The sequence below is a fragment of the Myxococcus sp. AM011 genome (assembly GCF_013372595.1).
Lineage (GTDB): Bacteria > Myxococcota > Myxococcia > Myxococcales > Myxococcaceae > Myxococcus > Myxococcus eversor.
On the sequence record NZ_JABXEM010000003.1, the window covers coordinates 1 to 56409 of the forward strand.

The window sequence follows — 56409 nt, forward strand, 5'->3', positions numbered from 1 at the left end:
TTGGGAGGGTGGTCATCCCGCCCGGCTTCGTGGGGCTCGACGTGGGTCGTGTCGACGCCAGGACACAGGGGTCTGGGACGGGCGGGGCTGCCACGGGTGCGCCGTGGATCAGCGGAAGCGCGGTGGGCCACCTGGGACCTGGGGCGGGGTCGGAGGCTGGGGCCTGGTGGCTTGGAGGCGGGTCCTCCTCCCGAGGGAGGGGATGGATGGAGCCCAGGCCGGGCGTTGTCGTGGTAGGTCGCGAGGAGGGCTTGGCGGGCCCTACCTCGGGGGCTGGATCATCCCGCGCGCGGGCGCATCAAAAGCCCAACAGGCGCACTGCGCGGGAGGGCACAGCCGCCGTAAGGTTGTGGCAATGGTGTTGTCGTGGAGGGGTCATGCACGAGTGGTTGCAGGCACTGCGGAAGTCAGCGAAGGCAGCGTCATCGGGTGTGTCCGCGGATGAGGTCCGGTGGGCGGAGACGGAGTGTGGCGTTCCATTCCCCGAGGACCTCGGCCACCTGTACCTGTCCTTCAACGGGGGCGAGTTTCACGGAGACGTGAGTCTCTTCCCGCTGCACGGGCCCGAGGGCTCCGTGAGCGTGATGGAGAAGACGCGGCTGAAGCTGGAGGGTCTTCCAGCGGCGGGTGTGTGGCGCATTGGAATGAAGGGGACCCACCGGCACCTGTTCTCCGCGCGCAAGTCGGCCATGGTGGAGCAGGGGGATGGGGGCGGGCCGCTGCCGGGCTGGGTCCAGGCGTTGGGTGACGAGGAGTGGATTTTCGGCACCTGGGAGGGCGAGAAGCGCGAGATGCGGCTGTACCGCACGCTGAAGGAGATGCTCGACGTGCTCGTGCCTCCGGCGGAGGTCGAGAGCTTCGGTGAGCGCACCTTCGCGAGGGCGCTGAACGCGGTGCTCCAGGGCGCGCTCTCTGGCGTCGCGGTGGACGACGAGGAGGAGGCCGTCGACGAGGAGGTGCTCGTCGAGGCCGAGGAGGAGGACGAAGAGGAAGAGGACCAGGGCGCTCAGCGCGAGCTGGCCTACGAGTACGACGACGACGTGTCGCGCGGCCGGAAGGGCGATGAGGGTGCTGGGCTCGGGAAGAGTGGCGCGAAGCTCGGTGGTGGGAAGAAGGCTCCGTCGAAGGCGGCGGTGACGCAGGTGGAGCTGTTCGTGCGGCCGACGATGCAGGAGGCGCTGCGTAAGGAACTGGGGCCCGAGAAGAAGGCGCCCAAGAAGAAGCCGTCCGCTGCCCAGGCGCCGGAGCCGAAGGTCCCCGCCGAGCCTGTCGTGAAGAAGGCCAAGGCGAAGGAGGCGGCTACGCCACCGGCGCCGGCTCCTGCGACGAGCGCCGTGAGCAAGGCCGTCGACAAGAAGCCCGCCGCGACGAAGGTGCCAGCGAAGGTGGCTCCCGCGCAGCCTGCCGCGAAGAAGGCACCGGCGAAGTCCGCCGCGAAGAAGGCAGTGGCAAAGGCCGCCGCGAAGAAGCCTGCCACGAAGAAGGCAGTGGCGAAGGCCACCACGAAGAAGGCATCCGCGAAGAAGGCATCCGCGAAGGCCGCCACGAAGAAGGCAGTGGCCAAGGGTGCCGCGAAGAAGGCACTCCCGGCGAAGGCCACTGCGAAGAAGCCCGCCGCGAAGAAGGCCCCTCCGCCGAGGGCGGGTGCCAAGAAGGCCGCTGCGAAGAAGGCACCCGCCAAGAAGGCCAAGACGAGGAGGTAGTCACTCCTCGTGTCCATGCGCGGCCCCTCGATTCAGCAAGGGGCCGCCCCGTGGCTCGGGACAAGGCGACCCCCCCGAGGTAGGCCGCCTCGATGCGAGAAGCCCGTCGATGTCAGCCTGGCGTGGTCTCGCCGTTCCTCATCGTCAACTCCTGGGAGGAGAAAATGACGATGGATGCTCTGCGCGCGCTGGAAGGCTGGCTTGCCAATCACTCCAATGGGGATTGGGAGCACCAGTACGGTGTTCGGATCGAAAGCCTCGATAACCCAGGGTGGTCAGTCTATGTCGATTTGACCCAGACGGAGTTGTCGGGGGTCGTCTTCGAGGAAGTGATAATCGATCGGACGGACGAGGATTGGGTTCGCTGCCGAGTGCGTGCCGACGTCTTCGAGGGGTTCGGTGGAGTTGCGAACCTGCGGGAGATCCTGGGTGTCTTCCTGGCGTGGCAGGGGAAGCTCGCGAGCGGAAGTGCTCTGCTCCCTCCCTCTGGCGGGTGACGGCGGTGGGCGCGGGCCTCTTCAGCCCGGCCTCGCCATCGAACCGGTAACGCCGAGAGCCTAGCTCTCCGGAAGCTGATCCCTGCGCGCGGGGCGCAAGCGCTCCTCGGGCTGGGCCGTCAGCTCCACCTCTTCCTCTTCTTCGTCACCTCGACGGAACTCGTGAATCTGGTCCGGCAGGATGTCTCGGAAGTCCGGCTCCTCCTCCAGAGGGGGCGTCGCCGCCATGTCCTGGTCGGAGATGTTGATCTCCTCCTCGCCGGTGTCCTGATTCACGTGACGCAATGAGGTGGACTCGCCCACGTCCTCCGAACCGAGCTTCTTGAATCGCATGGTGTCTCCTCGCTCAAGCGGGGTGGGCCGGCCGCCGTGTCTCAACAATGAGAACCCGCGAGCACCGCCGCAATTCGTGCCGCCCGCCCGCCTGCCGGGTTCAACCGTTCAGCCCTTCGGGAACGCCGCACGGCCCGTGGGGTAGACGGGCTCCACCTTCAGCACCACCATGCCCAGCGCCAGCACGCGCGACAGCGTCTCGCGCACGGTGTAGCGCCAGGGCGTCGAGCGCCCCTCGTCGGCCGCCACGCCCCACGCGTCGATGCCCACCGAGTTGGCGATGAACAGCGCCCGGGGCAGGTGGAAGCGCTGGGTGACGAGCAGCGCCTGGCTCGCTCCGAACACGCCGCGCGCCCGCAGGCAGCTGTCGTAGGTGGACAGCCCCGCCTCATCGCCCAGCACCGCCTCCTCCGGCACGCCGCGCTCCAGCAGATAGCGCCGCATGGCCCGAGTCTCGTGGTGGAAGGGCTTCACCTCGTCCCCGCTCACCAGCACCGCGCGCACCTTGCCCTCGCGCCACAGCGCCATCGCCATGTCCAACCGCTGGGCGAGCACCGGAGAGGGCACCGCGCCCGGCGCCAGCCCCGCGCCGAAGACGAGCGCCACCGGCGCGGACGGCGCCTCGGCCAACGACACGATGCGCTCCTCGTAGCTCACCCGCACGAGGTGCGAGGTGACGAGCAGGCCCACCGTGCCCACGAGCAGGAGGATGAGGGCCCTGCGCGCCCAGATACCGCTCGCTCGGGTTGGCTTCATGGACCCTGGAACCACCGCTCCAGGCGCCATTCTGTTACGACCCACCGCCCTGGCAAAGCCCCGTGTGGACTGCCTGCGTCAAAGGGGCGCGTCCGCCTGGGGAGCGGCCAGCCCCGGCAACAGCCGCCGCAGCGTCTCCAGGAGCCGCCTGGGGTCCACCGGCTTGGGCAGGAAGGCCGCCACGCCCTGGCTCGCCGCGTACACCGCCCTGTCTCGAGGGCTCATGTCCGCCGTCTCCGCCGACAGGATGACCACCGGGACCCTGGAGAGCGCCGGGTCCGTCCCACGCGCCGTCAGCACCCGGTGGCCGTCCAGCACGGGCAGCCCCATGTCCAGCAGGATGAGGCAGGGAGGCACCGGGCCCGCCAGGTGCGCCAGCGCCTCCCGGCCGTCACCCGCCACGCGGACCTCGTAGCCCTGGAGCTCCAGGTAGCCCTGGAGCGCCTCGCGGATATCCACGTCGTCCTCGACGATGAGCAGGGGTCCACCGGAGGCGACGGTCGAGGCCATGCCCTGGAAGGTAAGGGGTTCGCACACCACCGACAGCCGGGGGTGCCCGCCCGGCAGCCCTCCGCCGGAGCTTGCGGGAGCACCCGGGCCGCGTGTCGGGAAAGCCCCGGCAGGACTGCCGTTGACCGGCCTGCGGCCCGCTTATATAGGGGGCCCCGCCGTCAGACTGCCTTGCTCCCACCCGGGCGCACCTGGGCAGAACGTCCCACAGGAGTCCTCCGTCCCATGGCGTCCCTTCGCGACATTCGCAAGCGCATCCGCTCGGTGAAGAACACGCGGCAGATCACCAAGGCCATGAAGATGGTCTCCGCCGCGAAGCTGCGAAAGGCGCAGGACGCCATCCTCGCCGCCCGTCCGTACGCGACGATGCTGGACCAGATCATCGCGGACCTGTCGGCGCGCTCCGGTGACGACAACCTCACCCACCCGCTGCTGGTGTCCCGTCCCGTCAAGCGCGTGGAGCTGCTGACGCTGACGTCGGACCGTGGCCTCGCGGGCGGCTTCAACTCCAACATCACCCGCCGCGCCAACCGCTTCATCTACGAGAACACCGCGCTGGAGAGCATCCGGGTCTCCACGGTGGGCCGCAAGGGCAACGACTTCTTCCGCAACCGCAACCAGACCATCCGCAAGGACTTCGGTGGCCTGTACCAGCGGCTGAACTACCGCGCCGCCGCGGACGTGGCCGAGGAACTGGTCGCCAGCTACCTCAACGGCGAGGTGGACGCGGTCCACATCGTCTACAACGAGTTCATCAGCGCGATTAACCAGAAGGTCGTCGTCGCGCAGTTGCTGCCGCTGCAGACGCTCGGCGCCGGCGCGCCCCCCGCCGAGGGCGCCACCGCGATGGTGGACTTCAAGTACGAGCCGGACCGCCAGGCCGTGCTGGACCGCCTGGTCCCCCAGGCCGTCAACATCAAGGTCTACCGCGCCCTGCTGGAGAGCGTGGCCAGCGAGCACGGCGCCCGCATGAGCGCCATGGAGAACGCCACCTCCAACGCCTCGGACATGATTTCCAGCCTGACGCTCACCTACAACCGCACCCGTCAGGCGGTCATCACCAAGGAGCTGATGGAGATCGTCTCCGGCGCCGAGGCGCTCAAGTAGTCCTTCGCCTCCTGTCCGCAGCGCCTTCGGGCCCGCCCCATTTTTGGGTGCGGGCCCTTCGCGTTTAAAGGCGTCCTCGAGTGCGTGTGGGCTCGCGTGAGGAGGACCTCGTGAAGCAGCGACTGTGGGTGGTGCTGGGACTCTTGTGCATCAGTGGGTGTGCCTGTGAGACGGTGTCCAGTGGCCACGGAGGCATCGGCTTCGACTCCTTCGGCAGCGGCACCCAGCGCGAGCCCTATGGCGAGGGCCTGCACGTGCTCAGGCCGGGCAAGTCGCTCATCACCTATGACTTGCGCGTCCAGGAGATGAAGGACGAGCTGAGCGTGCTCTCCAACAACGGCCTGGATTTGAAGGTGGACTCCAGCGTGCGCTACCGGGTGGACCCGACGAAGCTCTTCGAGCTGCACACGCAGACGGGCCCCCGCTACGCGGACATCCTCATCGCCCCCATCGCCCGCTCGGAGGCGCGCAAGGTGTTCGGCCGGTACGCGCCGGAGGAGATCTACTCCACCAGGCGAGAGCAGATTGAGAAGGAGATCCAGGACGAGGTGACGCGGGCCCTGCAGGGCAAGCACGTCGTCGTGGAGGCAATCCTCGTCCGGGACGTCACCCTGCCGGCCGCCATCCGGGAGGCCATCGCCGACAAGCTCGCCGAGGAGCAGCGCAGCCAGAAGATGCGCTTCACCCTGGACAAGGAGCGCCAGGAGGCCGAGCGCCGGCAGATCGAAGCCGAGGGCATCGCGAAGTACCAGAACATCGTCCGCCAGGGCCTCACCGAGGAGTACCTGCGCTTCAAGGGCATCGAGGCCACGGAGAAGCTCGCCTCCAGCCCCAACGCCAAGGTGGTGGTGGTGGGCGGCGGCTCGAAGGGCAACCTGCCGCTCGTCTATCAGGTGGACGGGAAGTAGCCGGGGGGTTGGCGCCGGGGGCGTGGATCCGCTAAGCGGGACTTACCGGTCAGGTCCCCGGGAGGCTTGATTCTGGGGGAGGCCCCCGGTAAAGGGGCACCGCCCTCCCACCCGGGCCGAAATTTGATGACGGGCACGGCGCCGGCCGCTCCCCCTCACGAGGCAGACGAAATCCCATGAGCGCTCAAGTTCCTACGGCAGGCAAAATCATCCAGGTTCTCGGCCCCGTGGTCGACGTCGAGTTCCCGCCGGGCGGTCTCCCCGAGGTGTACGTCGCCCTGAAGGTGACGAACGCCAACCTGGGTCCGGAGCAGGAGAACCTCACCCTGGAAGTGGCGCAGCACCTGGGCGAGAACACGGTGCGCACCATCGCCATGGACTCCACCGAGGGTCTGGCGCGTGGCACCGCGGTCCGCAACACGGGCGCCCCCATCCAGGTTCCGGTCGGCAAGGCCACCCTGGGCCGCATCCTGAACGTCACCGGTGAGCCGGTGGACGAGATGGGCCCCGTGAAGGCGCAGGAGTACTGGCCCATCCACCGCGCGCCCCCCGCGTTCACGGAGCAGGACGTGCGCGTGCAGATGTTCGAGACCGGCATCAAGGTCATCGACCTGCTCGCCCCCTACACCCGTGGTGGCAAGATTGGCCTGTTCGGCGGCGCCGGCGTGGGCAAGACGGTGCTCCTGCAGGAGCTCATCCGCAACGTCGCCATCGAGCGCGGCGGCTTCTCCGTGTTCGCCGGCGTCGGCGAGCGCACCCGCGAAGGCAACGACCTGTACCACGAGATGCAGGACACGGGCGTCATCAAGACCGACAACCTGGAGGCCAGCCAGGCCGTCCTCGTGTACGGCCAGATGAACGAGCCGCCTGGTGCCCGCGCCCGCGTGGCCCTCTCCGCGCTGACCATGGCGGAGTACTTCCGCGACGTGGAGGGCCGTGACGTGCTCCTCTTCGTGGACAACATCTTCCGCTTCACCCAGGCCGGCTCGGAAGTGTCCGCCCTCCTGGGCCGCATCCCCAGCGCCGTGGGTTACCAGCCCACGCTCGCCACGGAGATGGGCAGCCTCCAGGAGCGCATCACCTCCACCACCAAGGGCTCCATCACCTCGGTGCAGGCCATCTACGTCCCCGCCGACGACCTCACGGACCCGGCGCCCGCGACGGCGTTCGCCCACCTGGACGCGACGACGGTGCTCAACCGCTCCATCGCCGAGCTCGCCATCTTCCCCGCCGTGGACCCGCTCGACTCCACCAGCCGCATCCTGGACCCGGGCATCATCGGCCAGGAGCACTACGCGGTGGCTCGCAAGGTCCAGGGCATCCTCCAGCGGTACAAGGAGCTGCAGGACATCATCGCCATCCTCGGCATGGACGAGCTCTCCGAGGACGACAAGCTGGTGGTGGCGCGCGCCCGCAAGATTCAGAAGTTCCTGTCCCAGCCGTTCTTCGTCGCCCAGGTCTTCACCGGCAAGGAAGGCCGGTACGTGAAGCTCCAGGACACCATCCAGGGCTTCAAGGAGATCGCCGAGGGCAAGCACGACGAAATCCCCGAGGGCGCCTTCTACATGGCGGGCACCATCAGCGAAGTCGTCGAGAACGCCATCAAGCAGGCCGCGTAGACTCGGTATCCACCCGCTTTCCGAGGTGACCATGCGTCACGCGGCGCTCGTCCTGTTCCTCACCGTCCTGTCGCTCCCCGCCGTCGCGGAGGAGCGAAAGGGACGGGCCCGGGTGAGCGCCAACGGCTTGTACAGCGTGCGCATGGTGGACGGCGGCCCGGGCAAGTGCCGGCTCGAGGTGACGAAGGAGAGCGGACCCGTCTGGCAGCTGGAGCAGTGCCTGGGGACGGTGGACGACTACTACTTCGTCTCCAACGACGGCGAGCGCGTCTGGGTGCTGTGGCCCCTGGTGGAGAAGGGGAAGGCGAAGGAAGAGCCGGCGCCGAGGCGGGGCAAGGCGAAGAAGCCCAAGGGTCCTCCGGGCTGGGCCGTGAACGTGCTGGTGGCGGGGCAGTATGGCCGCGACGGGCAGCGCGTCCTGGAGCGGCGGCTGACGGACCTGGTTCCCGCGAAGCAGCTCACCGAGGTGCGCCAGATGACCCACCACTTGAAGTGGGTGGAGGGCACGCTCGGCATCCCTGGCAAGGGGCCTCGGCTGACGGACGGCGGGGTGGTGGAGTTCGAGCCGGTGGGTGGAACCACCCAGCAGCTCCATTTCTGATTTGGGTAGTGCGAGGAGCCTCATGGCCAAGCTGACTGTGGAGATTGTCACCCCCGAGAAGCGCATCCTGTCGGTGCAGGCCGACGAGGCCATCGTGCCCGGCGGCAAGGGTCTGTTTGGCGTGCGGCCGGGGCACACCCCCTTCCTGTCGCTGATGGAGCCGGGCCCGCTGACGCTCATCGACGCCGGCAAGCGCGACGCGTACTTCGTCGCCGGCGGCTTCGTGGAAGTGGCCAACGACAAGGTGCTCGTGCTGGCGGACGCCGCGGAGCACGTGTCCGGCATCGACGTGGAGGGCGCGCGCAAGCGCCTGTCCGACGCGCAGGAGCGCCTCAAGGGCCTGTCCTCCGAGGACGCCCGCTACGAGCTGGAGCAGGCCACGGTGCGTCGCGAGGCGGCCCGCATCGGCGCCGCGTCCACGGGCGCCCGGGGCTGAGTCAGCGTCCTGGCTTCAGGGCCAGGACAGCCCCAGCGACTTCTCGAAGCCCCGCCGGCCCTCGACGGTGAGCCGCACTCCGCGGCCCTCGGGCCGGCGCGCAATCCAGCGCAGCGCGAAGAGGCGCTCCGCCAGCGCGGCGCCCAGCGCCCCACCGACGTGGGCGCGGCGCTCGCTCCAGTCCAGGCAGCGGCGCGCGAAGGCTCGGCGGCCCTGGGACAGCTCCTCCAGGTCCACGCCCCACTTCGCCACGAAGCGCTCGCCTGAGGGCGTGAGCGCGTAGGTGTCCTCGCTGGACTCGAGCAGGCCGCGTTGCTCCAGGCCCTCGGCCATCGCGACACCGAGCGTGCCCGCCAGGTGGTCGTAGCAGGTGCGCGCGAAGCGCAGCGGCTCCGGGACGCGCACGGGCGCCACTCGCGTGGGCACGAGCAGGCTGAGTGCCTCCAGTGCTCGCGCGACGTCGGGGTTGGCGAGCCGGTAGTAGCGGTGCCGACCCTGTACCTCCACGCGGACCAGGTTTCCTTCGAGGAGCTTCGCGAGGTGCCCGCTCGCCGTCTGCGGGGAGATGCCCGCTTCGCGTGCGAGCTCTCCCGCTGTGCACGCGGGACCTTCGAGCAGGCGCGAGAGCATGCCCGCGCGCGTGGCGTCTCCGATGAGCGAGGCGGTGAGGGCGAGGTCGATGGGATGGGGCATGGCGGGAGCTTGAGCGCGGAGCGTACCAGGACGTTTCGTTGTACGCCGAAGCATCGCGGGTGGTCGACTCGCGAGTCTTGAAGCTCGCGAGGCGGTGGGCCTGTGGCGTCGACGTTTCGGCACATGCCGAAGCAGGTGGGAGCGACTCGCGCGTCGTGAGGCGGCGGGACTGTCGCGCAGACGTTTCATGGTGGGGAGTCGACTCGCGTGTCGTGAGGCTCGCGAGGCGGCGAACCTGTCGAGTCGACGTTTCGGCAGATGCCGATGCAGGTGGGCGCTCCCCGCGCGTCGTGAGGCATGCGAGGCGGTGGACCTGTCGCGTGGACGCTTCGGTGGGCAGCGAAGCTTCTCGCATCACCTGAGCTCTAGGACGCGGGCATGACCGAGCCGACGAGACATCGTGTGATTACGCCCCGTATCCTCTACTTCGGGACGCCGGTGGTGCTCTTGAGCACCCTTCAAGAAGACGGCTCGCCCAATCTGACGCCGCTGTCCTCCGCGTGGGCGCTGGATGATCGGCTGGTGCTCGGGTTGGGCCAATCTGGCCAGGGCCTGGTGAACCTGGAGCGCACGCGGGAGGCCGTGGTGAATCTTCCCTCCGCGTCCTTGTGGCCACAGGTCGAGCGCCTCGCGCCCACCACGGGCCGCTTCCCCGTGCCGGAGAAGAAGCGCGCCATGGGCTATCAACACGAGCCCCGCAAGTTCGAGCGCGCGGGCTTCACCCCCGTGCCCTCGGACACCGTCGCTCCGCCCCGCGTGGCCGAGTGTCCTCTTCAACTCGAGGCCGTGCTCCTGTCCGCGCACCCCTCCACGCCCACGCTCGACGCGCCCGAGCCGTCCTTTGTCATCGCCGAGTTGCGCGTCACCCGCGTCCACGCCCACGAGTCCGTCACCGTGCCGGGCACGCAGCACATCGACGTCGAGCGCTGGCGGCCCCTGCTCTACGTGTTCCGCCACTACGTCGGCACCAGCGCGACCATGGGCCGCAACTTCCGCGCGGAGACATGACGCCCCCGCGACGGTGCCCCCAGGGGCCGCCTGATTCCGTTGATTCAACAGCCTTGTCCCACCGGAGTTGACGTTACGCTCGAATCAATGCATTTGAAATGCATCTTTAAGCCCGAGCGGGCGAAAGGGGCGGACCGAGATGAGCACGGTGGCGCACGAGAAGAGCGTGTACGAGCAGATTGGCGGAGAGCCGGCGATGGCGGCGGCGGTGGACGTGTTCTACCGGAAGGTGTTGTCGGACGACCGCATCAGCCACTTCTTCGAGGACGTGGACATGGAGCGCCAGGCCGCGAAGCAGAAGGCGTTCCTGACGATGGTGACGGGCGGGCCGTCGAACTACTCGGGCAAGGACATGCGCGCGGGTCATGCGCCCCTGGTGACGCGCGGGCTGAACGAGACGCACTTCGACGCGGTGGTGGAGCACCTGCGCGCGACGCTGGAGGAACTCAACGTGCCCGCGCCGCTGGTGGCACGCGTGCTCGCCATCGCCGGAGGGGCTCGCGCGGACGTGCTCAACCGCTGAAGCAAGGGGAGGCGCGCCATGGCCCGGGTGAAGCACGAGTCGCGGTGGTATCCGCTGGAGTCCGAGGAGAGCGTGCTGGACGGGCTCTTGCGGCAGGGCGTGGCCGTGCCGAGCGCATGCCGCGCCGGAGCCTGTCAGTCCTGCCTCATGCGCGCGTTGTCTGGCGAAATCCCGGAGGCCGCGCGCGTGGGGCTGAAGGACACGCTGCGCACGCAGGGCTACTTCCTCGCATGTGTCTGCAAGCCCATCGTGGGCACGGAGCTGGAGGTGGCGGGCGCGGACGCGCTGCGTGTGCCCGCGCGTCTCGAGTCGCTGACGCTCTTGTCCGAAAGCGTGCTGCGCGTGTGCCTGTCCACCGCCGCGCCCTTCGACTATCGGGCGGGGCAGTACGTGTCGCTGTTGCGGGAGGATGGGCTGGCCCGCAGCTACTCCCTGGCGAGCCTGCCGCGCGAGGGTCTGCTGGAGTTGCACGTGCGCCTGGTACCAGGCGGGGCGATGAGCGGCTGGCTCGCCAGTGAGGCACGCATTGGTGACACCCTGGCCGTGCAGGGTCCGGCGGGGAATTGCTTCTACGTTTCCGGCCGTCCCGAACAGCCGCTGCTGTTGGCGGGCACCGGCACGGGGCTCGCGCCCCTCTACGGTATCGCCCGGGACGCGCTGGAGTCGGGGCACACCGGACCCATCTGGCTCTTCCACGGCGCGCGCACGCCCGAGGGGCTCTACCTGATGGACGCGCTGCGTGAGCTGGCCGCGCGACATTCGGGTTTCCACTACAGGCCTGGCGTGTTGACGGGCGGCAGCCGCGACGTGGCCGAGGGAGCGCTCGACGTGCTCATCCGCGCGGAGTGCCCGAAGCCGGTGGGCTTCCGCGCGTGGCTCTGCGGCGATTCCGGAATGGTGTTATCCCTGCGCAAGAAGCTCTTCCTCTCGGGACTCTCGCTGAAGGACCTCCACGCGGATGCCTTCCTGCCGAGCGCTCCTCGGGTGGAGCCCGTCGGAGCCCGCTGACCGTGCACCTCACCCTCCACGCCGACTACTCGCTGCGCGTCCTGCTCTACCTCGCCGCCCGCCCCGGAAGGCTCGCCTCCACCCAGGAGCTGGCGGATGCGTACGGCATCTCCAAGCACCACCTGGTGCGGGTGGTGCAGACGCTGTCGGGCGAGGGCTTCGTGGAAGTCAAAGCGGGGCGCTCCGGCGGCGTCACGCTGGCACGCCCCACCAAGGACATCTCCGTGGGCAAGGTGCTGCGCGCGGCGGAGCCGGACTTCGAACTGGTGGAGTGCTTCAACCGCGAGACGAACACGTGCCCCATCGCTCCGGCCTGTGGGCTCAAGGGCGTGTTGTCCGAGGCGCGAGAGGCCTTCCTCGCCGTGCTGGACCGGTACACACTGGCGGACCTGGTCGGCCGCTCCCGCAAGGATTTGGCCGACCTCTTCCTTCCCGTGACGGCGCCATGACCTCTGCTCCGCTCGAGTTGTTCCACCGCATCGCCGACAAGCCCTCCGCCGTGGCGCGCCTCTACATCGTCGACCACGCGCTGGAGGACCGCATTGTCTTCCGCAACCTCGTGTACGCGGAAGCCGAGCTGGACTGGACGCTGCATGGCGGCCACTCCACACCCGCACTCTGGGACGGGACACACCTGCACCAGGGCGCGGAGGCGGTGCTGGCGCGCTTGCAGGCCGTCGTCAACCTGGGCCGCGACGACGCGTGACGCGTGACGGCGCGTGTGCCGACTCCCGCGTGGGGCTGCCACCTGCGCGGTCCTCGTGCGCCATGCGCTCCGTGTGAGCGGACGCGCTGAAGCTTCCGGAGTTGGACACGCGTGCAGGTGCGCGAATGCATGCTGGTGCTCGGGCTTGCCGCGCGCGTGCTGGTTGCGATAGTCAGCCCACCCCCGCGTGTGACGACTCGGGGGGCACGAGGCAAGGAGGGTGGACGGTGATGACGGCGGGCGTCGTGGTGTACGGAGCGGAAGTCGTTCGCGTGAAACACGCGGGTGCCGTCCTCCTCCGCGAGTCAAGTCCCCACGCGTGTCATTTCGTCGGAAGCCGCGCGCGTTTCACGCGATTCGCGCGCTTCTCCCTGTCCGTCCAGCCCTGAGCCTCGGTTAATCTCCTCGAATCCATGCCGCTGACTCCCTCCGAGCGCCAGGACAGGTTCCAAGCGGCGTTCGTGGGGCTCGCCATAGGTGATGCGCTCGGCTTTCCGCTGCGCGGCATTCCTCCCGCGAGCCTCGCGCGGCTGCCAGGGCTCGCCGAGGACTTCGCGCCCCGGCCGAGAGGGAAGTTCGCCAAGGGCCAGTTCAGCGACGACACGCAACTCTTGCTCGCGGCGGCGGAGAGCGTCATCCGCGAGGGCCGCGTGGACGGGCGCAGCGCGGCGGCGCACCTGGCGTGGCTGTGGCAGGAGGGCATCATCCTCCAGCCGCCTCGCAGCCTCGCGGAGTCGCTCCAGCGGCTCGCCAGCGGCACGCCGTGGATGAGCGCGGGCGCGCCCCTGGGGACTCGCTGCCCGTCGGTGCTCAGCCGCTCGCTGGTGGTGGGCCTCCTGGAGAGCGGTCAGCGCGCGCGCCTGCCGCATGACGCGGGCGTGCTCACCGTCATCACCCACAAGGACCCGGTCTGCGCCGCCGCCGCCGCCGCCTTCGCGCAGGCCGCCGCGCTGGGCATGGAGGAGGAGCCGCTGACGCCCGCGGCCTTCTGCGAGCAGGTGTCGCTGACGGCCGCCGTGCACGACAAGGGGCTGGCCGAGGAGCTGCGGCACCTGCCCCGGCTCCTGACGTGGGACACCGCGCGCGCGCTGTCGCAGCTTCGCAAGGTGGGCGTGCCCCCCAGCGAGCTGAAGGGCGTGGACGGGCTGCCCTCGCACGTGGTGCCCGTGCTGCTCACGTCGCTGTACGCCGCGCTGAAGGTGCCCCACGATTTCCGCGAGGCCGTGGCGCTGGTGCTGCGCTGCGGCGGAGAAGCGGACGTCGCGGCGGCGCTGACGGGCGCGTTGCTGGGCGCGCACCTGGGCACGCGCGCGCTCCCCGCGCGACTGCGTAAGCAGGTGCTGTACATGGACAACCTGGTGGACACCGCGGACCGGCTGTTCCGGGCCCACCAGGTGCGCGAGACGCTGGCCACGGCCCTGGCGCACCAGCGCCGCCGCTAGCCCCTCGCGAGTCTCCCCAGGCAGCCGACCAGGCGGGCCGGTCCTGCACTTCCAGGTGGGCTTTGCGCGCTCGTTCGCCCTGCCCACCTTGTCCGGAGGAGCGGGGCCAGGTGCCGGCCGAGCGGACGGGCGCGCACCCGGGAGTCCCCCTCCTCAGAGCGCGGGAGACGTGAGTCGTGGACCTCGAATCGGAACGCCTGGAACGGAGCCAACTGGAGTCGCTCTCCACGACGGAGCTCATCCGGCATGCCCTGGCGGAGACACGCCTGTTGGTGCGAGCCGAGGTGCTGCACGCCAAGAAGGAGCTTCGCGACGAGCTGAAGGCCGCGCGCACCGCGGGCATCCTCATCGGCGCGGGCGCGGTGCTGGCCCTCACGTCGCTGGCGGTGCTCTTCGTGGCGCTGGGCCTGGCCCTGCCCCTGGGCGCGGCCCTCGGCGTGCTGCTGGTGGGCGTGGTGCTGCTCGCCATCGCCGGCGGGATGCTCTTCCTGGGAAGCAAGCGGGTGCCCAAGAAGCCGCTGACGCACACGCAGGAGCGCCTGAAGCTCGACTACCAGCTCACACGGGAGACGCTGCAATGAACGGCAACGGCCGAGGGGGCAACGAACTGGCGGAGCGTCACCGTCACGTCGACCACCGCATCACCCGGGGCATGGATGACCGCAAGCAGGTGGAGCAGACGGCGGACCGCATCCGGGATGAGCTCCTGTTGACGCTGGAGGAGCTGGACCGGCGGCGCGGGCGCATCCTCGATGTCCGCTATCAGGCGAAGCAGCACTCCGGCGCGCTGGTGGCCGCGGGCGCCGTGGCCATGGTGCTGGTGGGCGCGGGCGTGGGCCTGGCCATCTACCGCTCCCGCCACCGCGGAGAGGTGCTGCGCAAGAAGCGACGCAAGGCGCTCCAGCGGGCGTGGGAGCATCCGGACCGGCTGGCCTCCAGCGCGGACCAACGCCCCGTGGGCGCCGAGCTGGGCCGCAAGCTCGTCCTCATCTTCGCCACCACGCTGGCCACCGCCGTGGCGAAGAACTCCGTGAAGTCGCTCGTGCCCGCCCGTCAGGCCCCGAGCCCCGCTTTGCTGGAGGAGTAGAATCTCTTAATGCGAAGCAAATGGACATAATGCATTCTGATGTCCATGACGGACCTGCTCTATGCGCGGGCGCAGATGGGCCTGTCGCTCGCGTTCCACATCGTGTTCGCGGCGGCGGGCGTGGCGTTGCCAGTGCTCATGGTGCTGAGTGACTGGAAGGCGCGGCGCACGCGAGACTCCGACTACCGGAAGTTGAGCCAGAAGCTGGCGAAGGGGACGGCCATCCTCTTCGCGGTGGGCGCGGTGAGCGGCACGGTGTTGTCGTTCGAGCTGGGCCTGCTGTGGCCGGAGTTCATGGGCCAGTACGGCGAGGTGATTGGCCTGCCCTTCAGCCTGGAGGGCGTGGCGTTCTTCACCGAGGCCATCTTCCTGGGCATCTATCTGTACGGCCGCGAGCGGGTGTCGCCGGGGCTGCACCTGTTCTCCGGTGTCATGGTGGCGGTGAGCGGCGCGGCCAGCGCGTTCTTCGTCACGCTGGTCAACGTGTTCATGAATGACCCGTCGGGCTTCGTGGCCACGCCGCATGGGCCCACGGATATCGAACCGCTGAAGGCGATGTTCAGCCCGGGCTGGCTCACCCAGACGTCGCACGTGCTGCTCTCCTGCTATCAGGCGAGCGCGTTCGCGATGGCGGGCATCCACGCCTTCGTGCTCCTGCGCCATCCGGGCTCGGCCTTCCATCGCAAGGCGCTGTCGGTGGCGCTGCCGCTCGCGTGTGTCACCGCGCTGCTCCAGCCCGTCGTCGGAGACCTGTCCGCCAAGCACGTGGCGAAGGCGCAGCCGGTGAAGCTGGCGGCGATGGAGGGGCAGTTCGAGACGGAGCGCGGCGCGCCCTTGCGGGTGGGTGGGTTTCCCGACGTGGAGACGAGGACTGTCTCGCATGCGTTGGACATCCCCAACGGCCTGTCCATCCTCGCGTTTGGCGACCCGGACGCGGAGGTAAAGGGACTCAACGAGTTCCCTCGCGACACGTGGCCGCCGGTGGCGAAGGTGCACATGGCCTTCCAGGTGATGGTGGGCACGGGCAGCGCGATGGCCTTGCTGGCGCTGGTGACGCTCGGGTACCGGTGGCGCGGGAAGGCGTGGCCATCGGGGCGGAAGATGATGTGGGCGTGGCTGGTGTCGGGGCCGCTCGGGCTGGTGGCGTTGGAGGCGGGGTGGCTCGTCACCGAGTGGGGACGGCAGCCGTGGATTGTCCGGGGGGTGATGCGCACGGCGGACGCGGTGACGCCGGTGCCTCACCTGGCCGCGCCGTTCTGGACGTTCACCGTCGTGTATCTGTTCCTGGGCGTGGTGGTGGTGGCGCTGTTGAAGCGGCAGGTGGCGGACACGCTGCCGGACCGCGAGCCGAAGGGGCCTGACGCGAAGGGAGGCGAGGCGCATGTCCACTGAGGCGGTGCTGGGCTTCGTGCTGGCGGGGTCGTTCGTGCTCTACGCGCTGTTTGGTGGCGCGGACTTCGGCGGCGGGGTGTGGGACCTCCTGGCCTTCGGTCCGCGCAAGGCGGAGCAGCGGGCGCTCATCGCCCGCGCCATGGGCCCGGTGTGGGAGGTGAATCACATCTGGCTCATCCTGGGCGTGGTGCTGTTGTTCGCGGGGTTTCCTCGCGCCTTCGCGACGCTCAGCGTGGCGCTGCATGTGCCGCTGACGTTGCTGCTGCTGGGCATCGTCTTCCGGGGCGCGGCCTTCACCTTCCGCACCTACGACATGCGGGGAGACGCCGCGCAGCGACAGTGGGGCCTCGTGTTCAGCGGGGCGAGCATCGTCGCGCCGCTGCTGTTGGGCATGTGCGTGGGCGCGGTGGCGAGCGGCTCCATCCGCGTGGAGGGCAGGGTGGTGGTGAGCGGCTTCTTCGCGTCGTGGCTGTCGCCCTTCGCCTGGGCGGTGGGCGTGCTGGCGCTGGCGCTCTTCGCCTTCCTGGCGGCGGTGTTCCTCACGCACGAGGCGTCTGGAGCGGAGCTGCGTGAGGACTTCCGGAAGCGCGCGCTCGGCGCGGGAGTGGCCGTGTTCGTGGCGGCGCTCGTTGTCTTGTTGCTCGCGCGCGAGGGGGCGCCTCGGGTGTGGGAGGGGTTGTCGCGCTCGCCCTTCGCGCTGGCGCTGCATGGGGCGACAGGAGTGGCGGCGGTGACGGCGTTCGCCCTGTTGTGGAAGCGCCATTTCCAGTGGGCACGGCTGGCGGCGGCGTTCCAGGCCGGGCTCATCGTCCTCGGGTGGGCGGCGTCCCAGTATCCCTATCTGGTGGTGCCGGACGTGACGCTGCAAGGCGCGGCGTCGGGGCCCGCGACGCAGCGCCTGTTGCTCATCGCGCTCGCGGTGGGTGCCGTGACGGTGATTCCATCCATCGCGCTGTTGTTCCGAGTGTTCCGCCCCAGGCCCGATGGCGCGTCCACCGTGGACTCCGGACACTGACGCGCTCGAAGTCAGCGAGAAGCCCCGCAACCAGGATTTCGGGAGTGGGTTCCTGGAGGCATGAAAAGACCCCTCCTGCTGGCTTCCTTGTTGTTCTCCTCCGTGAGCTTCGGCTTCGGCGAGGACCTCTGTTACGCGACGTCGGGCGGTGCTCCGCTCAACTGTCAGCCGCTTCCTGCGGGGTGCGCGCCGGGTGACGCCTCCATGGCGTGCAAGACCGCGGCGTTGAATGCGGCGGCGACCGCGAAGAGCCAGTCGAATGGGGCGCGCAGCCTCATCCACGCGGACGCCACCTTTCTGTTGGCGCAGGCGGTGGGCTTCGATTCCATCAGTGCGTACTGGATTGCCGCCTATGACCAGGCGACGGACCTGTCGACGTTCACGCCTCGGACGCTGAATGGCGGCGCGGTGCCGGACAGCGTGGCGCGCACCACGAAGTCCATCTCCGGTGTGAATCGGGGCAACTTCAACCAGGGTGGCGTGTTGTTCCACTTCGTCACCCCGCGCAACGGTGGGGCGATGCACCCGGATGCCACGGTGGACGGACTGCATCCGGACACGACGGACGTGGACGAGGTGCTGCTCACCAATCTGCGCGCGTGGGTGCTCCAGGGGCAGGGCGCCGGGCGAGGCTGCACGGGTGGCCTGACGACGCCCATCGCCAACGGGGGCTATGCGCTTGGCACTGGCTGCTATGCGTTCTCCGGTGAGCCGGGGGCCATCTCGGGCAGCGTGGCGGCGGTGGGGCCCGTCGCGGTGCCCATCAACTCCACGACGGGGCCGCAGGTGATGGACGTGGGGGCGGGCACCTTGTCCACCGGTTTCGATGCGTACATCGGCACGTATGCGTTCGAGGCCCGCGCGGGCATCTTTCTGCACGCCCTGGCGGACCGAATCTCGCATCACGTCTGCACGGATGCGTCGTCGAGCTACGGGCCGCTCGGGCCGCAGCGGACCTTCACCATCGACATGTCCAACGCCGAGTGCGTCCAGACGATGCATGTGCTGCGTCACGTCTGGGAGACGGGCGTCGTCTTCTCCGCGCTGCCGGCGCGCGAGCAGACCACCACGGCGACGCTGGGCGAGGTGTTCGACGCCCTGCTCGAGTTCGCCACGGCGCGAGGTGTCGCATCAGGGCCGAACAGCCAGACGCTCGCGCTGAGGACGGCGCTCGTCAACGAGCTGTCCACGGCGCTGGAGACCTACGACGCCCGGGCTCGCGCCATCGCCGTGCGAGATGTGGGGTGTACCCGGAGCTACGCCGTGTTCCCGGGCATGCCCGCATGTGGAACGCCGTGACGCTTCCCTGACGTGGGCGTGATCGCTACCGCTGATGTCAGGGCAGGCGACTCCGGAGTTGAAGCCAGTCGGCCAGCTCCGGATGCTTCCGCACCACCCCTGAGTCGGAGATGGGACTCAGTGTGTTGAGCGCGCTCTTGATGTAGCGCAGCTTGAGGAGCGTCTCGATGGGGAAGCAAGCTCCACGACTCAGCGCCTGCTGCTCGTCGCGCTTGTGGTGGGAGCGCTGACGGTGATTCCTTCCATCGCACTGCCCCGTCCCGGGTGTTCCGCCCCAGGCCCGACGGCACGTCCATCCCAGGCCCTTGGGCCTGAGTCCTGCGCTCCCGACTGGCTTCTGTTGTGGGTGTATATGTTTGAGAAGGGGCGAGCCAGGCCTTCGCCTGGTGAGGTGTGGCATCGGGACTTGTCTGGTTATGGGCAAAGCCCTGTCGCGGTGTGGGGTCCTGTTTGACGGCTCTCCATGATGTAAGCCATTGAGGTGGGCGCCGTTCGAACCGAGAAAGGACCGTTGTGAGCCAATCCGATAAGGCGTCGATGAATCGACGAAGGTTTCTTCGCGCGGGCGCGCTGCTGGGCATGGGCGCGGGCAACCTCCTCACCACGAAGGCAGCGGAGGCTGGGTGGGCCATGAGCGGCGGCGTCCCCGCGCCCGAGCTGCTCAATGCGTTCGGTGCTCCGACCTCGCACGAGGGTGCGCTTCATCACCCCCGAGGAAGCGAACTCGCCGAACTCAACCTCGTGAACGAGTCTCCGGGACTCGCCCCATCGCGGCAGGTCATCTACCCCGCCCCCTTGGAGGCGAGCGCGCAGGGCGTTGCGCTGCAGCTGCACTTCCGCAACAGCTACGGGCCTCGAATCCGCCTCTGCATCTCGTTCCACTCCCCAGCCACCTGTGCTGGACGGGGAGATTGGGGGACGCGGGGCTGGTGGTCGTTCGACCTCAACCAGTCGGTGTACGTCCTCAACACAGGTTATCGGTTGGCCTACTACTTCGCTGAAGCCGCTGACGGCGCTTTCTGGACTGGCTCCGACTTCAGCATCTTCGCGCCAGCGGCCAGCTTCGATTCCTGTTCGTGGAACCAGAGAATCGGTGATCGCTCTTTGGGGATGCGGACCGTGAACCTCAAGGATGACGTGCAGACCATCAACCTGACTCGCTGAACACGCGGAGTGAACCGCGCTCGGCGTCCGGGCGCTCTCCTGGCCGTGCTTCAGCGCGGGCCAGCCCCATCGTGAGGTTGTGCCCAGGGAAGAGGCTCCGTTCTTCCTGGGCACAGGTCGCGACGCCTTGAGACAGAAAAATCCTGTCTCGGCGGAGCGCGGTACCTGCAACGCCATGCGGGCGGTTTCTTGCGTGGCGCTCGCATTTTTGGGTGTCGCGGTTCTGTCCGCTTTGGCGTGGGTAAAGGGACTTGTGTGTCTGCCTTTGCTTGGGGTGTGTGACGCTCCGAGTCGTTTTCCAGGCCGCTCGAATCTTTGATTCCCGAGAGGAAGCACCCCGCAGGGGTAGATGTAGGAATTGGATTTTTTACACGCAAGGAGTTGCATCCGCGGCGTTGATACATGCAAGACAGTGAGAAGCACCGCTTCTTCCTGACGTGGAGGTCGCCGATATGGGTGTCGTCCGACGCGCGGTCTTGCTGCTGTGCTTCACCTCGCTCCTGCTCCCCCGGATGTCTCAAGCCGGTGAATCATTCGTGAACTGGGAGGACCCTCATGTCCACCCGCTGGACCTGACTCCTGACGGCAATTTGCTGCTGGCGGTGAACACCGCCGACAACCGGCTGATGGTGTTCGACGTGACGTCGCGACGGGGGCTGGAGCTGGTGGCCTCCATCCCCGTGGGCCTGGACCCCGTGTCGGTGCGGGCTCGCGGCAACTCCGAGGCGTGGGTGGTGAACCACATCTCCGACAGCGTGAGCATCGTCGACCTGAGACGCGGCACCGTGACGGCCACCATCCATACGGATGACGAGCCCGCGGACGTCGTCTTCGCGGGACGCCCGGAGCGGGCCTTCATCACCTGCTCCCAGGTCAACCGCGTGCTGGTGGTGGACCCGCGCCGTCCCGACGCGACGCCCCAGCGCATCACCCTGAAGGGCGAGGACCCGCGCTCGCTCGCGGTGAGCCCCGACGGCCGCTACGTCTACGCGGCTATCTTCGAGTCCGGCAACGGCAGCACCATCCTCGGTGGTGGTTCGCTGATTCCGGACGCCTATCCGCCCAACGCCGTGAGCGACACGCGCGGCCCCTATGGCGGTATCAACCCGCCGCCCAACGCGGGCTCCTCCTTCTTCCCCGCGCTCAATCCCGCCAACCCGCCGCCTCCTCCCGTGGGCCTCATCGTGCGCAAGACGGCGCGCGGCCAGTGGCTGGACGACAACCTCGCGGACTGGACGAACCTGGTGAGCGGGTCGAACGCCGCCGCCTCCGGTCGCCTCAGGGGCTGGGACCTGCCGGACCGCGATTTGGCCATCATCGACACGGCGTCGCTCGACGTCAGCTACGCCACGCGGCTGATGAACGCGAACATGGCGCTGGCCGTGCATCCCTCCGGCTCCGTCACCGTGGTGGGCACCGACGCGCGCAACGAGGTGCGCTTCGAGCCGAACGTCAACGGGCGCTTCCTGCGCGTGTTGATGGCAGTGGTGGACCCGCGCCGGCCTTCGTCATCCTCGGTGCATGACCTCAACCCGCACCTCAACTACGCCACGCCCACGGTGCCCCAGTCCGTGCGGAACCTGTCGGTGGGAGACCCGCGCGGCATCGCCTGGAACTCGCGCGGCACGCGGGCCTTCGTGACGGGCATGGGCTCCAACAACGTGGTGGCGGTGGGCCTGGGCGGCGCGCGGCTGGCACAGGCGGAGGTGGGCGAGGGGCCCACGGGCATCGTCTTCGACGACTCGCGTGACAGGCTCTACGTGCTCAACCGCTTCGGCGCGAGCATCTCCGTGCTGAGCACAGACCGCCTCAAGGAGCTGTCGCGGGTGGCGTTCTTCGACCCGACGCCCGAGTCCCTCAAGGCGGGCCGCAAGCACCTCTACGACACGCACAAGACGTCGGGCCTGGGCCACGTGGCCTGCGCGTCGTGCCACATCGACGGGCGCATGGACCGGCTGGCGTGGGACTTGGGCGACCCGACGGGCACGGTGAAGTCACTGGCCGGGCAGAACCTGGGCATGGGCCTGCCGCTGCCGCCCTTCGAGGCGTGGCACCCGATGAAGGGGCCCATGACGACGCAGACACTCCAGGACATCATCGGCAAGGAGCCGCTGCACTGGCGCGGAGACCGCGCGAGCCTGGAGGAGTTCAACCCCGCCTTCGAGGGACTCCAGGGCGACGATGCCCAGCTCACGACGCGGGAGATGAAGGAGCTGCGCTCGTTCCTCGCGACGCTCACCTTCCCGCCCAACCCGTTCCGCAACCTGGACAACTCGCTGCCCCGGAACCTGCCGCTGCCGGGCCATTACACGACGGGCCGCTTCGCGCCCGCGGGCCAGCCGCTGCCCAATGGCGACGCGACGCGGGGCATGGCGATATTCCGTCCGCCGCGCCTGCTCGCGCAGGGCCTCTTCGCGTGCAACACGTGCCACACCTTCCCGTCGGGCCTCGCCGTCGACATGCAGTGGACCGGCGCCATGTGGATGCCCATGCCGAAGGGCGCCATGGGCGAGTCGCACCACGCGCTTGTCTCCACCGACGGCAGCACCAACGTCACGCTCAAGGTGCCGCAGCTTCGCAACGTCTACGAGAAGGTGGGCATGGAGTTGACGCAGAAGGAGAGCCTCTCGGGCTTCGCCTTCATCCATGACGGCAGCGTGGACTCGCTGGCGCGCTTCATCACCGAGCCGACCTTCAATCCGGAGAGCGACCAGGAGGTGGCGGACCTCGTCGCGCTGCTGCTGTCGTTCTCGGGCTCGGAGCTGCCGCGCGGTTCGGCCACGGACATGTTCTTGCCGCCAGGGCCGGACAGCAAGGACTCGCACGCGGCGGTGGGCCAGCAGGTGACGTTGACGACGGCCACGCCCTCCGAGCTCGCCCGGGTGTTGCAGTTCATGTCCCTGGCGGAGCAGGGCAAGGTGGGCCTGGTGGTGAAGGGGCGCCGCTCCGGTGAGGCGCGCGGCTTCGCCTACCTGGGCGGCGGGGTGTTCCAGTCGGACCGGGCCTCGGAGAAGGTGGGCGCGTTCCTGCTGCTGGCGGGGGCCCGGCCCGGCTCGGAGCTGACGTACACCGTGGTGCCCAAGGGCTCCGAGCGACGCATCGGCTTGGACCAGGACGAGGACGGGATGCTGGACCGGGACGAGTTGGACAGGGGGCGCAGGCCGGACCTGGCGAATGATGGCCGCAGGTTCGTCGAGGGCGAGGGGGCGGGTCAGAGTGGCCCGCTTGCGACCGCGGATTTGTAAAACGTATCGTCTCGGGTGGGGGGCTGCTCGTCAGCCCATACGGGTCCTTGGAGGCGTGAGCATGAAACTGAAAGTCGCGTATTGGGTTGTCACCGGGCTGGTATCACTGTCGGCTTCGGTCTCCGCCTTCCTGTATCTGAGCGCGGCGCCGAACATGGTCCTGGCGTTCGAGCACCTGGGCTACCCGGACTACTTCCGGAACATGCTCGGCATCGCCAAACTGCTGGGTGTGGTCGCGCTGTGGGCCCCCGTGCCCCGCACGTTGCGCGAGTGGGCCTACGCGGGCTTCGTCATCGACTTCATCGCGGCGGCGGTGTCGCACATCGCGATGGGGGACCCGGTGGGCACGGCTGTCGCGCCCGTCGTCGTCCTGACGCTGGCGCTCACCTCGCACCAGCTCTGGCACCGCCTGTCGGCTGGCGTGGAGGCCACGCCCGTCGCGCATCCCGTGGGGGCCTGAAGTCTCTCTCGATGAAAAGGGGGACGGCTCCTTTGCTCCGGAGCTGTCCCTCGTGCGACGTGGCGCTCAGGGCGTCGTGGGCCAGATGAGGCGAGGCTCTTCGTCGCCATTGGCCACGAGCACGCTGACGTCATCGACGAGGTCCTCGGAGTCGAGGGCCTGAAGCACGGTGCGGACGGCGGCCTCGGCGTGCATCACCTGGCAGTGGACGCGCAGGTGGCCGTCGCGCAGCTCGCCGCCCTCCACTTCGCCGTTGCCCGTCCAGCCGAGCGCGTCGGTGAGCAGCTCCTCGACGGCGACGCGCTTCTCCACGTCGTGGCCGGTGCCCTTGCCCTCGATGGGGTACTGGACGATGAGCGTGGCCATCGCGTCGGGCTCGGGCTCGTCGTAGTCCTGTTCGATGAGCGGGCCGGCGGCGTCGGCGATGGCGAAGTCGGGGTCCTCTTCCGGAGGGAGGGGCGTGTCCTTCTGTTCGCCCACTTCGCCCACGGTGCCCCAGTGCGTGGTGAGCACGCCCTCATGCACCCAGACCTCCCAGAAACGGAGGCTGTCGCCTTCCTTCTTGTAGAGCTTCAGCAAATCAGACCCCAGGGGAGGGCCCTCCATAGCATGGCGTCCGGCTGGCGCCAGCCCGTGGAGGAGCCCGGACCCAGGGGGCCGTTCAGAAGGCGCGGCCCTGTCCGCCGTCCACGGGGAGCGTGGCCCCCGTCACCCAGCGGGCGCGCTCCGAGCAGAGGAAGGCCACCACGTCCGCCACCTCTTCGGGCGAGCCGAAGCGACCCCAGGGCAGCTCGTCCTTCACCATCTTCGCGACCTTGTCCGGGTCCGCCTTCTGGCGTTTGTCCCAGCTCCCCCCGGGGAAGAGGATGGAGCCGGGCGCCACGCCGTTGACGCGGATGCGGTGGCGCGCGAGGTCCACCGCCATCTCCTTGGTGAGCGCGGTGAGGCCCGCCTTCGCCGTGGTGTAGGGCGCGCTGGCGGCGTACTCGCGGCCGTAGATGGAGTTGATGTGGATGATGGTGCCACCGCCCTTCGCGCGCATGACCTCCACCGCGCGCTGGCTGCACCACACGGCGGACATCAGGTTGCGGTCCATCACCGCGCTCCACTGCTCCACCGTGGCCGCGTCGAACGAGCCCGCGCCGCCGCTGCCGCCCACGTTGTTCACCAGGATGTCGAGCGTGCCGAACGCGCGCACCGCCGCATCCACCGCCGCCACGGCGCCAGCCTGGGTGGCCACGTCCGCGACGACGGTGGCCACGTCCGCGCCCGCCGCGCGCAGCTCCTTCGCGGCGGTCTCCAGGGCCTCCGCGCCCCGCGCGCTGAGACACACCCGTGCACCCTCACGGGCCAGCGCCGCCACCGTGGCCCGTCCGATGCCCCGACTGCTGCCGGTGACGAGGGCCGCCTTGCCTCTGAGCTCCAGTTCCATGGCGCCGGTTCTACTTCAGGTCACCCGGGAGGAGACGCGGTCCGGGAGAGACCTGATGGATGGCCTACACGGTTACCGAGGGTTGACGGGGCGCGGGGTGAGCGCCTGGATGGCGAGCCACTCGACGGCGTCTTCCCACAGCGTGTCGCGGAAGCTCTCGCGGAAGAAGCCGAAGTGGCCGATGGGCTGGCCCACCTGCTGGGGCGTCACCCGGCGGTGCTCCACCAGCGCGTCCGCGTAGAACGACAGCAACTGCTCCACGGCGGCCTTCGAGGCGATGGGGTCATCCGCGAAGCTGTAGGCCCGCAGCGGCAGGTACAGCGACGCGAAGGCCTCGCGGCGCGACTCACCGCCCTCGCTGAGCAGGTAGTTCGGAGACAGGCACCAGCGCGCCCACTGCTCGGCCACGCCCGCCGGCAGGTCCTCCGCCGTTCCCGCCCACCCCGGCAGCTTGCCGAAGGCCCGAATCAACACCGGAGTGAACACGCGCCAGTTGAGCGCCATGCGCAGCCGCTGGGGGAACAGCTTGTAGTAGCCGGAGCCCGTCGCCACGCTCAGCAGCGCTGACACCTCGCGCGCGTTCTCCGCCAGTCCGAGCAACTGGCCGCCCACGCTGTGGCCCACCATCAGCAGGCGGCGGCCCGGGAAGCGCTCGCGCATCGTGGCGATGGCGCCCGCGAGGTCCTGGCTCCCCCAGTCCTCCATGCGCGCGCCGAAGCCCTCGAAGGAGTCCGGGCGCGAGCCACCGATGCCTCGGTAGTCGAAGGTGACGGTGGGAAAGCCCCGGCGCGCGAGGAAGGCCGCGAAGCGCGAGTAGTACCGCTGCTTCGCTCCCGTGGCGCCCACGACGAGCACCACCGCGCCGACCTCCGCGCCTTCGTGCGGGAAGAGGGTGGCGGACAGCGTGTAGCCGTCCTGGGCCTTGAGTCGGAAGGGGACGCCCGGGCTCGAAGCCTGGGTGGCCGCCGTCAACCTGTCCTCCTGGGGGATGCTCCGCACCGAGGGGACCGTGTCTTGCTCCAGCGCCGTCGCATGAGACATGGACATCGCGTTCTCCTGTCGTTCGCGCGGGGCCGCCAAGAGTGCCGCCGCTTCCAGGCTCCGAGATAGCGCCGGAAGTGCTGCGGGAATGCAGGGCTTTGCTGCACCATTGCAGGCATGGATATGCGATGGGACGACCTGCGCTACCTCCTCTCCGTGGCACGCCAGGGCTCGCTCGCCGGGGCGGCCCGTGAGCTGCGGGTGGATGCGACCACTGTGGGCCGGCGGCTGTCGGCGCTGGAGAAGGCGTTGGGCACGCGGCTGGTGCTGCGAGGCTCGCGCACGTTGGGTCTCACCGAGGAGGCCGAGGCGGTGGTGGCGCGGGCGCGGGAGATGGAGGACTCGCTCCGGTTGCTCCATGACTCCGTCTCCGGAGAGACGAAGGCGGAGGGCACTGTCCGCCTCGCGGCCACGGAGTACCTGGCGCAGGCCCTGCTCGCCGCGCACCTGGGCGAGCTGCACACGCGCCACCCCGGGCTGAACCTGGAGCTGGTGGTGGGCACGGACGTGGTGGACCTCCAGCGCGGTGACGCGGACCTGGCGCTGCGGTTGACGCCGCCCCAAGGCGATGCGCTGGTGGTGCGCAAGGTCGGCGAGATTGCCTTTGCCTTGTACGCCGCGCGCGGCTACCTGCGTCGTCGGGGTGCTCCCCGGCCGGGGGACTTCCGCGAGCACACGGTGCTCGTCTACCGCACCGCCCTCACGTCCGGGGAGGAGTCCGCGGAGCTGAAGCGCCTGACGGCGGGCGGGCGGAGACTGCTCCAGAGCAACAGCACCGCGGTGCTGCGGGAAGCGGCGGCGGCGAGTCTGGGCGTCGCGCTGCTGCCGTGTCTCTCGGGAGGGAGAGACCCTCGGTTGACGCGGGTGGGCGCGGGAGTCGTGGCGAAGCGGCCCTTGTGGCTGACGTTCCACAAGGACTTGCAGCGCAGCCCGCGTGTGCGCGCGGCTTCGGACTGGGTGGCGGACCTGTGTCGGAGGGAGAAGGCGGGGCTCGCCGGGACGGAGGCGGCGTCGCGATGAGCCGCTTCACCCGCGCGCGGCCCCGAGCGAAGCTCTTCTTCCCCGAGGAGTACCCGGACCTCATCGCCGAGGAGGCACGTCGCCTCTGGTGCGTGGGCTGAAGCGATACGCGAGAGCCCGGCGCTGAATCACGCCGGGCCCGGCCGCGGTGAGGCTCACTTCACCTGGAAGCGAGCCTCCAAGGGGCTCGCGCCACCCGAGCGCTGCACGCCGCGCCCCGGGTTGGCGGCCAGGTGCTCCAGCACCTTGAACACCGTCTCCACCTCGTCGGGCTGGCCGATGTCATTGGCGAGCTGCTCGGCCGTGCGTGCCGAGGCCCGCGCATCCAGGAGCCGCGCCGTGAGCTTCTTCTGGATGTCCAGCACGCTCGTGGCCGCCTTCTTGCCCGCCTCCACGCCCGGCTGGTGGTACGCGTTGATGTGCACGAGGCTCGCGTACAGGCCCACCGCGCGCTCATAGAGGGCAATCAGCGCGCCCACCGTGCGCGGGCTCACGTCCGGGACGGTGAGGGTGAGGGACTCGCGGCCCTTCTCGAACAGCGCGCGGCGCGTGCCCAGGAGGAAGCCGAGCAGGTAGTCCCCACTGGTGATTCCGCGCTCCACCTCCATGGACTCGCCGTCGCGGTCCTTCAGCACCTCGATGAAGGTGGCGAAGAAGTTCGGCACGCCCTCGCGGAGCTGCTGCACGTACGCGTGCTGGTCCGTGGAGCCCTTGTTCCCGTAGACGGCGATGCCCTGGTTCACCACCTTGCCGTCCAGGTCCTTCTCCTTGCCCAGCGACTCCATGACGAGCTGCTGGAGGTAGCGCGACATCAGGAGCAGGCGGTCCTTGTACGGCAGGATGACCATGTCCTTCAGGCCCTTGCCGTCGCCCGCGTGGAACCACATCAACGCGAGCAGCGCCGCCGGGTTCTTCACCGCGTCCCGCTGCCGCGTCGCCACGTCCATCTCCCGGGCGCCCGCCAGCATCGCGTCGATGTCCAGGCCCTGGAGTCGCGCGGGCAAGAGGCCCACCGCCGACATCACCGACGTGCGTCCGCCAACCCAGTCCCACATCGGGAAGGTGCGCAGCCAGCCCTGCTTCTTCGCGTGCGCGTCCAGCTCACTGCCCGCGCCCGTGACGGCCACCGCGTGCTTGCTGAAGGTGAGCCCCTGCTCCACATAGGCGCGCTCGGCCTCCAGCATGCCGTTGCGCGTCTCCTTCGTGCCGCCGGACTTGCTGATGACCACCGTCAGCGTCTCGGCCAGCCGGGCCCCGAGCTGCGCGAGCGCCCGGTCCATTCCATCCGGGTCCGTGTTGTCGAAGAAGGACACGGTCAGCTTGTCGTCCCGCGACGTCAACGCGTCCGCCACCAACTGCGGCCCGAGCGCCGAGCCGCCGATGCCCACCAGGAGCAGGTGGGTGAAGCGCGATGCCTTCTGCGGCTTCAGCTTCCCCTCGTGCACGTCGCGCGCGAAGGCGTGCACGGCGGCCACGGTGTCGGTGATGTCCTTGGCCAGCGCCGGCTCCGGGGCCAGCTCGGGCGCGCGCAGCCAGTAGTGGCCCACGCGGCGGTTCTCATCCGGGTTGGCGATGGCGCCCTTCTCCAGCGCCTCCATCCGGGTGAAGGCCTCCTCCAGGCGCGGCTGCATCCGCTCCAGGAAGTCCGCGGCGAAGCCCATGCGCGAGACGTCGAGGGAGAACCCCAGCGACGGGACGACGCTCAGATACCGCTGGTACCGCTCCCACAGCTCACGCTCGGTCATGACTCGTCCTCCTCCTTGGGGTTGCTCGCGCGAAAAAACAGGCGGCTGGCTTAGCGCCTCCGCTCGCGTGAGGGAAGCCGAACACGCGTGCGGCGCGAGGACTCGACACCCGGAGAGGGCGCAGTGCTCAACACCCCTCACTCCCCAGGGAGTCAGGGGCACCCCTGGCGGGGCTTCACCTCAGGCGGAGGGGCGCAACGGCTCCGTCGCCGGAGGGCTCCCCGGCGGCGCGCTCCGCTCGTCCGGCTTCCAGGCGGGATTGCGGAAGACGTAGCTCAGCCGCTGCTTCAAGGAGCCCGGCTTCATGGCGTCCTTGCCGATGGCGAAGAACTCGTGGAACGCGATGCGAAATGGGTTGTACGTCGCCAGGTTCTTCGTCAGGCCGTAGACGGGCTTCTCACCCTCGGGTTCGAAGGTGCCGAACAGCCGGTCCCAGATGATGAGGATGCCCGCGTAGTTCTTGTCGAGGTAGCGCGGGTTGGACGCGTGGTGCACGCGGTGGTGCGACGGCGTGTTGAGCACCCACTCCAGCGGACGCGGCAACTGGTGGATGGCCTCGGTGTGAATCCAGTACTGGTAGAGCAGGCTCACCGACTGCTGGACGACAATCATCACCGGGGAGAAGCCGAGCAGCGCCAGCGGCGCCCAGAATATCCAGCCGGTGGGGTTGGTCCACGTCTGCCGCAGCGCCGTGGTGAGGTTGTAGTGCTGGCTGGAGTGGTGCACCACGTGCGACGCCCAGAAGAAGCGGCTCTCGTGGTGGACGCGATGGAACCAGTAGTAGCAGAGGTCCTCCGCGAAGAAGAGCGCCACCCACGCCAGGATGCCCGTGCCCACGCGCAGCGGCGTCAGGTTGTAGAGCGCCAGGTAGCCGGCGAAGGCCACGCCCTTCCACACGATGTTGATGAACACGTTGCCCAGGCCCATGGAGAGGCTGGCGGCCGAGTCCTTCAACGTGTGCCCCGCCACATCGCGGCCCTCGTCGCGCAGCTTCTTCACCCACAGCGCCTCGGCCACCACCGTCAGGATGAAGACGGGGATGGCGGGAGTGATGAGGTCGGGAATGTGTACGGCGTCCATGGGACACCTCCTTCGTGAGACTCAGGAGCGGTGACGTTGGCGCGGGCGACGAGTCGCGGATGGAGAGAAGGCACTGCGCATGAAGCGGGTGAGGGCATCCAGCATGCGGCGGTGGGCCGGGTCATCCGGCCTCGCGCTTCCTCCGACGGCCGCGCCCTGCACGGCGTCCAGCGCCAGCTCCACCACGGAGTCGAACTCCGGGTAGGCGGTCGCCGCCTCGGGGAACAGCTCACGCGCCACCCGGTGCAGGTTCTCCCGGTGGGGCCCATCCACCGCGGCCAGCGCCACCTGGAGCCCCGTGTCCGTGCGCGCGGCCACATACAGCTCGATGGCGGCTTGAAGCTCCGGCCGCTGGTACGCGGCCCACAACATGTCCACCGCGGAGGCGATGCGGTCCTTGCTCGACGGCCTCGCGCCGACTCCCGCCAGGTAGTCCTGGATGATGCGCGGGAAGAGGTGCTCCACCGCCGCGGCGAGCAGCTCCTCCTTCGTGTCGAAGTGCGTGAAGAGCGCGCCCTGCGACACGCCCGCTCGCTTCGCGACCTCCACCGTCGTCAGGCGCGCGTGTCCCAGGTCCACCAACGTGGCGATGGTGGCGTCCAACAGCTTGCGGCGCGTCGTCTCGCGGCGCTCCTGCTGCGTGCGGCGGGGAGGGCGGGGTGGCCCTTCAATGGGGGATGCGCTCTTCACGGCCATCTGGGAGAAGCATAACGCCGATGTTAGTGAGTGACCAGTCACTATGTGGCGGCCGCTGGTGAGCAGGGGTGATCCACGGTGCCACCCTCGGAGGCACAGGTGAGACACGAGGGCCACTCCGTCCTGATGAGGCTCGCCTGGGCACTTTCGCGGTGGGCCGGCGAGCGGGCGAGGAGACAGGGGCCCGTTCGCTGAAGGCGATTCGCCCGCTCGACAGCGAGGGCTCCAGGCCCCACGGACGAGCGGACGGGCCATGGGGTCCCTGGTGATAGGCCTTGAGACCGCGAGATAATTGCGCAGGGAAATACCCCCGCTACTTGTCTCCGTTGTCCGCCGGCCCGATATGAACCTTTCCTCCGCTCTCCTTGTCGGCTCCCTCCTGGCCACGGCGCCAGCGGCTACCAACTCGATTGCCTCTCCTCTGGGCGACATGCCCGAGGTCGGCGTCCCGTTCGCGTGTGGACGCATCCACACCGTGAGCCAGGGGCACGACACAGGCAGTCACCAACACAACGACACGTATGCGTGGGACTTCCGGATGCCGGAAGGCACGCCCATCGTCGCCGCGCGTGAAGGTGTGGTGCGGCTGGCGCGGGGTGACAGCACGAAGGGCGGGTGTGACGAGAAGTTCGCGCCCTACGCCAACTACGTCGTCCTCTCGCATGGGGACGGGCTGGAGACGCAGTACCTGCACTTCAACGCCGTGGTGGTGAAGCCCGGCGAGACAGTGAAGGAGGGGCAGCTCATCGGCTTCTCCGGCTCCACGGGTTGGGCGTGCGGCGCGCACCTGCACTTCAAGGTGGCGCGTGAGGTGGGCAAGGGTTGGAACAACCCGTCCGTGCCCGCGCGCATCGCTGGCTATGGAGACCCGGTGCGCGAGACGCGCGTGGCCGCGCCCATCTGCCGTGACTCCAGTCGCGACACGCTCATGGCCGCTTCGGAGGGCGCGCACACGCCGGGCCAGCCGGTGGTGTCCATCTCACCGGAGCGCCAGGATGCGCCGCGCGGCCTCCCGCCCGGGGCGAAGGCCATCATCGACGGCCTCTCCCAGCCGCCCGCCCAGGGTGGCCAGGGCCTCGACGAAGCGCGTGCGCCCGCCAGCGCCAGCACGGCGAGCGGCCCCAGCGAGACTCGCTGAGGCCAGCATCGCGCCCGCGCCCGCGAGCAGCGTGAAGAGGGCTCCCGCGTTGACGAAGTAGTCCAGCGGCAACAAGGGGCCCTCCACGTAGGCGCGCACCACGCGGTAGCCCACGTGACCCAGCAGCACGAACAGCGGCAGGTTGATGAGTGGCAGCACCAGCCAGCGCGCGGTGCGCCACCACCTCGCGACTGCTTCCGCCACGCCCGTCGTCGCCGTGTAGCGCCACGCGGCGGCCCGCGCCGCGCGCACCTCCTCCAACATCGTCTCCACGTCCGGCACGCCGAGCAGCGAAGGCTCCAGGCCTCCGGCGCGCGCGATGCTGCGGGCTTCCGCCAACGCCGTGCGCGCGGCGGACTCCACGCCGAAGTCGTCCTCGAAGGGCTCAATCACCGCGCTCTCGGCGGCGCGCGCGCGGGTGTGTCCCCGCACCGCGTCCACCACCGTGGAGGCCGCCGCCACCGCGAGTCCCGCGGGCAGGCTGCGTCGGCCCACCAGCGCCGCCGCGCCCAGGCCGCTCGCGCCCCACACGGAGAAGCGAAGGCCCCACGCGGCGGGGCCCCAGAAGCGTCCTCCCGCCTGTCGTCGCACCTCCGCCGCCAGGTGGCCGTGTGCGAGTCGGAGCCGCGCGTCGAAGTCCTCGCGCAAGCCGTCGGACGCCTTCGCCAGTCCGGAGTCCAGGGCCGTGCGGGTGCGCGCGAGCAGTGCGTCCGTTTCGTCGAGCGCGGCCTTCACGCGCGCTGACACTTCGTCGAGCGCGCCCATGGCATTGCCACGGCGCACGCGCGCGGCGATGGCCTGGGTGGCGAGTCCTCGCAGGTGGAAGAGGAGCGGGCCGAACTCGCCGGACACGTCGCGGCCTTCCTTGGCGGCCAGTGCGCTGATGGCGAAGACGGGCACGTCCTGGGCGGGGAGGCCGAACTGCTCGGCGGCGACGCGGCGCACCTGGGCCTTGAGCGTCTCGCGAGACTCGGGCGACAGCTCGTCCGCGAAGTTGAGGATGAAGACGAGCGCGCGGCGGCGGGCGAACTCCGCGAGGAACTCCACCTGGGTGGCCTCGGCCACGCTGCCCCGATGCATGACGACGAGCGCCACGTCCGCGCGCTCCAGCGCGGCGCGAGCGACGTCGCGATGGGTGGTGGCCACGCTGTTGAGGTCGGGGGTGTCGATGAACACCTGTCCGCCCCAGAGGGCCTGGGGGCCGGGCACGTACCGCGCCACGCGGGCGCCCGTCTGCGCGAGGGTGTCCGCCGCGGCGCCCTCGGGGGCGAAGACGGTGGCGGCGGTGCTGGTGGGACGGTCCACGCCCTCGCGGGAGAGGGACTGTCCGGCCAGGGCGTTGAGGAGGGTGGACTTTCCCGCGCCGGTGGCGCCCACGAGCGCGACACCGAGGGGAGCGTCCCTGCTCGCGACGCCACGCGCGTAGTCGTCCACGAGGCGCTCCAACCGCGCCGCATGTGGCTGGAGCGGTGGCAGTTCCAGGGCGGTCTTCAAGAGGGACCGCAGGGCATCGGGTTCAGGGAGGCTCGTCTCGTCCACGTGTGGGGCAGCCTGTCCCGGCGTCGAGTCGAGGGCCAGTGCGAATGTGACGAGGCGTGCGCCAGCGTTCAATGGACGGGGGTGCGGTGGCGGTCCTCCGTGGGGGAAGGGTAGAAGCGGAGGGTCATGGAACTCTTCCTCATGTCGCCCCCGGGGCGAGGCTGGGCGCTGCGCGGGCGGAACAACTTCCGCAGTCGCGAGGCGGGGCAGGTGGATGCGCGCAAGGCCCGGCGCGAGTGGCTGACGTTGGCGCGGGCCATCGAGGCACGGGGCGGCACGGTGGTGGCGCTGTCTTCGCCGTCGGAGTTGCTGACGGGCATGCCGTACGCGGCGGAGTGCGGACAGGTGGTGGCGCGCTCGGGTGCGGCGCCGTGGTTCGTGTTGCCTCGGATGATGAGCGCGCACCGTCAGGCGGAGAAGGAGCACTGGGCCGCGTTGGCGCGGCGCATGGGGTTCGAGGTGGTGGAGCCGGACGTGGGCATCTGGGAGGCCCATGGAGACGTGGCGCACTTCGACGGGGCCACGCTGCTGTTCTGGGGTGGACGCACGACGTTGGACGGGCTGGAGGCCGCGTCGCGTTGGATTCCGGGCGAGGTGTTGCATGTGCAGGTCCGCGAGCCCGCGTTCCACGGCAACATGGCGCTGCTGCCGTTGCCCGCCGTGGACCGGATGTTGGTGTGTCCGGAGGTCATCGCCGCGGAGTCGCATGCGCGGCTGCTCGAGCGGTTCGGTGAGGAGCGGTTGCTCACGGTGACGGAGGACGAGATTCGTCGCTATGCCACCAACGGGTTGCCGGTGGGGCGGGACTTGCTCGCGCCCTCCGTGGTGCCGGAGGCGGTGAAGGCGCGGGTGGAGGCGCTGGGGATGGGCGTGGTGTCGCTCGACATGAGCGAGCTGTGTGAGAAGGGTGGGGGTTCTTCTCGCTGCCTCGTGTCGCGCGCGTGGGTGGAGGACGGCGCGGTGCGGATTCCGGACGAGGCGAGGCTGTCAGCCGTGGCGAAGGACATCGAAGCCGATGCGTGACACCGAGGCACTGGCGAGGCAGGCCGAGGCATTCTTCTCCGCGCATCCGGGCGTGTCGCTGATGGCGCTGGGGGCGGGGGAGCACGCGGAGGCGATGGACCTGTCACCGCTGGGGTTGCCGGCGACGTATCTGCCCGCCGAGCGGAATCTGGAGTTGGCGAAGCAATACCTGGCGCTGAACCAGTTCGCCTTCAGAGGGATTGGTGTGCCGCGTTGGGTGTTGTCGGACCTGTACCTGATGCCGGGAGCGATTGGGTTGCTGCGCTGTCCCGCGCGGATGTTGAAGCCGGAGTTGCGCGCGCACTTGGAGCTCGCGGACGAGGCGCCGGCCATCGGCGCGGCGTACTACGCGGCACCGTCGATGACGTCGGGGTTGTTCATCGGCGTGTCGCTGCTGAGCTTCCTGCCGGGGACGGGCGCGGGCGCCTGGGTGAAGGCACTGACCTTGTGCATGCTGCGAGCGACGCGGCTGCGCGGCGTGGCGCAGTGGGACAATCCGAGTGTTCGTGTCCACGCGCGACTGGGGCCCTTGCGACTGGTGGGGCGTGTGCCTGGAGGACACGAGTACGGCGAGCGGACGTTTGTCTACGAGACGGACCTGTCCGATGGGGTGTGCGTGGCGGAGGCGATGGAGCGTCGACTGTCGCTGGAGCCCACGCGGCGCATCGCCGTCACGGACCTGCCGGCACTGAGCGCGCTGCTGGACCGCGCGGAGGCGGGCGAGGCGTTGTACCTCGTCCCTCCCGGTGTCCAGGAGGGCCACGTGCTGGTGCGCGAGGGCTGATTCTTGACCTTGGGGGAGGCTGTAGGACCAGGTCAGTCGCCGTCCCATGTCATCCCGTAACGGTACGATTCGAACTTCAGTGCAGGAACGCGCCATGGTGTTGGTGACCATGTGGGAGATGCCATGAGTCGTGTCTATGCGAATGGCCGTTCGATTCTGCACAAGGGAGATGGCAATACGCACACGTCGGCCGCCCCCGATGTCTGCAAGGTTCCAACGCCGGGAGGACCGGTGCCCACGCCCTTCGTCAACTCGGCGCAGGACGCCATGCTTTCCAAGGGCAGCACGAGTGTAACCATCAGCGGACACCCGGTGGCACTGACGAACTCCGAGTTGAGCACCAGCTCCGGTGACGAGCCGGGGACGGCCGGGGGCCTCATCTCCTCCAAGCTCAAGGGCAAGATGGCGTGGGGTAGCGGCAGCGTCGACGTGAAGGTTGAGGGTCGCGGAGTGGTTCGCTACCTCGACGTCACGCTTCACAACGGGAACACCTTCAACACCACGTTCATCTCGGCAGGTGGAACAGGGCTGGCGTATGGGGACGACGCGCAGTGCACGGCGTGCGGCAAACCGCTCGATGACCACCGCGTGCACGAGACCTCTGAAGTCGTCGCTCATGTGGAGCTTGTGTTCGCGGAGTTGATGGAGCGACTGCACGCTCAGCGGCCGCTCATCGACGAATTCCTCCGGCTGAGAGAGAGGCGAAATGCGTTGGAGCGGGATTCTCTCAGGCGTTTCAAGGAAGCCCTGGCCCACCTGGAGCCGCAGAAGCTGCGGCGGAACGAACTGCTGACTCACCTCAAGTCCCCCGCTGTCGAAGGCAAGGCGGCGACTACCAGCCAGCTTTCCGCTCTCCAGGAAGAGTTGAAAACAAGAGAAGAGGGCCTCACCGCGCAGCGGACCGAGGAACGCAAGCACGTCCAGGCGATTGAACAACAGATGAACTCAATCAATGCGCGGCTCAAGGGAATGAACCCTGTGTTGCGCCCGGACAAGAATGTCAAAACATATGTCCAGGGCTACATGTTGGGTGTGTGCGTCTGCAGATGCCCACAGGCTCCACGAATGCTGGCGGCCTGTTCGGGCGAAACGGCACCTGGGTTCCAGGAGGCCGTGGCAGCTACGCCGTTCACGCTGGTCGAGAGCTTCAGCGCGAGCGAGAGTCAGTTGAAGGAACTGCTGAACCAGGGACGGGACAAATGGGAGTGCGCCGCCCCCAAGATCATTCAAGCAGGTGGGGCCTCGGGACATCAGGTGAAGGCCATGTCTGAGCGCTATTTCTCCCCCATCACCCATGCGACAGTGGGGGTGACGTACAGCTTCATGGACGCCAACGGGGCACGGAGCGTGGAGAAGCAGTTCAGCCATGGCGAGTCCGTCCCCTCGTGCGACACCTGCCAGAAGCTGCTTCCCGAGATGCTGTGCAACCACTCCAAGGAATGCGCCTGAGCCATGGACGAACTGCTCACGCTGCTCGAGCGATACGCCCCGGGGTATCGCGACCACATCGAGGGGTATCCGGGGCCGCTCCTCGATGAACTCGAAGAAGCTTTCGGACGAGCACTCCCAAGCAGCTATCGGCAGTTCGCCGAGCTCCTGGGGGCAAGAGGCGGGGCACTCCTCTCAACGGTCGAGGCCTATGACCCACTCTTGGACGTCGCGGACTTCTATCGGGTCATGCCGATGGAAATGCCGCCTCGCAGGTTCCTCTATCTCTTCGGCGATTCTTCTCCGCTGACGCCCATGCCGTACTGGCTCGACCTGGAAGCTCCCTTCGAGGATGGGGACTGTCAGGTGGTGCGGATGCCCCTGGGAGAGCACGCCTGGAAGACGAAGTTGTCCAGGGACTACGTTGGCCTCAGGGAGCTGCTGTTCCTCTGGGCGATGGAGAACATCCATCTGCCGAGTTTTCCTCATCAGGCGCGATACCAGCGCGGTCGGGGGCAGCAGCCGACGACAGCCGAGAAGGTGGCCCAGCTCTTGGGGCAGATGGGGTTCACCCGGCTGCCCTATCCTCGGCACAGCATGCTCTTTGAGCGGGACGATGCTGCCCTTCGACTCTATCGTCCCCCGGAGAGTCCACACTTCGAGATTCGCGTGGGCATGCGAAGTTCTGACAAGCTCGCGCATTTCCAGGCAGTCCTCGAGGACAACACGGACCTTGAGAAGTCCCTCTGGAATGCACCCTGACGCTGATGCCTATGGCGACGGCGCGGCGGGAGTGTCCATGTCTTCCTGCAATGCACGCCGCAGCGCGCTCGCGCCATCCGAGAGGATGGGCTCCCCGTGCGCGAAGCAGACGATGTCCACGACGGCCAGGTGGTCCAGGATGCGCTGGACGCTCTGCCGGGTGCGAAGGGGCTCGTCCTGGTACTCGCTGGGGATGAACTCCGGCGTGCCGTCTCCCTCGTGGGTCAGCAGATCGGAGATGAAGGCGATGCCACGCGGATGCTTCTGCATCCACAGCGTGTACATGGCCACGGCGGGGCCCGGCGTGTGGAAGGGGAGCAGACCTCCCGGAAGCGTGTCGCCCGCCACGTAGATGAAGTCGGGCTTGTCCTCCAGGCCGTAGGCATTCTCCGGAGCCCACACCGGCGCGCCGAAGGCCTTGCGGAACCTCCAGGCGGAGCGCTGGTGATTTCCCGCCGTCAGCACGATGGCGGTGATGTCTCCCAGCTCCCGCAGCTTCGCCTCGTCGATGGGCAGCGGGTCGATGAGGATGACCGCCCCATCGACATCCACCACCGCGTAGGCATCGCTGCGCGTGCCGCCAATGCGGTTGTCCTTCAGGGTCCAGTGGTGGATGCCAGGCGCCACCTCGACCAACTGCTTTGCCTTCCCCTTCGGCTCGCTCATGCCGTGAAAGCTAGGCACCCCGCTTCGATGTCCAGGGGCTCCCACGTGCCTTCGAGCTTGCTCGCCCGGCGCCCCGGCCCTGGAGCGACCACCGCCTCCGTGCGCGGGGGCAGCCATCTCCACCCGCCGCCCCCATGCTTCAGCCATGGTGGGTCTACACACGCACGCGCGTGTCTCCGCCTTCGGGCGACTCACGCGTCCGTCGCCGCTGCTGCTCTACGACGCCGATTGCGGCTTCTGTCGCCGCTGGGTGGCGCGCTGGGCGCAAAGCACCGAAGGCCGTGTCCGTTTCCTCCCAGGTCGCCGCTGGCTCCTCCTGCTGCTCGGCATTCCGAGGCGGGACATGCGTCGCGCCACTCAGCTCGTGGAGCCTTCGGGCCGCGTGTCGCAGGGCGCGGAGGCGGTCTTCCGCGCGCTTGGCCGGTCGCCCCGCTGGCTGACGCGCGGCGCGGCGAGGCTGGGGTTGCTGCCCGGAGTGCTGGGCCTCTCCCAGCGCGTCTACGGCGTCATCGCCCGCAACCGTCGCACGGCGTCGAGAGTGGACCGCTGGCTCTTCGGGCGCACCGTGGCACCGCGTGACTTCCGTCAGGTGCGCTGGGTCTTCCTCCGGTTGATGGGAGGCACGTTCCTCATCGCCTTCACTTCGCTGCGAGGACAGGTGCCGGGGCTGTTCGGCTCGCGAGGCATCCGTCCCGTGAAGGACCTGGTCAGCCAGGAGCGGAAGCAAGCAGCACCTGCTCGCGAGCGCTGGCGTCAATTGCCTACGGTGTTCTGGTTCGGCGCTTCCGACAAGGCGCTCACGCGGGGCTGCACGGTGGGACAGCTCCTGTCCCTCGCGGTCATCTTCAACGCGGCGCCCCGGAGCGCGCTGGCGCTGCTGTGGGGCCTGTACCTCTCCTACGCGGCCGTGGGTCGGGAGTTCCTCTCGTTCCAGTGGGACGTCCTGTTGCTGGAGATGGGCCTCCTGTCCGCGCTCACCGCTCCACGAGGACTTCGACCAGGCCTCGGGCCAGAGTCGCCAGGCGCGTTGGAGGTGTTCCTCTTCCGGCTGCTCGTGTTCCGGCTCTACTTCGGCTCGGGCATCAGCAAGTGGCAGTCAGGGGACAGGACGTGGCGCGAGCTGACGGCCTGTCGGCACTATTACGAGACGGCCCCCCTTCCCACGCGCGGCGGCTGGTACGCGCACCACCTGCCCGAGGGACTCCAGAAGACCTCCACTGCGATGGTGCTCGCGTTGGAGGCCGCGGTGCCCTTCCTCGTCTTCGCCCCCCGTCGACCGAGGCAGCTCGCCTTCGGGGCCTTCTCCGCGTTGCAGGCCGCCATCGTCGCCACCGGCAACTACGGCTTCTTCAATCTCCAGTCCCTGGTGCTGGGCGTGTGGCTGCTGGACGACGCGGCCCTGCGACGGCTGCTCCCATTTCTCCCCGAGAGCCCACCTGCGTCGCGCTCACGAACCTCCTGGAGCAATCTCCTGCTCATGCCGTTCCTGGTGCTCGGCGCCGCCGACATCCTCCTGCGCTTCGAGCGAGGTGCCCGTCTCCCCGAGCGCGTCCTGCGTCCCCTGACATGGCTGCACGGCCGCGTGCGTCCGCTGCGCTCGGTGAATCGCTATGGCCTCTTCAGCGTGATGACGGTGGAGCGGCCGGAAATCGTCGTCGAGGGCTCCAACGACGGCGTGCACTGGGAGCCCTATGGCTTCCGCTACAAGGTGGGTGACGTCGACCAGCCGCCGAGGCAGGTGGCTCCGCATCAACCTCGCCTCGACTGGCAGATGTGGTTCGCCGCGCTCTCCTCGCCGCCGAGCTGGTTCATCGCCTTCCTGGCGCGACTGCTGGAGGGCGCTCCCGAGGTGCTGGGACTGCTCGCGCGCAATCCCTTCCCGGACGCGCCGCCCCGGCAGGTTCGCGCGGTGCTTCACGACTACCGGATGACGGGGCTGGACGAGCGTCGGCGCACGGGGGCGTGGTGGACGCGAGCGCGGCGCGGGCTCTACGTCCAGCCGCTGGCCCTGGCTCCGGGGCCTCGCCCCACGGGCAGCATCCCGCGCTTGAGATGGCTCGCGTCGGGGGGGTAAATGACACCCGGTGGCTGATGTCCCGCAGGGGGCAATGGAAACTGGCGGGAGCCCGGGGCCACTGACTACGGTGTGAGGAAGATGATGTCCGCCAGTGGCTCGGTTCCCCTCGTCTTCGGCCGCTATGCGGTGCTGAGCCGGCTTGCCGTGGGAGGCATGGGCGAAATCTTCCTGGCGCGTCAGGTGGGCGTCAGCGGCTTCGAGCGGGCCGTCATCCTCAAGAACCTGTTGCCGGACCTGCTGGAGCAGGAAGGCTCGCTGGAGATGTTCCTGGACGAGGCGCGCGTGGCGGGGCGCCTCAACCATCCCAACGTCGTCTCCGTGTTCGAGGTCGGCGAGTGGGAGGGAACCTTCTACATCGCCATGGAGTACATCGAAGGCGAGAACCTGGGGCGGCTGGCTCGCGCGGCGGTGCGTGCTGGCGCGGCGCTGAGTCCGGCGGTGTGCGCGGAAATCATCCGTGACGCCGCGCTCGGGTTGGACCATGCGCATCAGGCCGTGGACGCGCAGGGCGTGCCGCTGGACCTGGTCCACCGCGACATCAGTCCGCAGAACATCATGGTGCGGCTGGATGGCGTGACGAAGGTGGTGGACTTCGGCGTGGCCAAGGCGAGCAACCGCTCCACCCGCACGCGCACTGGCATCCTCAAGGGCAAGCTGCGCTACATGTCGCCCGAGCAGGTGCGAAACCAGCCGCTCGACGGACGCAGCGACCAGTATGCGCTCGGCGTGGTGTTGTGGGAGCTGGTGACGCACCGGCCGCTGGTGGAGACGGACAACCCCGCGGAGGCGATGCGGCGTGTCGCGCTGACTCCCGCGCTCAAGCCGTCGATGCTCGTCGACGGCGTCTCCCCGCTCTTGGACAACATCATCCTGCGCATGCTGGCCAAGCCGCGCGAGCAGCGCTTCGAGCGTTGCGCCGACGTGGCCCGCGCGCTCCAGCAGTACCTGGATGAGAGCCCCCGAAAGTCCGAGGACGGCGTCGCCGCGACGACCGAGCGCCTGGTGGGCGAGTTGGTCCGCGCGAGGATGCGCGAGTCGAGCGTGGGCCTCGGCAGTCTCTTGCCGCGTGCGGCGGGCTCCAGCGTGACGTGCCCCCGGTGCGGCCAGTCCACCAGCGGCACCAGTCGCTTCTGTCCTCACTGCGGCAGCGCGCTCAACACTCCCTCCGGGCCCCAGACGCGAAGCAGGCTCACCGGAATGGCGGCGCCCGTCTCGGAGGTGTCCGAGGTCACCTCCGGACACCTCATCGACGCGGAGGCTCCTCCAACCGAACTGCACGTCCCCACCGCCACCGCGCCGACACCGCAGGCCCAGGGGCTCGACGCCGCGTCTCCGGATGCCACGGTGAGGATGCGAGGGCGAGAGGCGGGCGCGCTCCGGCGCAAGCTCGTCATCGTCACGGTGGAGGTGGAGGGCGCGGAGGCGCTGCGGCAAGCGCTGGGGCCGGAGGAGGGCATGGAGGCGGTGGGGCAGCTTCTCGACCTCGTCGCCTCCATCGCCGAGCGACACGAGGCGGAGGTGGTGCAGCTCACCGAGTCCCGCTGGAGCCTCGCCTTCGGCCTGCCGGTGTCGCGTCGCGACGACCCGCTGCGCGCGGTGCGCTGTGTCCTGGAGTTGCTGCGCGCGGTGGAGACCCTGGGGTTGACTCCCTCGCCTGTGTCTCGGGCGGGCCTGGAGTTCGACGCGGTGCTGGTGAGTGGCGGCGGTGGGCGCGTGCCCTGGCGGGTGACGGGCGCGGGGCTGGAGCGGTCCGCCGCGCTGGCGCAGGCGGCGTCACCAGGCGAGGTGCTCGCGGGAGCGGCGGCGAAGGCGCTGCTGGAGGAAGGGGTTCGCTTCGGCGCGGAGCGAACGCTGTCGTCGGGCGCGGCGTGGCGCGTGGAGGCCCTGGGCGGCGTGGTGCGTGGAGTGCCCTTCGTGGGGCGCTCGGACGCGCTGGCGGCGGCGCGGGCCGTGGTGGACTCGGTGCGAGCGGGGCAGGGAGGCGCCAGGCTCTTCGCGGGTGCGGCCGGCGTGGGCAAGAGCCGACTGCTGGAGGCCGTGGCGGAGAGCGCGTCCCACGTGGCCTCGCTGCGCGTGGTGCGGACCAGCGCGGAGGACCTGCGCGGCGCGGGGGCGATGGGCTTGATGCGCTCGGTGCTCACGGGACTGGCGCGCGCGTTGGGTCCGGTCCCGGAGGGCGCGCCACTTCAGCCACTCGGTGCGTTGGGGCTCTCCGCGCAGGAGGTCTCCGCGCTGTGGCGGAGGCTGTCTCATGGCGGGCCGTCGGGACAGCTCCAGGCCGGAGACGCGGCGGTGACGGAGACGCTGCTGCGCGCGGCGCGTCCCGGTGGCGTGCTGCTGCTCGTGGATGATGTGCACCACGCGGACGTGGCCTCGCTGGAGCTGCTCGTGGCGCTGCTGAGCGCGCCGGGCTCGCGGGTAGGCCTGGTCGCCACGACGGCGCCTGATGTGCTTCCCGTCGCGCTCGCTCCGCTGCCGCTCTCCGCGCTGGAGGGAATGCCTCGGCCGGAGTTGCGGGCCCTGTTGGGCACTGCCTTCGGGGCGCTTCCAGGCGCGGAGGTGGAGAAGCTCGTCGTCGAGCGTGCCCAGGGCAATCCCTCCTTCGCCTTGGAGTTGATGCGCGCCCTGGTCGAGCGCGGCGCCGTGCAGCGCCTCGGTGGTTCCTGGCAGGCCACGGCGCCCCTCGGGGAAGCGACGCTGCCCGACAGCCTCGGCCTCGCGCTGGGGGCCCGCCTGGACCTGCTGCCACCGCAGCTCCAGCGCTTCCTCTCACGTGCCGCTGTCGAGGGCTCCGTCTTCTCCTCTTCGCTGGTGCGCGCGTCCCTGCCGGCAGAGGACGCCGTCGAGGACGCGGCGGAGCTGCTGGTCGCGGATGGCTGGCTCGCGGAGGTGGCGGATCGGCCGGGCTGTCTGCGCTTCATGCAGGAGCTGTCGCGTCAGGTGTTGCTGGAGCGGTTGCCGGCGAGCGCGCTGCGCCGCTCGCATCAGGAGTTGGCGGATGCGCTGGGGCAGGACGCCTTCGCCGCCGAGCCCGCGCGCGAGGTTCGCGTGGCCGACCATCTGGTCGCCGCCGCCGCGCCCAACGCCGCCGCGGCCTGTGAGCGCGCGGGTGAGCGACTCTCCGCGCGAGGTGAGTGGCGCGCGGCCTCTGACTACTTCCGCCGGGCGATGGGAGATGCCCCGGGTGCGACGTCCACCTCGCGGCTGTGGCAGCTCGGCATGCTGACGCGAGCGTGCACGTGTCTGACGCAGGTGGACCCCACGGCCGTGGAGCCGCTCGCCGCGCCCTGGCTGGAGAAGCTGCCCGACACCGAGTCCCCCGCCGCGCGCGCGGAGGTGGTGCGCCGTGTCGCGGCCGCGGACCTGAAGCTTGGCCGTGTCGCCGCCGCCGAAGCGCGCCTGGTGGCGATTCGCACCGCCGCCGCGGCGGACCCGGAGGTCCTCGCGTGGGTGCTGGGCGAGCAGGCCCGTGCTCGCGAGGCCCGGGGGGACGTCGCCGGAGCTGTGGAATTGCTGACACAATCCTTCCAGCGCATGGGCGGGCGTCCCGCTCGCGCGTCTGACTTCTACTGGGAGCACCTCAACCTGCTGGGTCGTCTCCAGCTTCGACTCCAGCAGCCGGAGAAGGCTCGCACCAGCTTCACCCATGCCTCCGAGCAGGCTCGCGCCACGGGACATGTCGTGGGTCAGGCCCGTGCCCTCTCCAACCTCGCGGGCCTGCGAGTCCTCTCCGGGGAGCACGCGGCGGCGCTCGTCGAGCTGGAGAGAGCGCTCGTCCTGGCCGAGCAGGGGGGCGATGCCCAGGAGGCAGCGCGCATCCATTACAACGTGGGGCGGCTGCTCGGCGCGGGGGGCCGGGTCGACGAGGCACGTGAGCGATTGGAGCGGGCCCGGGAGCGCGCCCGACTCGCTGGGTGGCGCGAGGGAGAAGCCCTGGCGACCCAGGCCCTGGGGGCGTTGGGGGCCACCGCGCCTCGTCTGTGAAAGGCAACGTTCATTTGGCGGTGCTTGGATTCTGGCTTTAGTGTTCCGCCAGGAATTCAATGCATTGCCAGCCATGCCCGCTCCGACTCCCGCATCCAGAGGCCAGCCAGCGACCCCGAGTCCGGTGGGGGCGCCCGCGCTCTCGCCAGAGGAAGCCGCGACGGAGGTGGGCCACGCGCTGAACAAGGTGCTGGGCGCCTATCGCTTCTACGCGGAAGGGCATGCGGCGCTGGTGGAGGTCCAACAGCGCTTGAGTGAGGCGGTGCGCCGCTACCACGAGGTGACGAGCGAGGCGGTGGTGCTGCACGTGCGCTCCACCGTGCTGCTCCTTGGCGACGTGGTGCTGGTGGAGTCGACGTCGGCGAAGGACTCGGTGACGCGGCCGCTGTTCCTGGAGGGCGTCCAGGAGGTGTTGCTGCAGCCGGGGTTGGAGGCGGAGGAGCTGGGCGCCTTCCTGGGCATGTGGCACCGCGCGCTGCAGCGCACGCTGCCTCCGGAGTACGACTTCTACACGTGGTTCTGGGAGCACGGCTTCGAGGACATCGAGCTGGTCGTCGCGGAGGTGCCCGCGTCGACGGAGACGGGTGAGTCCGCGCAGGCCGAGGCGCAGCTGGCCGAGCGCGAGGAGCAGCTCTTCGCGGAGCTGACGCGGCGCCAGGCCTCGGGCTCCGGCCGTCGTCGTCCCGTGGGACATGACGAGTGGTTGGCGCGACTGGAGGCGGAGGTGCTGGCCCCCGTCAGCGCTCAGGACCTGGTGCGCTCGGGAGCGCCGGCCTTCGCGGGCGCCAGCGACACGGAGGTGGCGGAGCTGCGGGCCTTGCTGGAGCGCGAGCGGGGCGGCGAAGGCGTGCACGAGCGGGGCCTGTGGGTGGTGTGGGGTCTGCTCGCGGTGTGCCAGGAGGAAGAACGAGGAGAGCTCCTGGCGTGGATGGAGGAGCTGCTCTCCGGGCTCGTCTCGCATGGCCGCTGGGCGGAGCTGTCGCAGGTGGTGCAGGGCATGACGAAGGATGCCCGGGCCGCCGGGGCGCGCGCGCCGGACCTCTATGCCGTCACGCGGCTGTTCTTCCGGGAGAAGATGCGCTTCGCGCTGGCGCAGGCCGCCGCCCAGCCGGGCGTGCTGCTGCGGGTGTTGGAGCTGTTGAGCGCGTTGCCGCGTGACACGCTCCAGGGCGCCACGGACCTGCTCTTCGAATTGGCCTCGCCCGAGGCCCGAGGGGCGCTGGCGAAGCTGCTCGTGCGCCGGGGAATCTCGCTGAGCGTGCTGGTGACGCGGGCCTCGTCGCTGGGTGAGGCGGACCTGGACTGGGTGCAGTTCCTGCGCGAGGGAGGGCCCGAGGCGATGCCCCTGACGGCGGCGCTGCTGGGCCATCCCAAGCCGGAGGTGCGCGCGGCGCTGCTGTCCCGGCTGAGTCCTCGGGACGTGGAGGTCCAGCGCTCGCCGCTCCTGAAGCTGCTGGCGGACCCGGCGGCGGGGGTGCGCGGCGCGGCGCTGGTGTTGCTGGTACGCCATGGCGTGGAGGCCGCGGTGGGGCCGCTGGTGTCCCGGCTCGACGCGAAGATGGAGGCTCGCGAACGCATGGCGGTGCTGCGCGCGCTCGCGGACCTGGGCGGGCCCATCGCTGGCGCGGCGTTGCGCTCCGCCTTCGAGCGAGAACTGGACACCGAGCTGAAGGCGCACTGCGCGCGCTGCATCGGCATCCTCGGAGACCCGAGGGCCCGGCCGTTGCTGGAGGCGGTGGCGAACAAGCTCTTCGCGCCGCGCAACTTGAAGCAGGCGTGTCGGGAAGCGCTGGCGCAGCTGGCCCCGGTGGGCTGAAGCCACGGACGAGACGTCGGGGGAACGCGGAGACATGGCGACGGCGACGACACGGGAGGACGCGGCACTGGTGGGGCCGAGGCTCATGGGCCTCGTCGTACGGTGTCTGAACACGGTGTCCCTGCACGACGTGGACAACGCGGGCGTGAAGGAGGCACTCGAGGAGCTGGGCACGCTGCTGGACGCGGAGCTGCGGGGACAGAAGTCCGTGGAGCTGCAGTGCGTGGGCGGAATCCCGTTCCTCAATGGCTCGAGGATGAAGCTGGGCGAGGAACATCTGGAGATGGCCGTCTCGCTGAGGCGCTATCTGGAGCACCTCCAGGTGCAGGAGATTTCGTTCGGCTCGGGGCTGCGTCGCGAGCACCTGCGCGCCTTCCTCGTCGCGTTCCAGAAGCACCGGCGCGCGCAGAAGCCCCAGGCCATCCTCCAGGAGAAGCTGGGGCCCATCCGCCTGCGCGACGTGTTGTCCTCCACGCACGTCCTGACGCCGCGCGAGGTGATGCTGCGCTACTACGCGCGGCTCGTCGTCCTGCTCAAGCACGTCATCAGCACGGGAGGGCAGGTGCGCGTGGAGCGCTTCCGCCGCGTGCTGTTGCGGCTGGCCGAGTCTTCCGTGGGGCATGAGTCGCTCCTGGTGGGCCTCACCCGCTTTCGCCGGACGGACGTGGACGGTGGGCAGCACGGCGCGGCGGTGGCGGTGCTGGCGCTGTTGATGGCGCGTCGGATGGGGCTGTCTCGCGCGCAGCAACTGGACCTGGCCCTCAGCGGGCTGTTCCATGATTTGGGGCGGGGCACCACCACGCTCGCGCCGGAGCAGGAGTTCGACCGCGCCTCCCATGAGCTGCTGGCGCGGCGGGGGCCCTTGAAGACGGCGCTCCGGCTGTTGCAGCGTCCGCTGGACACCAGCCGGCTGGAGCGAGTCGTCGCCGCGCACGACTGTCTCCAGCCGGCCTGGAGTGGACCCGTCCAGCGTCCGGTGGGGATGGCGGGACGGCTCCTGGCGGTGCCCTGTGCCTTCGACCTGCTGACGTTCCCCGCGCCGCCTCATCCGGGGTTGGCACCGGACACGGCGCTGCGGCTCATCACCCACCGGGCCGGCACCCGGTTCGACCCGAGGGTCGTCCGCCTCTTCACCGCGGTGGCCGGCTTCTATCCGGTGGGGACGCTGGTGCGCCTGTCGGGCGGGCAGCTGGGCGTGGTGATGGATGTGCCCACGGATTCGGCGCAGGCAGCCAGACCCCGAGTCCGGGTCATCCAGGGGGCCGGGAAGACCAAGGCGGACTACGTGGTCGACCTCGCGGAGCCCGGCCAGCGGCTCAACATCGTCGCGTCCCTCGATTCCACCGAGAGTGACTTCAACGTCCCGCACTTCCTCTTCTCCTGAGGAGCCGGGCGGATACCGCCTGTCTGGACGAGTGCCTTGCGGACGGCACCGTGCGCGGAGGCGGTGAGAAGAAGGTCTCAGGGGTTCACACGTGGAGCGATGGGCGTGGTTAAAATGGGCGTCACTCCCACCCCGCTTCGTTGTCTGTCTCCGCCGCCGTGAAGACGCCGCGCCTCCTATTTCGTTCCGTCGTTGTTCTCGCGCTCGGCTTGCTGGGCGCATGTGGGCCGTCGCCCGAGTCGCTGACGTTCCAGCCGCTGGAGTCGAAGTTCCTGCGCACGCCGGGGCAGAACGTGAAGCTGGACTACACGGTCCTCGATGCCGAGGGCCAGCGCATGTCCGAGCCGAAGCTGCGGTGGACCAGCTCCGCGACGGATGTGGCGCTGGTGCAGGACGGCGTGGTGACGGTGCGCAAGTCCGGGAAGACCATCATCGGCGTGACGGGGGGCAAGGTGCGTGAGGCCCTGCCGTTGGACCTGGTCATCCTGAACTCGCTCGACGTGCGCGCGCCGGGGGCCGATTTCCTGGAGGTGGGGCGCACCATCAAGATGCGCGTGGTGGCGCGCAATGAGCAGGGCGCGTCGCTTCAGGACGTCACACCGGAGTTCCGCTCGTCGGACGAAACGGTGGCGCGGGTGGAGGACGGGCAGGTGGTGGCGGTGAAGCCCGGCTCGGCCACGGTGAGCGCCAACCTGGGGCACCTGGCTCGACACCTCGCTGTCCAGGTGGTGCCGGCGGACTTCGCGCGTCTGGGGCTCAACCTCACCCACCATCAGTTCGCGCGTCCGGGTCAGTCGGTGTTGCTCCTGGCGCGGGCCTTCAACCGCAACGGCGCGGTGCTCGACAGTGTGCCGCTGGAGTGGTTCTCGTCGGATGCCGCCGTGGTGTCGGTGTCCAAGGACGGCCGGGTGACGGCGGTGGGCTCGGGTCGCGCCGTAGTCTCCGTCGTCGCGGGCCGCCGCCGCTCCGCCGCGGAGTTCGTCGTTCCGTAGTGGCGGTGAGGTGCCTGCTTCGGTGGTGCGGGCCGCTGCTTACGCCTGTGGGTTGAAGGCGCCGCGCCTGAGGCTCTGGCGGGGTGCGCGGACGATGCTTCCTTGAGACCCGGCACCACGCTGAGGATGTCTCAGCGCGGCAAGCCGCAAACGCTGCCTGGTGGGCGCAATGCGCCGCACTGAGAACATCAGTGCGGCGAGCCGAGGACGCTGCCTGAAGACCGCGCCTACGGCTTCGGCGCGGGACTGGCCTTCGGACCCGGTGCCTTCGTCCGCGAGGGGCGCTTGCCCTTCTTGTCGGACGGGTCCTCGGGGCAGGGCGGACGTGGGCCCTCGCTGGGCGGTTGGATGGTGAACTCGACGCGGCGGTTGAGCGCCATGCCTTCTTCCGTCGCGTTGTCGGACAGCGGCCGGCTGCGGCCGAAGCCCTGTGAGCACACCCGCTCCGCCGCCACGCCGCTCTGGACGAGGAAGCGCATCACGCTGGACGCACGCCGACGCGACAGCTCCAGGTTGTACGCATCACTCGCGCGAGCGTCCGTGTGGCCCTCCACCAGCACCCGGTCCATCTCCGGGTTCTCATTCATCACCCGGGCGACCTCCTCCAGAATCGGGAAGGACTCGGAGAGGATGACGTCCTGGTCCGTGGCGAAGTTCACCTGCTCCAGGATGACAATCTTGTTCCCGTCGCGGCGCGCGAGCGGACATCCATCGCGGCCCCGGCTTCCGGCCGGCTGGTCCGGGCACCTGTCGAGCCGGTCCACCGTACCGTCGCCGTCGCGGTCCGTGTCCGGGCAGCCCGCGTTCTCCACGGGGCCGGCCACATCCGGGCACTTGTCGCCCACGCCAATCACCGAGTCGCCATCCGGGTCCACCAGAGGAGGAGGAGGCGGCGCCGGCTCGGGCGGCTCCTTGAAGCGCTCCAGCGCCTCCCACTCGCGCGTCTTCGCTGGAATCCAGATGATGGACGTGAAGAAGCTCAGCGTGGGCGACGCGAGCGAGCATCCACAGCCCGCGCCTCCGCCGAAGGTGAACGTCACGCCGGTGGAGCTGTACCAGCGCAGGCCGATGAGCAGCTCCGCGGGAACCTGCCGCTCCGTCCCAGGCGCCTTCTTCAGTCCCACCGCGCCGTTCACCATGGCGAGCGCGGTGATGCCGCTGCCTCGGAGGATGGGCACCTCGGTGCCCAGGCCAAAGGGCGCCATGTCCCCCAGCGCCACGCCGTCGAACACGCGGTCCGGCCGCTTCCAGAAGCCGCCGTTGAACGCCAGCAGGATGCCGTTGCCGAAGCGGTAGTCGAGCACGAGCCCGGGGGCCCACGTCAGCTCGCCGTCTCCAGCGAACGCGTCCTGCGCGCCCGTGGGGAAGGACACGTTGAGCGTCAGCGCGGCGCCCCAGCCCTTGCCCTCGGCGGGACGGCGAAGACCCGGGATGGCCACCTTGCCGGAGAGGCGCAGGTCCCCGAGCACGAAGCTCTCCACGCTTCCCTCGGTGCCGATGACCTCCAGGTTCTGTCCGCCCTGCGCGAGGATGAGCGGCAGGTCCACGCCAATCTCGCCCCAGTCGAACAGGCCCACCATGGCCATGACGTCGAGCTGGAGGCGGTTGCCGACCAGGCTGATCTTCTCGAGGTCTCCTCCCTCGGGCACCAGCGTGAGCGGGTTGAGCGAGTAGCTGAAGTACGGGCCGAAGGCCACGGACATGTGGGACAGCGGCCGGGACTGGGTGACGACGACCAGGTCCTGCGGCGCCGCGGACGGGCGGAACAACTGCACGTCGAAGCGGGCGTCCGGCTGTGCGGAGGCGACACTGGCCCCTCCGAGCGCCAGGAGGAGGAGCGGGAGGTGGAAGGGTTTCATCGGACGCGGCGCTGGGAGCGGAGGAGCAGGAGGCCCGCGGCGAGCAGGACGAGGATGGTGGCGCTGCCGGCCGGAGTGGCATCGGCGGCGGTGCCGCAGCAGAAGGCGCCGCCCTGCGGGTCGGTGCCGGGCTTGCGTCGGCCGCGCTCGCATTCCTGCGTCTTGGCCGAGCAGTGCTGCACGCCGAGGCAGTCGCCGCTGTCCTCGCACGAGGAGGAGCAGGTGTTGTTGGTGAGGTCGCAGGTGCCGCCGCAGGGGCAGTGCGCATCGGCGAAGCACTGGACGCAGGCTTCACCGTCGCAGACGAGGCCCGCGTCACACGTCACCGCGCAGGCGCCGGCGTTCTCACAGGTGCGAGTCGTCGCATTGCACTGGCCGCTGCCGCAGTCCTCATTGCTCCGGCAGCCGACGCAGGTGCTGTTCTGGACCGAGCCGTCCGACAGACAGAAGGGCGCGTCCGTCTCGCAGGCCTCGCAGCGCGAGCCGCAGTGACGGTCGGTGGTGCAGGAGCTGCACTCGCCGCTGAGACAGAACTGGCCGTCGCTACATTCCAGGTCGGTGCGGCACTGAACGCAGACCTCGCCGTCGAGGCAGAAGGGGCGCTCACCGGGGCACTTGGCGCAGGCGGGGCCGCAGGCGTCGGCGGTGTTGCACTCGGGCAGCGTGGTGACGCAGGTGCCGTTGAGAGGATCGCACTTCTGGCCCTCGCCGCACTGGGCATCGGTGGTGCACTCGACGCAGGAGGGCGAGCCACCGGGCGTCAGCGCCGCGCACTGGGTTCCATTGGGGCAGCAGTTGCAGGAGTTGCCAGCGCAGGAATCATTGGTGGCGCAGGGGAGGCACTGGTTGTTGGTGCAGACCTCGCCACGCTCGCACTGCGAATCGTCGTTGCACTCACGGCACTGGTGGATGTCGGTCGCGCAGACCTGGCCATTGGGGCAGTGCTCGTCGTCGGTGCAAGGGACGCAGGTGGCGGTGGGCTCGTCGCACACGGCGCCCGGGCAGTCCGCGTCGTCGTTGCAACCCGAGCACTGGTTCGTCCCGAGGTCACAGCGGCCGGTGGACGGACAGTCCTCGTCGTCGTTGCAGCCACGGCAGGTGTTGTCGCTCAAGTCGCAGCGGCCGTTGGGGCAGTCGTCATCGCCGTTGCAGCCACGGCAGGTGTTGTCACTCAAGTCACAGCGGCCGTTGGGGCACTGGCCATCATCCGTACACTGCACGCATTGCGTGTTGCCGTTGATGTTGGCGCAGTAGGGCGAGGACTGACCGCAGGGCGAGCAGGAAGAGCCGCAGAAGAGGGCGGAGTCACAGGGCGCGCACAGGGCCGCGGCGTTGCAGTGGAAGTAGGAGGCACAGCCGCCGTTGTTGGGGGAGTTGACGTTGGCGCGGCTGCACTGCTCACAGCGGTTGGGGTCCGTTGAAAAGGACGGGAGGCCGTTCTCCGTCTGGAAGAACTGCGCGGGCTGGAGCAACTGGAAGCCGGAGCTGTACAGGTTGATGATCGGCGGCTGGTTGGCGGCGCGCTCGAAGTCCGTGAAGGCCCCCGTGGACTGGGACATTTCGAGCGCGGCGTGCTCCGTCACCTGCGCGTACAGAATCTCCACGGCGTAGAGTCCCGCCTGGACGAAGGTCACGCTGTTGGTGGTTCGCCAAGTGGGCGCACCCAACTGGGGCGGCCTGTTGATGACCGTATAGGATTGAGACCTGTCGTAGATGACGAGGCTGACGGCATCGTCTGCGTAGTAACCCAGATGCACTGTCTGGCCCGCGAGGCTCGCGGGGACGTTCAAGTAGCCCCGGAAGCGCGAGACGAACGGTGTGAACGCGTCACCATCATTGATGACGTTGAAGCTGCATCCACCCGTTGAACATCCTGGGGCGGAGACTTGTCCCACGAAGTCGCCGTAGCTCAGCGTGCGACCGTCGTTGAGGTTGTTGGACAGGTCGAATGGCGTGCGCATCACGGTCGTGACGCGGTTCTGCTTGCTGGTGGGCTCCTCGAAATAGCCGTTGATGACGTCGAGGTACGTGCCACGTGTCTGCGGGAACTCGCCGAGGGTCCGCGTCCACACGTTGGAGGCGACGCACATGCCTTGCCCGGCTCCGCTCAGCGCGGGGGCAATCGGAGGGCCGGCGACGATGACGTCTGCGAGCTTCTGTCCCCGTGCGGGGGAAGCCACAAGGCACACGGCCAGGGAAGCGAGCGCGAATCGCGCGATGCGGAACAAGGGGGATTTCAAGGCGGCGCCAGCATGCGGGAAGCCCCTGACAAACTCAATTCTCAGGCCATCTGGGCGTCAGACGCGCTTGGTGACGTGGCACGTCGGGCTTCTGACGGCAAACCCGTACCCCTGTCGACACACGGCTGTATCAGTTATCCGGAACAGCGCGGAAAGCCCGTCCTCATGGCGTGTGCGCGGGACTCCTACGAGACGCGGGACGTCATTCCAGTCACCCCGGAGACCGACCTGCTGAATCTCGTCACCGCACTCACGCGCGGCGGCAGGCCGCGTCACCGTCCTGGGAGCGGATGAACGCGGCGGTCAGCTCGGTTCCCACGGCGGCGCCCAGCACCTCGTACGTGCGCCGACGCGCTCCGCCGACCACGGAGGGCTGATGCGTGAGCGACTCCGGGTGTCGCACGAAGATGTTGTAGCCGACGATGCAGCCATCCGCGCGCAGCACGGTGATTCCGTCCGTCGCCATCATCCCGCGCAGCAACTGCCCGGTGGCGCGCACCGCCGTGGCCGCCGCGTCGGTGGGGTCCGCGTGATAGCGGTCCAGCAGCGCCACGATATCCAGCGGGCGCGGCAGGATGATGCCGTCCACGAAGAGCGTGGAGCCCGCGCGCTCCCGGGGCAGCACCGCCACCAGGGCCCCATGGGACGACTGCATCACTTCGAAGAGCACCCGCCGGAAGAACCCCCGCGCTCGCTCCAGACTGGCGCTCGCCACGCCGTCGGTGATGGCCTCCGCCAACTCGTTCAGCACCGCGGGAGGCGAAGCGCCCTCCACGCGAGCACCTGACAGGTACACGTGCCGGCACAGCCCGCCGCCCGCGCGCAGCTCCAGCATGTTGTCCGCGAGCTGGAGCACGCCCACCACACCCGCCTGAGGCTCCTCCGTCCGTCGCAGCCGCTCCAGCGGTGACTCCGCGAGCGGAAACGGGTCCGTGCGGAACACGCCGTAGGCGAAACCCTCCGGCACCCTCAGCAGATACAGCGCCCACCACCGGCCCTGTCCCAGCGGCGCGCACTGCTTGAGCGCCCGCTGGACGGTGGCCCGCGAACGAGGCCCGATTCCGATGGCGATGGGGTCATGCCCGCCCAGCAGCGCGAGCATCTGCCCCAGGTCGTCCCCGATGAACGCCATGGGGAACAGGGGCGCGCCTTCCTCGCGGTAGCGCGACAGCGTGACGATGAGCTCGCCGAGGGAGTCGGCCGTCTGCGCGCACGTCATCCCCGCTTCGTCCAGGAACGTACTGACAGCGTCGGTCAGCAGGTGGCGGAAGGAAAGGACGGGAGGTGGGGAGCCCGGTGCGCCGGAGTCCGAGCCATTCATGACGCGCCCAGCATGGCGCATTGTCGCCGCACACGCACGGGCCGAATATCGACCATCCTGATGGTCCGCGTGACCTCGCCTCGATGTCTCGGTGCGTACGCCTCACCGCTCACGGGGACGGGAAGACGACGGCTCGCCTCCCCGCCAGCCGTCAGGACAGCTCGGCTCGCGTCGCTTCCAGCCGCGCGGCGGTCCGGTTCCAATTCTCCGCCAGCCCGTCCAGTTGACCCAGCACGTCCGAGAAGAATCTCTTCTCCAGCGCATGGGCCAGCGTGGTGCCGTGGGCATCCGCCCACTTCCGGGTGACGCGGGCGCGCACCTGGGCACCCAGCAGGTCCACGAAGCGCTCCATCAGGGGCGTGGACAACAAGGTGCCCGCCCACACCACCGCGTCATGACCGAATCCACCCGTGGCCACCGTCACCACCGCCGCCGCGCCGGACGGCACCGAGTACACCAGCGTCGTCAGCGCCTGGAGCAGCTCCTCGCGCATGCCGCCCTGCAGCTCACCCGCCACCAATTCGCGGCAATAGGCGTACAGCGTGGCGCGGTCCGCCGAGTGGGCATGCAGGGACTCGAAGCCCAGCGGCTCCTCCAGCTTCGCCAGCGTCACGGGCCCGAAGGCCTCGGCCAGCTTCTCGCGCGTCTCGGCGTCTCCCCGCCACGCGGCGACTTCCGGCGCGAAGGCATCCACCAGCCGCCGCACCCCATCCGTCATCGTCGCGTCCACCGCGCGCGTGGGCGTCTCCGAGCCCTCCGGCTCAGGGCCCGTGAAGGACTGGCGCACCTTGCGACTCACGTACGTGAGCGCCGTGGCCAGCCCCCGGAAGGGCAGCCGCACCCACTTGTGGAACTGGCTGCGCGCATCCAGTTCATCGCGGAAGGCGTCGATGAGGATGTCCGCGGGCACCGCCTTGAGCGCCGCCGCGCTGCCCACGCCGTCCAGCTCGTGCCGCAGTCGCTGTCGCAGCCGCTCCGGCTCGCTCGCCGCGCGAGTGGACGCGCGCGCCACCGCCTCCAGCTCCGCGCGAGCGTCCGCGAGTGACGCCTCCAGCGCCCGGGCCTTCAACTCCCGCGCGTGTTCGGCCTCTCCCAGAAGCGAGTTGAGCGGAGGCCGCCCATCCAGCGGCTCCGTCGCGAGGGGACGCAGGCCCGCCTCGACGTCTGGCTGGTGCGGCGCCAGGTAGCGCGCGAGCGGTGGATGACCCACGTCGGAGGCCAGCTTGTCCAGGTGCCCGCGCGCCACCTCCTCGCGAGACGCCTCGTTGTAGACGAGCAGGTACGGCCGGCCATGTCCCACCGCGGCGCGCAGGAAGTCCACCAGCGCCGCGTTCTGGTACGTCTGCCGGCTCACCACGAATACGAGCACGTCCACGGTGACGAGCAGCGCCTCCGCGCGCTCGCGATTCTCCCGGTACACGCTGTCGAAGTCCGGCGTGTCCATGACGAGCAACCCGCGAGGCACCGCGTCCGCGAGCACCAGGTACAGCCGCCCCGCCGGCCCGGGCTGGTCCACGGGCGCCAGCTCCCCCGGAGCGACGGGCACCGTGTCGTAGCGGCGGGTGAGGAAGTCCTTCAGCGCCCCCGTCCATGTCTCCGGGTGGGCCGCCGCGAGGCACTGCTTCGTCAGTCCTCCCTCGGGCCTCGCGGGCGACAGCGGCGCGCCCACCAGCGCGTTGAACAGGGTGGACTTGCCCACGTTGTTGGGGCCGGCGATGGCCACCAGCAGCAGGGGCGCGTCGGCGGAGCCCAGGCGGGGGAGCAGGTCCCTGCGCAGCCGCTCGGCCAGACGACGGGCCAGGTCCGCGTCCGTGCCTTCCGGGAAGCGCTCGGGGGCGGGCAGGGCATCCAGGGCGGACGCGAGGGACTCGCGCAGGCTGTAGGGGTCTCTCGTCATCGGAGGTTCACTCACACCAGAGCATGTGCGGGGACGGGTTCCCAGTTGCTTGCGAGGTGGATGTCGCTGGGGGACAGAGTGGCGGTGGCGCGGTAGGGTCCCCCGCCATGCGCACCCACGCCGCCTGCCTGTTGTTGCTGGGGCTCGTTGCCTGCACCGCCGCGAACACGAACACCCCCGTGTCCGCGGACGCGACGCACGCCGGAGCTCCCCTGCCGTTCATCGAGGATGACTACGCTCGCGCCATCGCCGAGGCGAAGTCGAAGGGCATCCCCCTCTTCGTCGATGTCTGGGCGCCGTGGTGTCACACCTGTCGCTCCATGAAGGCGTATGTCCTGTCGGACAAGTCCCTGGCCCGCCACGCCGACCGCTACGTCTGGTTGGAGGTGAACACCGACCTGACCCAGAACGCGGCCTTCCAGGAGAAGTTCCCCATCGAGTTCTGGCCCACGCTGTACGTCATCGACCCGCGCGAGGAGAAGCCGCTCCTGCGCTTCGCCGGCAGCGCCACGGTGGAGCAGCTCGTGAAGCTCTTCGAGGACGGTGAGCGCGCCTACAAGGGTGGCATCACCGGCGCGGAGGCGCTCTTGGCGCGCGGTGACGCGCTCTATGGCGAGGGGCGCTCGGCGGAGGCGGCGGAGACGCTGACGGAGGCCCTGGCCGAGGCGCCCGCGGACTGGAACCGCCGGGGCCGTGCCGTGGAGTCGCTGATGACGGCGATGTATGGAGCGCAGCAGGTGGAGCCGTGCGCGAAGAAGGCGCTGGAGCTGCTGCCGGGCACGCCGCGCTCGCTGTCGTGGGCCAACGCCTCGATGATGGGCCTGATGTGCGCGCTGTCGATTCCGGACCAGGCCGTGAGCAAGGAGCTGCGCACGGCCCTGGAGGCCAAGGTGGTCGAGGCCATGGGGCCTCCGGTCATCGAGATGACGGCGGATGACCGCTCCGGCCTCTACGAGATGCGGGTGGGCGCGCG

Annotated in this window: 48 protein-coding genes and 1 pseudogene (1 of these 49 only partly in view); 33 read left to right on the forward strand and 16 right to left on the reverse strand. The window is 69.4% G+C overall.

Translation table 11 applies throughout. The features are described from left to right. Positions 1-377: 377 nt before the first annotated feature. The gene (locus HUW62_RS01140; RefSeq protein WP_176433300.1) at positions 378-1703 is read left to right on the forward strand and encodes an SMI1/KNR4 family protein; all 1326 of its coding nucleotides are present in this window, start codon (positions 378-380) and stop codon (positions 1701-1703) included. Between the two features lie 122 nt (positions 1704-1825). Beyond that, entirely contained in the window at positions 1826-2200 is a 375-nt protein-coding gene (locus tag HUW62_RS01145) for an immunity 53 family protein (protein ID WP_217911034.1), read from the forward strand. Positions 2201-2260: 60 nt separating this feature from the next. Here HUW62_RS01145 and HUW62_RS01150 read toward each other — a convergent pair whose 3' ends face one another. The 3 genes from HUW62_RS01150 to HUW62_RS01160 form a co-directional block, all read right to left on the reverse strand. Continuing rightward, positions 2261-2533, reverse strand: coding sequence for a hypothetical protein (locus HUW62_RS01150; protein WP_163864340.1), 273 nt, complete (start codon positions 2531-2533; stop codon positions 2261-2263). Positions 2534-2641: 108 nt separating this feature from the next. Further along, on the reverse strand, positions 2642-3289 hold the full coding sequence (locus HUW62_RS01155) for a vancomycin high temperature exclusion protein (RefSeq protein ID WP_176433301.1): 648 nt from the start codon (positions 3287-3289) through the stop codon (positions 2642-2644). A gap of 78 nt (positions 3290-3367) precedes the next feature. After that, positions 3368-3799: a response regulator gene (locus HUW62_RS01160; protein ID WP_163864338.1), complete on the reverse strand. Its 432-nt coding sequence runs from the start codon at positions 3797-3799 to the stop codon at positions 3368-3370. Between the two features lie 225 nt (positions 3800-4024). Here HUW62_RS01160 and atpG point away from each other — a divergent pair, with 225 nt between their 5' ends. The 5 genes from atpG (at position 4025) to HUW62_RS01185 (ending at position 8470) form a co-directional block, all read left to right on the forward strand. Further along, positions 4025-4906 (forward strand): ATP synthase F1 subunit gamma, encoded by an 882-nt coding sequence (gene atpG / locus HUW62_RS01165; RefSeq protein ID WP_163864337.1) that lies wholly within the window; start codon positions 4025-4027, stop codon positions 4904-4906. Positions 4907-5016: 110 nt separating this feature from the next. Beyond that, on the forward strand, positions 5017-5814 hold the full coding sequence (locus HUW62_RS01170) for a prohibitin family protein (RefSeq protein WP_163864336.1): 798 nt from the start codon (positions 5017-5019) through the stop codon (positions 5812-5814). 176 nt (positions 5815-5990) lie between these two features. Next, positions 5991-7433 carry a F0F1 ATP synthase subunit beta gene (gene atpD, locus HUW62_RS01175; protein ID WP_163864335.1) on the forward strand — a complete coding sequence of 481 codons (1443 nt, stop codon included), beginning with the start codon at positions 5991-5993 and terminating at the stop codon, positions 7431-7433. 31 nt (positions 7434-7464) lie between these two features. Continuing rightward, on the forward strand, positions 7465-8034 hold the full coding sequence (locus HUW62_RS01180; protein ID WP_163864334.1) for a hypothetical protein: 570 nt from the start codon (positions 7465-7467) through the stop codon (positions 8032-8034). Positions 8035-8056: 22 nt separating this feature from the next. Continuing rightward, entirely contained in the window at positions 8057-8470 is a 414-nt protein-coding gene (locus tag HUW62_RS01185; protein ID WP_163864333.1) for a F0F1 ATP synthase subunit epsilon, read from the forward strand. Between the two features lie 15 nt (positions 8471-8485). Here HUW62_RS01185 and HUW62_RS01190 read toward each other — a convergent pair whose 3' ends face one another. Continuing rightward, positions 8486-9163, reverse strand: coding sequence for a helix-turn-helix transcriptional regulator (locus HUW62_RS01190; protein ID WP_176433302.1), 678 nt, complete (start codon positions 9161-9163; stop codon positions 8486-8488). Positions 9164-9565: 402 nt separating this feature from the next. Here HUW62_RS01190 and HUW62_RS01195 point away from each other — a divergent pair, with 402 nt between their 5' ends. From HUW62_RS01195 to HUW62_RS01260, 14 genes are all read left to right on the forward strand, one after another. Then, positions 9566-10171, forward strand: a complete 606-nt coding sequence (locus HUW62_RS01195; protein WP_368670318.1) for a flavin reductase family protein — start codon at positions 9566-9568, stop codon at positions 10169-10171. Positions 10172-10310: 139 nt separating this feature from the next. Next, on the forward strand, positions 10311-10694 hold the full coding sequence (locus HUW62_RS01200) for a group 1 truncated hemoglobin (protein ID WP_163864330.1): 384 nt from the start codon (positions 10311-10313) through the stop codon (positions 10692-10694). A gap of 18 nt (positions 10695-10712) precedes the next feature. Further along, the gene (locus HUW62_RS01205) at positions 10713-11702 is read left to right on the forward strand and encodes an FAD-binding oxidoreductase (RefSeq protein ID WP_176433304.1); all 990 of its coding nucleotides are present in this window, start codon (positions 10713-10715) and stop codon (positions 11700-11702) included. 2 nt (positions 11703-11704) lie between these two features. Beyond that, complete coding sequence (locus tag HUW62_RS01210; RefSeq protein ID WP_163864328.1) at positions 11705-12151, forward strand: Rrf2 family transcriptional regulator; 447 nt, start codon at positions 11705-11707, stop codon at positions 12149-12151. Further along, positions 12148-12408: a hypothetical protein gene (locus tag HUW62_RS01215; RefSeq protein WP_176433305.1), complete on the forward strand. Its 261-nt coding sequence runs from the start codon at positions 12148-12150 to the stop codon at positions 12406-12408. The genes HUW62_RS01210 and HUW62_RS01215 overlap by 4 nt, the downstream gene beginning before the upstream one ends. Positions 12409-12821: 413 nt before the next feature. Then, entirely contained in the window at positions 12822-13850 is a 1029-nt protein-coding gene (locus tag HUW62_RS01220) for an ADP-ribosylglycohydrolase family protein (protein WP_163864326.1), read from the forward strand. A gap of 176 nt (positions 13851-14026) precedes the next feature. After that, positions 14027-14431: a phage holin family protein gene (locus HUW62_RS01225; RefSeq protein ID WP_163864325.1), complete on the forward strand. Its 405-nt coding sequence runs from the start codon at positions 14027-14029 to the stop codon at positions 14429-14431. Beyond that, positions 14428-14937, forward strand: a complete 510-nt coding sequence (locus tag HUW62_RS01230) for a hypothetical protein (protein WP_163864324.1) — start codon at positions 14428-14430, stop codon at positions 14935-14937. The genes HUW62_RS01225 and HUW62_RS01230 overlap by 4 nt, the downstream gene beginning before the upstream one ends. 45 nt (positions 14938-14982) lie before the next feature. Beyond that, complete coding sequence (locus tag HUW62_RS01235; RefSeq protein ID WP_303626812.1) at positions 14983-16329, forward strand: cytochrome ubiquinol oxidase subunit I; 1347 nt, start codon at positions 14983-14985, stop codon at positions 16327-16329. After that, positions 16319-17344 carry a cytochrome d ubiquinol oxidase subunit II gene (locus HUW62_RS01240; protein WP_176433307.1) on the forward strand — a complete coding sequence of 342 codons (1026 nt, stop codon included), beginning with the start codon at positions 16319-16321 and terminating at the stop codon, positions 17342-17344. The genes HUW62_RS01235 and HUW62_RS01240 overlap by 11 nt, the downstream gene beginning before the upstream one ends. Positions 17345-17404: 60 nt before the next feature. Continuing rightward, positions 17405-18643, forward strand: a complete 1239-nt coding sequence (locus HUW62_RS01245; RefSeq protein WP_176433308.1) for a hypothetical protein — start codon at positions 17405-17407, stop codon at positions 18641-18643. Between the two features lie 537 nt (positions 18644-19180). After that, positions 19181-19807 carry a DUF1036 domain-containing protein gene (locus tag HUW62_RS01250; protein WP_163864320.1) on the forward strand — a complete coding sequence of 209 codons (627 nt, stop codon included), beginning with the start codon at positions 19181-19183 and terminating at the stop codon, positions 19805-19807. Between the two features lie 452 nt (positions 19808-20259). Beyond that, a complete protein-coding gene (locus HUW62_RS01255) occupies positions 20260-23052 on the forward strand; it encodes a beta-propeller fold lactonase family protein (RefSeq protein ID WP_163864319.1) in 2793 nt (930 codons plus the stop codon). Between the two features lie 61 nt (positions 23053-23113). Continuing rightward, positions 23114-23512, forward strand: a complete 399-nt coding sequence (locus HUW62_RS01260) for a DoxX family protein (RefSeq protein ID WP_176433309.1) — start codon at positions 23114-23116, stop codon at positions 23510-23512. 66 nt (positions 23513-23578) lie between these two features. On the opposite strand, the gene HUW62_RS01265 is transcribed toward HUW62_RS01260, so the two are convergent. The 3 genes from HUW62_RS01265 to HUW62_RS01275 form a co-directional block, all read right to left on the reverse strand. After that, the gene (locus tag HUW62_RS01265; protein ID WP_163864317.1) at positions 23579-24118 is read right to left on the reverse strand and encodes a hypothetical protein; all 540 of its coding nucleotides are present in this window, start codon (positions 24116-24118) and stop codon (positions 23579-23581) included. A gap of 55 nt (positions 24119-24173) precedes the next feature. Continuing rightward, positions 24174-24944 (reverse strand): SDR family NAD(P)-dependent oxidoreductase, encoded by a 771-nt coding sequence (locus tag HUW62_RS01270; RefSeq protein ID WP_176433310.1) that lies wholly within the window; start codon positions 24942-24944, stop codon positions 24174-24176. 72 nt (positions 24945-25016) lie between these two features. Continuing rightward, positions 25017-25991: an alpha/beta fold hydrolase gene (locus tag HUW62_RS01275; RefSeq protein ID WP_176433311.1), complete on the reverse strand. Its 975-nt coding sequence runs from the start codon at positions 25989-25991 to the stop codon at positions 25017-25019. Between the two features lie 117 nt (positions 25992-26108). Here HUW62_RS01275 and HUW62_RS01280 point away from each other — a divergent pair, with 117 nt between their 5' ends. Continuing rightward, entirely contained in the window at positions 26109-27005 is an 897-nt protein-coding gene (locus tag HUW62_RS01280) for a LysR family transcriptional regulator (RefSeq protein ID WP_163864314.1), read from the forward strand. A gap of 155 nt (positions 27006-27160) precedes the next feature. On the opposite strand, the gene HUW62_RS01285 is transcribed toward HUW62_RS01280, so the two are convergent. The 3 genes from HUW62_RS01285 to HUW62_RS01295 form a co-directional block, all read right to left on the reverse strand. Next, the gene (locus tag HUW62_RS01285) at positions 27161-28750 is read right to left on the reverse strand and encodes a glucose-6-phosphate isomerase (RefSeq protein ID WP_163864313.1); all 1590 of its coding nucleotides are present in this window, start codon (positions 28748-28750) and stop codon (positions 27161-27163) included. Positions 28751-28930: 180 nt separating this feature from the next. Then, entirely contained in the window at positions 28931-29830 is a 900-nt protein-coding gene (locus HUW62_RS01290; protein WP_176433312.1) for a sterol desaturase family protein, read from the reverse strand. A 21-nt stretch (positions 29831-29851) separates the two neighbouring features. Continuing rightward, positions 29852-30526, reverse strand: a complete 675-nt coding sequence (locus HUW62_RS01295; RefSeq protein WP_163864311.1) for a TetR/AcrR family transcriptional regulator — start codon at positions 30524-30526, stop codon at positions 29852-29854. A 430-nt stretch (positions 30527-30956) separates the two neighbouring features. Between HUW62_RS01295 and HUW62_RS48400 the strand changes: the two are divergent. Continuing rightward, positions 30957-31322: pseudogene (locus HUW62_RS48400) on the forward strand (M23 family metallopeptidase); the annotation flags it as partial. A 183-nt stretch (positions 31323-31505) separates the two neighbouring features. Here the strand turns inward: HUW62_RS48400 and HUW62_RS01305 are convergent. Continuing rightward, the gene (locus tag HUW62_RS01305; protein WP_176433313.1) at positions 31506-33203 is read right to left on the reverse strand and encodes a GTPase; all 1698 of its coding nucleotides are present in this window, start codon (positions 33201-33203) and stop codon (positions 31506-31508) included. 126 nt (positions 33204-33329) lie between these two features. On the opposite strand from HUW62_RS01305, the gene HUW62_RS01310 reads away from it, so the two are divergent. From HUW62_RS01310 to HUW62_RS01325, 4 genes are all read left to right on the forward strand, one after another. Continuing rightward, positions 33330-34226 (forward strand): dimethylarginine dimethylaminohydrolase family protein, encoded by an 897-nt coding sequence (locus HUW62_RS01310; protein ID WP_176433314.1) that lies wholly within the window; start codon positions 33330-33332, stop codon positions 34224-34226. Further along, the gene (locus HUW62_RS01315) at positions 34219-35010 is read left to right on the forward strand and encodes a hypothetical protein (RefSeq protein ID WP_176433315.1); all 792 of its coding nucleotides are present in this window, start codon (positions 34219-34221) and stop codon (positions 35008-35010) included. Before HUW62_RS01310 ends, HUW62_RS01315 begins: the two co-directional genes overlap by 8 nt. 123 nt (positions 35011-35133) lie before the next feature. Further along, positions 35134-36459 (forward strand): DUF4150 domain-containing protein, encoded by a 1326-nt coding sequence (locus tag HUW62_RS01320; protein WP_176433316.1) that lies wholly within the window; start codon positions 35134-35136, stop codon positions 36457-36459. 3 nt (positions 36460-36462) lie between these two features. Beyond that, positions 36463-37200 carry an SMI1/KNR4 family protein gene (locus tag HUW62_RS01325; protein WP_176433317.1) on the forward strand — a complete coding sequence of 246 codons (738 nt, stop codon included), beginning with the start codon at positions 36463-36465 and terminating at the stop codon, positions 37198-37200. Positions 37201-37209: 9 nt separating this feature from the next. Here HUW62_RS01325 and HUW62_RS01330 read toward each other — a convergent pair whose 3' ends face one another. Beyond that, positions 37210-37866: an MBL fold metallo-hydrolase gene (locus HUW62_RS01330; protein ID WP_176433318.1), complete on the reverse strand. Its 657-nt coding sequence runs from the start codon at positions 37864-37866 to the stop codon at positions 37210-37212. 145 nt (positions 37867-38011) lie between these two features. Between HUW62_RS01330 and HUW62_RS01335 the strand changes: the two genes are divergently transcribed. From HUW62_RS01335 to HUW62_RS01355, 5 genes are all read left to right on the forward strand, one after another. Then, positions 38012-39940 carry a lipase maturation factor family protein gene (locus HUW62_RS01335; protein WP_176433319.1) on the forward strand — a complete coding sequence of 643 codons (1929 nt, stop codon included), beginning with the start codon at positions 38012-38014 and terminating at the stop codon, positions 39938-39940. Between the two features lie 81 nt (positions 39941-40021). Further along, positions 40022-43927, forward strand: coding sequence for a serine/threonine-protein kinase (locus HUW62_RS01340; RefSeq protein WP_176433320.1), 3906 nt, complete (start codon positions 40022-40024; stop codon positions 43925-43927). Positions 43928-44093: 166 nt separating this feature from the next. Beyond that, positions 44094-45743: a hypothetical protein gene (locus HUW62_RS01345; RefSeq protein ID WP_176433321.1), complete on the forward strand. Its 1650-nt coding sequence runs from the start codon at positions 44094-44096 to the stop codon at positions 45741-45743. Positions 45744-45777: 34 nt separating this feature from the next. Next, positions 45778-47127: an HD-GYP domain-containing protein gene (locus tag HUW62_RS01350; protein WP_163864298.1), complete on the forward strand. Its 1350-nt coding sequence runs from the start codon at positions 45778-45780 to the stop codon at positions 47125-47127. 209 nt (positions 47128-47336) lie between these two features. Continuing rightward, the gene (locus HUW62_RS01355) at positions 47337-48119 is read left to right on the forward strand and encodes an Ig-like domain-containing protein (RefSeq protein WP_240356226.1); all 783 of its coding nucleotides are present in this window, start codon (positions 47337-47339) and stop codon (positions 48117-48119) included. Between the two features lie 227 nt (positions 48120-48346). On the opposite strand, the gene traB is transcribed toward HUW62_RS01355, so the two are convergent. The 4 genes from traB to HUW62_RS01375 form a co-directional block, all read right to left on the reverse strand. After that, on the reverse strand, positions 48347-49978 hold the full coding sequence (traB, locus tag HUW62_RS01360) for an outer membrane exchange protein TraB (RefSeq protein WP_176433322.1): 1632 nt from the start codon (positions 49976-49978) through the stop codon (positions 48347-48349). Further along, the gene (gene traA / locus HUW62_RS01365; RefSeq protein WP_368670319.1) at positions 49975-52167 is read right to left on the reverse strand and encodes an outer membrane exchange protein TraA family protein; all 2193 of its coding nucleotides are present in this window, start codon (positions 52165-52167) and stop codon (positions 49975-49977) included. Before traA ends, traB begins: the two co-directional genes overlap by 4 nt. Positions 52168-52468: 301 nt before the next feature. Beyond that, a complete protein-coding gene (locus HUW62_RS01370; RefSeq protein WP_176433324.1) occupies positions 52469-53539 on the reverse strand; it encodes a hypothetical protein in 1071 nt (356 codons plus the stop codon). Positions 53540-53690: 151 nt separating this feature from the next. Beyond that, positions 53691-55436, reverse strand: coding sequence for a GTPase domain-containing protein (locus HUW62_RS01375; RefSeq protein WP_176433325.1), 1746 nt, complete (start codon positions 55434-55436; stop codon positions 53691-53693). Positions 55437-55543: 107 nt separating this feature from the next. Between HUW62_RS01375 and HUW62_RS01380 the strand changes: the two genes are divergently transcribed. Continuing rightward, on the forward strand, positions 55544-56409 hold the 5' portion of the coding sequence (locus HUW62_RS01380) for a thioredoxin family protein (RefSeq protein ID WP_176433326.1). 502 nt of this gene lie beyond the right edge of the window; 866 of the gene's 1368 nt are visible here — the first part of the coding sequence; its start codon is at positions 55544-55546; its stop codon lies beyond the right edge, outside the window.

What these genes read in the sequence shown, in the direction of transcription:
- HUW62_RS01155 (WP_176433301.1), bottom strand. Translation starts at nt 3,289, where the DNA reads ATGAAGCCAACCCGAGCGAGCGGTATCTGGGCGCGCAGGGCCCTCATC.
- HUW62_RS01205 (WP_176433304.1), top strand. Translation starts at nt 10,713, where the DNA reads ATGGCCCGGGTGAAGCACGAGTCGCGGTGGTATCCGCTGGAGTCCGAG.
- HUW62_RS01265 (WP_163864317.1), bottom strand. Translation starts at nt 24,118, where the DNA reads ATGGAGGGCCCTCCCCTGGGGTCTGATTTGCTGAAGCTCTACAAGAAG.
- HUW62_RS01350 (WP_163864298.1), top strand. Translation starts at nt 45,778, where the DNA reads ATGGCGACGGCGACGACACGGGAGGACGCGGCACTGGTGGGGCCGAGG.
- HUW62_RS01370 (WP_176433324.1), bottom strand. Translation starts at nt 53,539, where the DNA reads ATGAATGGCTCGGACTCCGGCGCACCGGGCTCCCCACCTCCCGTCCTT.
- HUW62_RS01280 (WP_163864314.1), top strand. Translation starts at nt 26,109, where the DNA reads ATGCGATGGGACGACCTGCGCTACCTCCTCTCCGTGGCACGCCAGGGC.
- HUW62_RS01215 (WP_176433305.1), top strand. Translation starts at nt 12,148, where the DNA reads ATGACCTCTGCTCCGCTCGAGTTGTTCCACCGCATCGCCGACAAGCCC.
- HUW62_RS01320 (WP_176433316.1), top strand. Translation starts at nt 35,134, where the DNA reads ATGAGTCGTGTCTATGCGAATGGCCGTTCGATTCTGCACAAGGGAGAT.
- HUW62_RS01325 (WP_176433317.1), top strand. Translation starts at nt 36,463, where the DNA reads ATGGACGAACTGCTCACGCTGCTCGAGCGATACGCCCCGGGGTATCGC.
- atpD (WP_163864335.1), top strand. Translation starts at nt 5,991, where the DNA reads ATGAGCGCTCAAGTTCCTACGGCAGGCAAAATCATCCAGGTTCTCGGC.
- HUW62_RS01315 (WP_176433315.1), top strand. Translation starts at nt 34,219, where the DNA reads ATGCGTGACACCGAGGCACTGGCGAGGCAGGCCGAGGCATTCTTCTCC.
- HUW62_RS01190 (WP_176433302.1), bottom strand. Translation starts at nt 9,163, where the DNA reads ATGCCCCATCCCATCGACCTCGCCCTCACCGCCTCGCTCATCGGAGAC.
- HUW62_RS01375 (WP_176433325.1), bottom strand. Translation starts at nt 55,436, where the DNA reads ATGACGAGAGACCCCTACAGCCTGCGCGAGTCCCTCGCGTCCGCCCTG.
- HUW62_RS01250 (WP_163864320.1), top strand. Translation starts at nt 19,181, where the DNA reads ATGAATCGACGAAGGTTTCTTCGCGCGGGCGCGCTGCTGGGCATGGGC.
- HUW62_RS01335 (WP_176433319.1), top strand. Translation starts at nt 38,012, where the DNA reads ATGGTGGGTCTACACACGCACGCGCGTGTCTCCGCCTTCGGGCGACTC.
- HUW62_RS01230 (WP_163864324.1), top strand. Translation starts at nt 14,428, where the DNA reads ATGAACGGCAACGGCCGAGGGGGCAACGAACTGGCGGAGCGTCACCGT.
- HUW62_RS01180 (WP_163864334.1), top strand. Translation starts at nt 7,465, where the DNA reads ATGCGTCACGCGGCGCTCGTCCTGTTCCTCACCGTCCTGTCGCTCCCC.
- HUW62_RS01290 (WP_176433312.1), bottom strand. Translation starts at nt 29,830, where the DNA reads ATGGACGCCGTACACATTCCCGACCTCATCACTCCCGCCATCCCCGTC.
- HUW62_RS01275 (WP_176433311.1), bottom strand. Translation starts at nt 25,991, where the DNA reads ATGTCCATGTCTCATGCGACGGCGCTGGAGCAAGACACGGTCCCCTCG.
- HUW62_RS01220 (WP_163864326.1), top strand. Translation starts at nt 12,822, where the DNA reads ATGCCGCTGACTCCCTCCGAGCGCCAGGACAGGTTCCAAGCGGCGTTC.
- HUW62_RS01185 (WP_163864333.1), top strand. Translation starts at nt 8,057, where the DNA reads ATGGCCAAGCTGACTGTGGAGATTGTCACCCCCGAGAAGCGCATCCTG.
- HUW62_RS01140 (WP_176433300.1), top strand. Translation starts at nt 378, where the DNA reads ATGCACGAGTGGTTGCAGGCACTGCGGAAGTCAGCGAAGGCAGCGTCA.
- HUW62_RS01255 (WP_163864319.1), top strand. Translation starts at nt 20,260, where the DNA reads ATGGGTGTCGTCCGACGCGCGGTCTTGCTGCTGTGCTTCACCTCGCTC.
- HUW62_RS01270 (WP_176433310.1), bottom strand. Translation starts at nt 24,944, where the DNA reads ATGGAACTGGAGCTCAGAGGCAAGGCGGCCCTCGTCACCGGCAGCAGT.
- HUW62_RS01310 (WP_176433314.1), top strand. Translation starts at nt 33,330, where the DNA reads ATGGAACTCTTCCTCATGTCGCCCCCGGGGCGAGGCTGGGCGCTGCGC.
- atpG (WP_163864337.1), top strand. Translation starts at nt 4,025, where the DNA reads ATGGCGTCCCTTCGCGACATTCGCAAGCGCATCCGCTCGGTGAAGAAC.
- HUW62_RS01240 (WP_176433307.1), top strand. Translation starts at nt 16,319, where the DNA reads ATGTCCACTGAGGCGGTGCTGGGCTTCGTGCTGGCGGGGTCGTTCGTG.
- HUW62_RS01340 (WP_176433320.1), top strand. Translation starts at nt 40,022, where the DNA reads ATGATGTCCGCCAGTGGCTCGGTTCCCCTCGTCTTCGGCCGCTATGCG.
- HUW62_RS01235 (WP_303626812.1), top strand. Translation starts at nt 14,983, where the DNA reads ATGACGGACCTGCTCTATGCGCGGGCGCAGATGGGCCTGTCGCTCGCG.
- HUW62_RS01330 (WP_176433318.1), bottom strand. Translation starts at nt 37,866, where the DNA reads ATGAGCGAGCCGAAGGGGAAGGCAAAGCAGTTGGTCGAGGTGGCGCCT.
- traB (WP_176433322.1), bottom strand. Translation starts at nt 49,978, where the DNA reads ATGAAACCCTTCCACCTCCCGCTCCTCCTCCTGGCGCTCGGAGGGGCC.
- HUW62_RS01295 (WP_163864311.1), bottom strand. Translation starts at nt 30,526, where the DNA reads ATGGCCGTGAAGAGCGCATCCCCCATTGAAGGGCCACCCCGCCCTCCC.
- HUW62_RS01160 (WP_163864338.1), bottom strand. Translation starts at nt 3,799, where the DNA reads ATGGCCTCGACCGTCGCCTCCGGTGGACCCCTGCTCATCGTCGAGGAC.
- HUW62_RS01150 (WP_163864340.1), bottom strand. Translation starts at nt 2,533, where the DNA reads ATGCGATTCAAGAAGCTCGGTTCGGAGGACGTGGGCGAGTCCACCTCA.
- HUW62_RS01245 (WP_176433308.1), top strand. Translation starts at nt 17,405, where the DNA reads ATGAAAAGACCCCTCCTGCTGGCTTCCTTGTTGTTCTCCTCCGTGAGC.
- HUW62_RS01285 (WP_163864313.1), bottom strand. Translation starts at nt 28,750, where the DNA reads ATGACCGAGCGTGAGCTGTGGGAGCGGTACCAGCGGTATCTGAGCGTC.
- HUW62_RS01260 (WP_176433309.1), top strand. Translation starts at nt 23,114, where the DNA reads ATGAAACTGAAAGTCGCGTATTGGGTTGTCACCGGGCTGGTATCACTG.
- HUW62_RS01200 (WP_163864330.1), top strand. Translation starts at nt 10,311, where the DNA reads ATGAGCACGGTGGCGCACGAGAAGAGCGTGTACGAGCAGATTGGCGGA.